55 protein-coding genes (1 of these 55 cut by a window edge) are annotated in these 56614 nt (G+C 73.3%); 34 read left to right on the top strand and 21 right to left on the bottom strand.

The annotated features are described in order from the left end of the window. Positions 1–555 precede the first annotated feature (555 nt). A complete protein-coding gene (locus ACFZBX_RS23970; RefSeq protein ID WP_391535840.1) occupies positions 556–849 on the bottom strand; it encodes a hypothetical protein in 294 nt (97 codons plus the stop codon). A 54-nt stretch (positions 850–903) separates the two neighbouring features. Here ACFZBX_RS23970 and holA point away from each other — a divergent pair, with 54 nt between their 5' ends. Further along, the gene (gene holA, locus ACFZBX_RS23975) at positions 904–1905 is read left to right on the top strand and encodes a DNA polymerase III subunit delta (protein ID WP_391535841.1); all 1002 of its coding nucleotides are present in this window, start codon (positions 904–906) and stop codon (positions 1903–1905) included. Between the two features lie 49 nt (positions 1906–1954). Here the strand turns inward: holA and ACFZBX_RS23980 are convergent, their stop codons facing one another. Beyond that, positions 1955–2635 (bottom strand): hypothetical protein, encoded by a 681-nt coding sequence (locus tag ACFZBX_RS23980; RefSeq protein ID WP_391535842.1) that lies wholly within the window; start codon positions 2633–2635, stop codon positions 1955–1957. A 296-nt stretch (positions 2636–2931) separates the two neighbouring features. Between ACFZBX_RS23980 and ACFZBX_RS23985 the strand changes: the two genes are divergently transcribed. Further along, a complete protein-coding gene (locus ACFZBX_RS23985) occupies positions 2932–3489 on the top strand; it encodes a hypothetical protein (protein WP_391535843.1) in 558 nt (185 codons plus the stop codon). Between the two features lie 240 nt (positions 3490–3729). Here ACFZBX_RS23985 and rpsT read toward each other — a convergent pair whose 3' ends face one another. Next, positions 3730–3999: a 30S ribosomal protein S20 gene (rpsT, locus tag ACFZBX_RS23990; RefSeq protein WP_350566336.1), complete on the bottom strand. Its 270-nt coding sequence runs from the start codon at positions 3997–3999 to the stop codon at positions 3730–3732. A 272-nt stretch (positions 4000–4271) separates the two neighbouring features. Here rpsT and lepA point away from each other — a divergent pair, with 272 nt between their 5' ends. Then, a complete protein-coding gene (gene lepA / locus ACFZBX_RS23995; protein WP_391535844.1) occupies positions 4272–6143 on the top strand; it encodes a translation elongation factor 4 in 1872 nt (623 codons plus the stop codon). Between the two features lie 82 nt (positions 6144–6225). Here the strand turns inward: lepA and ACFZBX_RS24000 are convergent, their stop codons facing one another. From ACFZBX_RS24000 to ACFZBX_RS24015, 4 genes are all read right to left on the bottom strand, one after another. After that, a complete protein-coding gene (locus ACFZBX_RS24000; RefSeq protein ID WP_391535845.1) occupies positions 6226–7293 on the bottom strand; it encodes an NAD(P)/FAD-dependent oxidoreductase in 1068 nt (355 codons plus the stop codon). Positions 7294–7422: 129 nt separating this feature from the next. After that, positions 7423–8427, bottom strand: coding sequence for an RNA polymerase sigma factor SigJ (gene sigJ / locus ACFZBX_RS24005; protein WP_391535846.1), 1005 nt, complete (start codon positions 8425–8427; stop codon positions 7423–7425). Positions 8428–8568: 141 nt separating this feature from the next. Then, a complete protein-coding gene (locus ACFZBX_RS24010; protein ID WP_391535973.1) occupies positions 8569–10467 on the bottom strand; it encodes an ABC transporter ATP-binding protein in 1899 nt (632 codons plus the stop codon). Between the two features lie 197 nt (positions 10468–10664). Then, positions 10665–12398 carry an ABC transporter ATP-binding protein gene (locus ACFZBX_RS24015; protein WP_391535847.1) on the bottom strand — a complete coding sequence of 578 codons (1734 nt, stop codon included), beginning with the start codon at positions 12396–12398 and terminating at the stop codon, positions 10665–10667. A gap of 321 nt (positions 12399–12719) precedes the next feature. Between ACFZBX_RS24015 and ACFZBX_RS24020 the strand changes: the two genes are divergently transcribed. From ACFZBX_RS24020 to ACFZBX_RS24030, 3 genes are read left to right on the top strand one after another with little or no spacing between them, the layout of a single operon-like run. After that, positions 12720–14642 carry an AMP-dependent synthetase/ligase gene (locus ACFZBX_RS24020; protein WP_391535848.1) on the top strand — a complete coding sequence of 641 codons (1923 nt, stop codon included), beginning with the start codon at positions 12720–12722 and terminating at the stop codon, positions 14640–14642. 60 nt (positions 14643–14702) lie between these two features. Further along, the gene (hemW, locus tag ACFZBX_RS24025) at positions 14703–15932 is read left to right on the top strand and encodes a radical SAM family heme chaperone HemW (protein WP_391535849.1); all 1230 of its coding nucleotides are present in this window, start codon (positions 14703–14705) and stop codon (positions 15930–15932) included. A gap of 41 nt (positions 15933–15973) precedes the next feature. Next, positions 15974–16531, top strand: coding sequence for a Uma2 family endonuclease (locus tag ACFZBX_RS24030; protein WP_391535850.1), 558 nt, complete (start codon positions 15974–15976; stop codon positions 16529–16531). Here ACFZBX_RS24030 and ACFZBX_RS24035 read toward each other — a convergent pair. The 4 genes from ACFZBX_RS24035 to htpX form a co-directional block, all read right to left on the bottom strand. Next, entirely contained in the window at positions 16522–17355 is an 834-nt protein-coding gene (locus ACFZBX_RS24035) for a DUF3097 domain-containing protein (RefSeq protein WP_391535851.1), read from the bottom strand. The two genes, ACFZBX_RS24030 and ACFZBX_RS24035, sit on opposite strands and share 10 nt — an antisense overlap. Before the next feature lie 20 nt (positions 17356–17375). Next, positions 17376–18077: a DUF2785 domain-containing protein gene (locus ACFZBX_RS24040; RefSeq protein WP_391535852.1), complete on the bottom strand. Its 702-nt coding sequence runs from the start codon at positions 18075–18077 to the stop codon at positions 17376–17378. Between the two features lie 114 nt (positions 18078–18191). After that, positions 18192–18779, bottom strand: a complete 588-nt coding sequence (locus ACFZBX_RS24045; RefSeq protein WP_391535853.1) for a hypothetical protein — start codon at positions 18777–18779, stop codon at positions 18192–18194. Positions 18780–18841: 62 nt separating this feature from the next. Next, positions 18842–19762, bottom strand: coding sequence for a zinc metalloprotease HtpX (htpX, locus tag ACFZBX_RS24050; RefSeq protein ID WP_391535854.1), 921 nt, complete (start codon positions 19760–19762; stop codon positions 18842–18844). Between the two features lie 275 nt (positions 19763–20037). Between htpX and hrcA the strand changes: the two genes are divergently transcribed. The 15 genes from hrcA to ACFZBX_RS24125 all read left to right on the top strand — a co-directional run bounded on the left by hrcA (position 20038) and on the right by ACFZBX_RS24125 (position 34257). Then, positions 20038–21072: a heat-inducible transcriptional repressor HrcA gene (gene hrcA, locus ACFZBX_RS24055; RefSeq protein WP_391535855.1), complete on the top strand. Its 1035-nt coding sequence runs from the start codon at positions 20038–20040 to the stop codon at positions 21070–21072. A 73-nt stretch (positions 21073–21145) separates the two neighbouring features. After that, positions 21146–22291 carry a molecular chaperone DnaJ gene (gene dnaJ, locus ACFZBX_RS24060; protein ID WP_380627762.1) on the top strand — a complete coding sequence of 382 codons (1146 nt, stop codon included), beginning with the start codon at positions 21146–21148 and terminating at the stop codon, positions 22289–22291. Between the two features lie 81 nt (positions 22292–22372). Beyond that, a complete protein-coding gene (locus ACFZBX_RS24065; protein WP_391535856.1) occupies positions 22373–23122 on the top strand; it encodes a 16S rRNA (uracil(1498)-N(3))-methyltransferase in 750 nt (249 codons plus the stop codon). An 88-nt stretch (positions 23123–23210) separates the two neighbouring features. After that, on the top strand, positions 23211–26453 hold the full coding sequence (locus ACFZBX_RS24070) for a S41 family peptidase (protein WP_391535857.1): 3243 nt from the start codon (positions 23211–23213) through the stop codon (positions 26451–26453). 107 nt (positions 26454–26560) lie between these two features. Then, complete coding sequence (locus ACFZBX_RS24075) at positions 26561–26914, top strand: histidine triad nucleotide-binding protein (protein ID WP_391535858.1); 354 nt, start codon at positions 26561–26563, stop codon at positions 26912–26914. 5 nt (positions 26915–26919) lie between these two features. Then, positions 26920–27840: a ribonuclease Z gene (locus ACFZBX_RS24080; RefSeq protein ID WP_391535859.1), complete on the top strand. Its 921-nt coding sequence runs from the start codon at positions 26920–26922 to the stop codon at positions 27838–27840. A 178-nt stretch (positions 27841–28018) separates the two neighbouring features. After that, complete coding sequence (locus ACFZBX_RS24085; protein ID WP_391535860.1) at positions 28019–29143, top strand: PhoH family protein; 1125 nt, start codon at positions 28019–28021, stop codon at positions 29141–29143. 14 nt (positions 29144–29157) lie between these two features. Beyond that, positions 29158–29652 carry an rRNA maturation RNase YbeY gene (ybeY, locus tag ACFZBX_RS24090; protein ID WP_391535861.1) on the top strand — a complete coding sequence of 165 codons (495 nt, stop codon included), beginning with the start codon at positions 29158–29160 and terminating at the stop codon, positions 29650–29652. Between the two features lie 19 nt (positions 29653–29671). Then, on the top strand, positions 29672–30997 hold the full coding sequence (locus ACFZBX_RS24095) for a hemolysin family protein (RefSeq protein ID WP_391535862.1): 1326 nt from the start codon (positions 29672–29674) through the stop codon (positions 30995–30997). 33 nt (positions 30998–31030) lie between these two features. Next, complete coding sequence (locus tag ACFZBX_RS24100; RefSeq protein WP_391535863.1) at positions 31031–31267, top strand: hypothetical protein; 237 nt, start codon at positions 31031–31033, stop codon at positions 31265–31267. Between the two features lie 30 nt (positions 31268–31297). Beyond that, positions 31298–31837: a DUF4383 domain-containing protein gene (locus ACFZBX_RS24105; RefSeq protein ID WP_391535864.1), complete on the top strand. Its 540-nt coding sequence runs from the start codon at positions 31298–31300 to the stop codon at positions 31835–31837. A gap of 31 nt (positions 31838–31868) precedes the next feature. Next, positions 31869–32234, top strand: coding sequence for a cytidine deaminase (locus ACFZBX_RS24110; protein ID WP_391535865.1), 366 nt, complete (start codon positions 31869–31871; stop codon positions 32232–32234). Positions 32235–32371: 137 nt separating this feature from the next. Further along, positions 32372–32530 carry a hypothetical protein gene (locus ACFZBX_RS24115; RefSeq protein ID WP_158960387.1) on the top strand — a complete coding sequence of 53 codons (159 nt, stop codon included), beginning with the start codon at positions 32372–32374 and terminating at the stop codon, positions 32528–32530. A 55-nt stretch (positions 32531–32585) separates the two neighbouring features. Continuing rightward, entirely contained in the window at positions 32586–33515 is a 930-nt protein-coding gene (gene era, locus ACFZBX_RS24120; protein ID WP_376091012.1) for a GTPase Era, read from the top strand. A gap of 28 nt (positions 33516–33543) precedes the next feature. After that, positions 33544–34257, top strand: a complete 714-nt coding sequence (locus ACFZBX_RS24125; RefSeq protein WP_391535866.1) for an alpha/beta fold hydrolase — start codon at positions 33544–33546, stop codon at positions 34255–34257. Positions 34258–34264: 7 nt separating this feature from the next. On the opposite strand, the gene ACFZBX_RS24130 is transcribed toward ACFZBX_RS24125, so the two are convergent. Beyond that, positions 34265–34531: a protealysin inhibitor emfourin gene (locus ACFZBX_RS24130; RefSeq protein ID WP_344337572.1), complete on the bottom strand. Its 267-nt coding sequence runs from the start codon at positions 34529–34531 to the stop codon at positions 34265–34267. 67 nt (positions 34532–34598) lie between these two features. Continuing rightward, positions 34599–35621 carry a M4 family metallopeptidase gene (locus ACFZBX_RS24135; protein WP_391535867.1) on the bottom strand — a complete coding sequence of 341 codons (1023 nt, stop codon included), beginning with the start codon at positions 35619–35621 and terminating at the stop codon, positions 34599–34601. Positions 35622–35979: 358 nt separating this feature from the next. On the opposite strand from ACFZBX_RS24135, the gene leuA reads away from it, so the two are divergent. The 4 genes from leuA (at position 35980) to ACFZBX_RS24155 (ending at position 40407) form a co-directional block, all read left to right on the top strand. Next, on the top strand, positions 35980–37776 hold the full coding sequence (gene leuA, locus ACFZBX_RS24140) for a 2-isopropylmalate synthase (RefSeq protein ID WP_391535868.1): 1797 nt from the start codon (positions 35980–35982) through the stop codon (positions 37774–37776). A 280-nt stretch (positions 37777–38056) separates the two neighbouring features. Next, positions 38057–38710, top strand: a complete 654-nt coding sequence (locus tag ACFZBX_RS24145) for a TerB family tellurite resistance protein (RefSeq protein ID WP_391535974.1) — start codon at positions 38057–38059, stop codon at positions 38708–38710. 100 nt (positions 38711–38810) lie between these two features. Continuing rightward, positions 38811–39557 carry a DNA repair protein RecO gene (recO, locus tag ACFZBX_RS24150; RefSeq protein WP_380755869.1) on the top strand — a complete coding sequence of 249 codons (747 nt, stop codon included), beginning with the start codon at positions 38811–38813 and terminating at the stop codon, positions 39555–39557. Between the two features lie 4 nt (positions 39558–39561). Continuing rightward, on the top strand, positions 39562–40407 hold the full coding sequence (locus ACFZBX_RS24155) for an isoprenyl transferase (RefSeq protein WP_391535869.1): 846 nt from the start codon (positions 39562–39564) through the stop codon (positions 40405–40407). Positions 40408–40479: 72 nt separating this feature from the next. Here ACFZBX_RS24155 and ACFZBX_RS24160 read toward each other — a convergent pair whose 3' ends face one another. Genes ACFZBX_RS24160 through ACFZBX_RS24175 form a run of 4 tightly spaced genes read right to left on the bottom strand, consistent with a single transcriptional unit; the run spans position 40480 to position 43721 of the window. Then, entirely contained in the window at positions 40480–40890 is a 411-nt protein-coding gene (locus ACFZBX_RS24160; protein ID WP_350546264.1) for a Fur family transcriptional regulator, read from the bottom strand. Positions 40891–40925: 35 nt separating this feature from the next. Beyond that, entirely contained in the window at positions 40926–41894 is a 969-nt protein-coding gene (locus ACFZBX_RS24165) for a metal ABC transporter permease (protein WP_391535870.1), read from the bottom strand. Beyond that, positions 41891–42670: a metal ABC transporter ATP-binding protein gene (locus ACFZBX_RS24170; RefSeq protein WP_391535871.1), complete on the bottom strand. Its 780-nt coding sequence runs from the start codon at positions 42668–42670 to the stop codon at positions 41891–41893. The genes ACFZBX_RS24165 and ACFZBX_RS24170 overlap by 4 nt, the downstream gene beginning before the upstream one ends. A gap of 13 nt (positions 42671–42683) precedes the next feature. Then, positions 42684–43721: a metal ABC transporter substrate-binding protein gene (locus ACFZBX_RS24175; RefSeq protein ID WP_391535872.1), complete on the bottom strand. Its 1038-nt coding sequence runs from the start codon at positions 43719–43721 to the stop codon at positions 42684–42686. 191 nt (positions 43722–43912) lie between these two features. On the opposite strand from ACFZBX_RS24175, the gene ACFZBX_RS24180 reads away from it, so the two are divergent. Continuing rightward, positions 43913–45295 carry a glycine--tRNA ligase gene (locus ACFZBX_RS24180; protein ID WP_391535873.1) on the top strand — a complete coding sequence of 461 codons (1383 nt, stop codon included), beginning with the start codon at positions 43913–43915 and terminating at the stop codon, positions 45293–45295. Between the two features lie 63 nt (positions 45296–45358). On the opposite strand, the gene ACFZBX_RS24185 is transcribed toward ACFZBX_RS24180, so the two are convergent. Further along, positions 45359–46588, bottom strand: a complete 1230-nt coding sequence (locus ACFZBX_RS24185; protein ID WP_391535874.1) for a hypothetical protein — start codon at positions 46586–46588, stop codon at positions 45359–45361. A 133-nt stretch (positions 46589–46721) separates the two neighbouring features. Next, positions 46722–47312, bottom strand: coding sequence for an NADAR family protein (locus tag ACFZBX_RS24190; RefSeq protein WP_391535875.1), 591 nt, complete (start codon positions 47310–47312; stop codon positions 46722–46724). Positions 47313–47515: 203 nt separating this feature from the next. Here ACFZBX_RS24190 and ACFZBX_RS24195 point away from each other — a divergent pair, with 203 nt between their 5' ends. The 4 genes from ACFZBX_RS24195 to ACFZBX_RS24210 all read left to right on the top strand — a co-directional run bounded on the left by ACFZBX_RS24195 (position 47516) and on the right by ACFZBX_RS24210 (position 50958). Beyond that, entirely contained in the window at positions 47516–49864 is a 2349-nt protein-coding gene (locus ACFZBX_RS24195) for a hypothetical protein (protein WP_391535876.1), read from the top strand. 164 nt (positions 49865–50028) lie between these two features. Beyond that, entirely contained in the window at positions 50029–50160 is a 132-nt protein-coding gene (locus ACFZBX_RS24200; RefSeq protein WP_391535877.1) for a hypothetical protein, read from the top strand. Between the two features lie 25 nt (positions 50161–50185). Continuing rightward, positions 50186–50692 (top strand): RNA polymerase sigma factor, encoded by a 507-nt coding sequence (locus tag ACFZBX_RS24205; RefSeq protein ID WP_391535975.1) that lies wholly within the window; start codon positions 50186–50188, stop codon positions 50690–50692. Beyond that, positions 50689–50958, top strand: a complete 270-nt coding sequence (locus ACFZBX_RS24210) for a hypothetical protein (RefSeq protein WP_391535878.1) — start codon at positions 50689–50691, stop codon at positions 50956–50958. The genes ACFZBX_RS24205 and ACFZBX_RS24210 overlap by 4 nt, the downstream gene beginning before the upstream one ends. Before the next feature lie 72 nt (positions 50959–51030). Here ACFZBX_RS24210 and ACFZBX_RS24215 read toward each other — a convergent pair whose 3' ends face one another. Next, on the bottom strand, positions 51031–52497 hold the full coding sequence (locus tag ACFZBX_RS24215; protein WP_391535879.1) for an MFS transporter: 1467 nt from the start codon (positions 52495–52497) through the stop codon (positions 51031–51033). 100 nt (positions 52498–52597) lie between these two features. Here ACFZBX_RS24215 and ACFZBX_RS24220 point away from each other — a divergent pair, with 100 nt between their 5' ends. Then, entirely contained in the window at positions 52598–53527 is a 930-nt protein-coding gene (locus ACFZBX_RS24220; protein ID WP_391535880.1) for a helix-turn-helix transcriptional regulator, read from the top strand. Positions 53528–53949: 422 nt separating this feature from the next. On the opposite strand, the gene ACFZBX_RS24225 is transcribed toward ACFZBX_RS24220, so the two are convergent. Continuing rightward, a complete protein-coding gene (locus ACFZBX_RS24225) occupies positions 53950–54579 on the bottom strand; it encodes a hypothetical protein (protein WP_391535881.1) in 630 nt (209 codons plus the stop codon). A 134-nt stretch (positions 54580–54713) separates the two neighbouring features. Here ACFZBX_RS24225 and ACFZBX_RS24230 point away from each other — a divergent pair, with 134 nt between their 5' ends. The 3 genes in view from ACFZBX_RS24230 to ACFZBX_RS24240 are tightly spaced (at most 2 nt apart) and all read left to right on the top strand, a layout consistent with a single transcriptional unit that may run on beyond the window. Continuing rightward, positions 54714–55943 (top strand): histidine kinase, encoded by a 1230-nt coding sequence (locus tag ACFZBX_RS24230; RefSeq protein ID WP_391535882.1) that lies wholly within the window; start codon positions 54714–54716, stop codon positions 55941–55943. Beyond that, positions 55931–56575, top strand: a complete 645-nt coding sequence (locus ACFZBX_RS24235; RefSeq protein WP_391535883.1) for a response regulator — start codon at positions 55931–55933, stop codon at positions 56573–56575. The genes ACFZBX_RS24230 and ACFZBX_RS24235 overlap by 13 nt, the downstream gene beginning before the upstream one ends. 2 nt (positions 56576–56577) lie before the next feature. Beyond that, positions 56578–56614, top strand: partial view of a DUF4097 family beta strand repeat-containing protein gene (locus tag ACFZBX_RS24240; protein WP_391535884.1) — the 5' portion only. It continues 842 nt past the right edge of the window; the window shows 37 of its 879 coding nt (coding positions 1–37); its start codon is at positions 56578–56580; the stop codon falls past the right edge of the window.

Consider the following 56614-nt stretch of genomic DNA (forward strand, 5'->3'; position numbering starts at 1 on the left):
CCCCCCCCCCCCCCCCCCCCCCCCCCCCCCCCCCCCCCCCCCCCCCCCCCCCCGGCGCCCCCCCCGGGGGCCCCCCCCCCCGGCCGGGGGGGGGGGGGGCGCGGGCCCCCCCCCCCCCCCCCCCCGCCCTGGTAACCCCCACCACCCTCCGCCCCGGCCACATGGGGGATGGGGATTGGGTTGGGGGCACGGGGTTGGGGCGGAGGGGTGGGGCGGGGCCCGGGAGAAACGTTTCTGCCGCCCGGCCCCGAGCGGCACGCTCGGGGCCGGGCGACTACAGGGGCGGTACGGGGCGCGGCGCGGCGCAGCAGGGCCGGGGCCGGAGCTGCGGAGCGGCGCCCGGGGGAGAGCGGCCTGCCCGGCCCGAGCCGTGCGCTCGGGCCGGGCAGGCATCCCGGCTCTGCGGCCTGTGGAGCGCGCAGAACCGTGGCCGCTCCGGTGGGCGAGGGGAGAGAACGGCGCCGCGCTCCGGGCGGGCCCGGAGCGCGGCGTGATGGTGGGGAATCCCGTCGGCTGGAGTGGAAAGTCGGCCCGGCCGACTTTCCACTCCAGGGGTCAGCTCTCCTCGCGCCAGCCCTCGTGGGAGGTGGCGATGGTGTCGAGGGTGTGGAGGAGTGCGGGGGTCCAGCCGGTCTCGGGGGGTTCCGCGACGACCAGCCACTGGGCGTCCTCGGCGTCGTCCTCGCCGGCGAGCGCGTCGCGGACGATCTCGAGTTCGCCGAGGTCGGGGTGGTCCGCGCTCAGCTCCTCCGCTGCCTCCTCGGCGGCGTCGCGGTCGGGCAGGACGAGCAGTTGCCGGGCGTGCGGGTCGAAGTCGTCCGGCAGGTCGGTGGTGGGCTCTTCGGTCACCCGTCCATTCTCCAGGGGCGGAGCTGTCCGTCCCCCGTGGGATGCTGGTAGGCGATGGCCAGGAAGAGTGCACCCGACGACCTGCTCGCCCCGCTGACCCTCGCGGTCGGCCAGGAGGAGCTGCTGCTGGACCGTGCCGTCGCCCAGGTGGTGGCCGCGGCGAGGGCGGCCGACCCGGACACCGATGTGCGGGACCTCCCGCCGGGCGGCCTGCAGCCCGGCAGCCTGGCCGAGCTGACCACCCCGTCGCTCTTCGCCGAGCGCAAGGTCATCGTGGTCAGGGCCGCCCAGGACCTCTCCGCCGACTCCGTCAAGGAGGTCAAGGCGTACATCGAGGCCCCCGCCGATGAAGTGATCATGGTCCTGGTGCACGCGGGCGGCGCCAAGGGCAAGGGCCTGCTGGACGCGGGCCGGAAGGCCGGCGGCCGCGAGGTGGCCTGCGCCAAGCTCGCCAAGGCGAGCGAGCGGCTGGCCTTCGTGCGCGGCGAGTTCCGCACGCTCGGCCGCTCGGCGACGCCCGAGGCCTGCCAGGCGCTGCTGGACGCGCTCGGCAGCGACCTGCGCGAGCTGGCGGCCGCGTGCAGCCAGCTCACCTCCGACGTCGAGGGCGCCATCGACGAGACGGTGGTGGCCCGCTACTACAGCGGCCGGGCCGAGGCGACCGGTTTCGAGGTGGCGGACCTGGCGGTCACCGGCCGGGCCGCCGAGGCGCTGGAGCGGCTGCGCTGGGCGCTGGCGGTCGGCCAGCCGCCGACCGGCATCACCTACGCCCTGGCCTCCGGCGTGCGCAGCATCGGCCGGCTGGCGACCACCGGGCGGAACATGCGCCCGGCGGACCTGGCGCGCGAGCTGGGCATGCCGCCGTGGAAGGTCGAGCGGGTCCGCCAGCAGATGCGCGGCTGGACGGGCGACGCCGTGGCCACCGCCCTGACCGCGATCGCGCAGGCGGACGCCGCCGTCAAGGGCGGCTCCGACGACCCGGCCTTCGCGCTGGAGCGGGCCGTGGTCGCCGTGGCGAGGGCCGCCCGGGCCGGTTCCCGGACGCCGTCGTACTGACCGCGCCCGCACCCGCCCCGCCGCTACCGGCCGCTGCTACGGGCTTCCGTTACGGGCCGCCGATCGCCTTGAGCATGTCCCGGGTGTCGTCGAGCATGGCCTTGCGCACGGTTTCCCGGTCCAGCGTGTGGTTCTTGCCGGTCTGGTAGTTGTCCGTCCAGTACAGCGAGTACGTCATGCCGCCGTCGCGGACCTGTAGGTAGTGGTTGATGTCGTGGAAGGTCTTGTCCGAGCTGGTCGGCTCGTCGCCGTAGGCGAAGTAGGCCTCCTCGCCGAGGCCCGGAGCGTCGGTGATCTCGTACTTCTGCTGCTCGAAGTACTGCCGCATGGCGGCGAACTCGGGGACGGAGTCGACGGCCTTGTGCAGCTCGACCCGGATGTCGAGGGTCGCGTAGTCGGTGGTCTCGCTGCCGTCGGGCGTGCGCTTCATCAGCGCGTAGCAGCGCATGACGTCCATGGAGTCGCTGCGGCCGGCGTGCTCCAGCGGGTAGTTGTCCACCATCCTGTACTTGCCGCGGAACGCGGTGAGCTTGCCCGCGTCGCAGATCCGGTCGACGGCGTGGTAGCCGCGGATGCCCTTCACGGCCGAACGGCCGTCCACGATGCCGGGCACCACGGCGACGGTACCGGTCCAGACCACCGAGGCGAGGATCGCGCCGACGAACGCCCACACCGCGTTGCGCCGCAGACCGCCACCACGCCCGCCGTTCGGCGCGGCTCCACCGGGCACACCCGATCCACCGGGCACCCCGGGCGAGCTGGGCAGCCCGGGCGGCGGTCCGAAGCCGGGCTGAGCGCTCGGCGTCGGCGGCGGCTGCGGCTGCTGCTGTGGGAAGCCGGCGAAGCCGGGCCCGCCCTGCGGTGGTGGCGGCGGTGTCCCCAATGTGTGCCCCCCTCGGGCCCTCGACGCGGGTGCCGGTCACCCGGGACCCTACCGGTCGTACCGAAGGCCGGGACAGGCAACGTGGCGGTCCGCCCGGCCGGTAGGGTCGGGCCCCTCATCGGCCACACGTCCCAGGGGGGACCTTGCGCACGCGCACCATCACGATCGTCACGGCGGCCGGACTGCTGGCCGGGCTGACGGCCTGCTCCAGCGGTTCGAGGACGGTGGCGGCGGCGGGAGCGGACCCGGTTCCGCAGCCCGCCGTCACACAGACCGTCACCGCGACGGTCACCGCTCCGGCACCGCCCGCGCCACCGGCTCCGACGGTCACCGTGACCGTCACGGCGACCGCGACCCCGCCGCCGCCCGCCGCCACCGCGCCGCCCACCGAGGCCGGGGCCGGCACCGGAACGGTCACCAAGCCCGAGGCCGGGAACGCACCCGCCGAGCCGGCCGACACGATCGACGGCAGCGGCACCTTCCTGGTCGGCACCGACATCCGGCCCGGCACCTACCGCACGGCCGGCCCGGGCGGCGGCTCGATGGGCATGTGCTACTGGGAGCGCGCCCGCGCCGCCGACGGCGACCTCGGCTCGATCATCGCCAATGAGAACCTGATGGGCCAGGGCGTCGTCACGATCAAGAAGTCCGACGTCGTCTTCAAGACGCAGGGCTGCCAGCCCTGGACGAAGATCAGCTGAGCACACCGGCCACCAGCCGCCCGACCGGCCCCGGAAACGCGTACTGCCCGACCGGTGGGGACCGGTCGGGCAGTCGGTGGAAGGCCTGTGAGCAGGCACTTCCGGTCAATCTCTGTGCACCGCACCCGCGTGGCGAACGCAGGCCGCGTGCGGTGCGAAGTGTGTTGTGCGCCTCGGGCTTCCGAGTAGAGGGCCGGGTCGTCCCGAGGGGGCGGGGCCGTCGAGGCGGCCCCGGAGGCGTCAGGCCTGGGCGGCCGCGTTGACGCGCTTGGTGATGGCCGACTTCTTGTTGGCGGCCTGGTTGGCGTGGATGACGCCCTTGCTCACGGCCTTGTCCAGCGCCTTGGAGGCGGCGCGGGCCAGCTCGGTGGCCTTCTCGGTCTCGCCGGCGGCAGCGGCCTCACGGGCCTTGCGCAGGGCGGTCTTCAGCGAGGACTTGACGGCCTTGTTGCGCAGGCGCGCCTTCTCGTTGGTCTTGTTGCGCTTGATCTGGGACTTGATGTTCGCCACGAAAGAGCCTCAGTCTGTGTCATTGGTTGGAACGGGCTGCACTGCGCGGCCGTCGGACCAGCTGAGAGGGCATGCCGAGGCCAGGTGCAGCGCCCAACGCTACCAGGGGCGCCGGGCCCGGCCCAAACCGGGCGCTGGCGCGCGGCCCGCTCGCGGGAAGTGGGAAGATGGGAGGAACTATCTCGATCGGACGACCGTCCGGTCGCCCGGGAAGCCGGTCAGCGATGATCCGGACACCCCCGGCCCCCGGACCAACGGAGAATCGGACCAAGGTGCCCGCGACCCCCAGCAATGTGCCAGAGCCCAGCCGTACCGACCCGGCGCTGATCCGCAACTTCTGCATCATCGCCCACATCGACCACGGCAAGTCGACGCTCGCCGACCGGATGCTGCAGATCACCGGCGTGGTGGACCCGCGGCAGATGCGCGCCCAGTACCTCGACCGGATGGACATCGAGCGCGAGCGCGGCATCACCATCAAGTCGCAGGCCGTCCGTCTCCCCTGGGCGCCGAAGACCGGCCCGAACGCCGGCAGCACGCACATCCTCAACATGATCGACACCCCGGGCCACGTGGACTTCACGTACGAGGTGTCCCGCTCCCTCGCGGCCTGCGAGGGCACCGTCCTGGTCGTCGACGCGGCCCAGGGCATCGAGGCGCAGACCCTCGCCAACCTGTACCTGGCGCTGGAGAACGACCTCACCATCGTCCCGGTGCTGAACAAGATCGACCTGCCCGCCGCCCAGCCGGAGAAGTACGCCGAGGAGATCGCGCACATCATCGGCTGCGACCCGGGCGACGTCCTGAAGGTCAGCGCCAAGACCGGTCTGGGCGTCGAGGACCTGCTCGACCACATCGTCGACACCGTCCCGGCCCCGGTCGGCGTCGCGGACGCCCCGGCCCGCGCGATGATCTTCGACTCGGTGTACGACGCCTACCGCGGCGTGGTCACCTACGTCCGGGTGGTCGACGGCCGGCTGACCAAGCGCGAGCGCATCGCGATGATGTCCACCGGCGCGACCCACGAGTTGCTGGAGATCGGCGTCATCTCGCCGGAGCCCAAGGTCGCCGACGGCCTGGGCGTCGGCGAGGTGGGCTACATCATCACCGGTGTGAAGGACGTCCGGCAGTCCAAGGTCGGTGACACCATCACCTCGCAGCACAAGGGTGCCACCGAGGCGCTGGGCGGCTACAAGGACCCGCGCCCGATGGTGTTCTCCGGCCTGTACCCGCTGGACGGCTCGGACTACCCGCTGCTGCGCGACGCGCTGGACAAGCTGCGGCTGAACGACGCGGCGCTGGTGTACGAGCCGGAGACGTCGGTGGCGCTCGGCTTCGGCTACCGCTGCGGCTTCCTCGGCCTGCTGCACCTGGAGATCATCCGGGAGCGCCTGGAGCGCGAGTTCAACCTCGACCTCATCTCCACCGCCCCGAACGTGGTCTACCGGGTGATCATGGAGGACGGCACCGAGCACACCGTCACCAACCCGAGCGAGTTCCCCACCGGCAAGATCGCCGAGGTGTACGAGCCGGTCGTGCGCGGCACCATCCTGGCGCCGAACGAGTTCGTCGGCGCGATCATGGAGCTGTGCCAGTCCCGCCGCGGCAACCTCCAGGGCATGGACTACCTGTCCGAGGACCGCGTCGAGCTGCGCTACACCCTGCCGCTCGCCGAGATCGTCTTCGACTTCTTCGACCAGCTGAAGTCCAAGACCCGCGGCTACGCCTCGCTCGACTACGAGCCCATCGGCGAGCAGACCGCGAACCTGGTGAAGGTCGACATCCTGCTGCACGGCGACGCGGTGGACGCCTTCTCCGCGATCGTGCACAAGGACAAGGCCTACAGCTACGGCGTGATGATGGCCGGCAAGCTGCAGAAGCTGATCCCGCGCCAGCAGTTCGAGGTCCCGATCCAGGCCGCGATCGGCTCGCGGGTGATCGCCCGCGAGACGGTCCGCGCGATCCGCAAGGACGTCCTCGCCAAGTGCTACGGCGGTGACATCTCCCGCAAGCGGAAGCTGCTCGAGAAGCAGAAGGAGGGCAAGAAGCGGATGAAGATGGTCGGCCGGGTGGAGGTCCCCCAGGAGGCCTTCATCGCCGCGCTGTCCACCGACGCCGAGGCGCCCAAGGGCGAGAAGAAGTAGCGGGAAGAAGTAACGACGGCGCCACCACGAGGGGCCCGGGACGCACCGCGCGTCCCGGGCCCCTCCGGCGTTCCCGCGCTGCTCAGCGCAGCGACAGCACGACGGTCTTGAGGATCACGGCCTTGGCCAGCCGCCCGGCCCGCCCGGTGAGCACGGCCGGCCGCATCGAGTCGTCGGGGTGGATGAACTGCAGCAGCCCGTCGCGCCGCCCGAGGCTCAGGCACTGCACCACGTACCGGAAGGCGAACGGCTTGTCGGTGCGCCCGGTGAGCAGCTTGCCGAGGTACTGGCCCTGCGGCAGGGCGGTGGCGCAGCCCATCCGCAGGGCGCCGGTGCCGGGGACGGTGACCTCGGCGGCGTCGCCGATCACGTGGACCTCGGGGTGCGAGACCGACCGCAGGTGGTCGTCGACGACCGCCCGTCCGGCGGGGGTGACGGCGAGGCCGGCCTCGGCGGCCAGCGGGTGCGGCTCCATCGAGGCGGCCCAGACGACCAGGTCGGCGGGGATCCGGCCGGCGGCGGTGGTCAGGCCCCCGGCGTCGACGGCGGTGACGGGGCTCTGCTCGTGGATCCCGATGCCGAGGCCGCGCAGCACGCGGTGGACGTGGTCGTGGCCCTTGGCCGAGAACCAGCCGCCGACCTGGCCGGCGGCGACGATCCGCACGGTCCAGCGGGGGTGGGCCTCGGCGAGTTCGGCGGCCAGCTCGATTCCGGTGGCGCCGCCGCCGACGACCGCGACGGTGCCGGGGCGCTCGGCGGTGCGCAGCCGCTCGGCGACCTCGGCGGCCCGTTCGACGGGGTGGGCGTGCTCGGCGGCGCCGGGGACGTCGTGCCAGGCGGTACGGCTGCCGAGGGCGTAGACGAGGGTGTCGTAGCCGAGGGTGTCGCCGTTGTCGAGGAGGACCTTGCGGCCGGCCAGGTCGAGTTCGGTGGCGCGGGCCTGGACGTGCCGCACACCGCGCCCGCGCAGCACCTCGGTGATGGCGGGCCGCCGCACCGGGAGGCCGGCGCTGATCTCGTGCTGGCGGATGCGGTGGAGGATGCGGCTCTCGGGGGCGATCAGGGTCACCCGGCCGCCCTTGCCGGCCCGGGTCGCGGCGGCGAGGCCCGCGTAGCCGGCACCCAGTACGACGATCTGCTTCTCGGTCATGTCGTCCCGCTCCTTCGTGGCGCCGTCGGTGGCGTCCTCTCGCGGTGTCCCCGGGGTGGCCGGGGAGCGCTTCTCCGCGTGTTCGGAAGGGGGACGACGGCGCCCGGGGGAATGTGACGGTGACCTGCGTCACACCTCCGGCGGGGCGACGGGGGTGTTGAGGTGGGTGAGCTTCTCCGGGTTGACCACGGCGTAGGCCTCGGTGATCCGGCCGTCAGCGACGGCGAAGGCCATCACGCCGCCGATCACGCCCGGCTGCGCGTACCAGATCAGGCCGGGCTCGCCGTTGACCAGCGCGAACTCCACGGACGCGTCGGCCGTGACCCACTTGGACACCAGGCCGAGGACCAGCCGGGAGACCTTGACGGAGCCCAGCACCGGGCGGGCGCCGGCGCTGACGACGCCGCCGCCGTCGGAGTGCCAGACGATGTCGGGGTCGAGGACGGCGAGCAGGCCCTCGATGTCGCCGCGGGCGCTGGCGGCGGCGAACGCCTCGACGGCCTGCCGGTGCTCGGCGGGGTCGGCGGTGGCGCGGCGTCCGCCGTCCTTGACCCGGCGGCGGGCGCGGGAGGCGAGCTGGCGGGTGGCGTCGGGGCTGCGGTCGAGGGAGGCGGCGATCTCGTCGAAGCCGACGGCGAAGACGTCGTGCAGGACGAAGGCGGCGCGTTCGGCGGGGGTGAGCTGTTCGAGGACGGCGAGCAGCGCGAGCGAGACGGATTCGCCCCGCTCGGCGAGGTCGGCGGGGGAGGCGGGGGTGTCCTGGTAGGAGAGGGACGGCTCGGGCAGCCATTCGCCGAAGTAGGACTCGCGGCGGGCCCGGGCGGAGCCGAGCTGGTCGTAGCAGAGGCGGGTGACGACGGTGGTGAGGTAGGCGCGGGGGTCGGCGACGGTGGCGCGGTCGGCGGAGCGCCAGCGCAGCCAGGCCTCCTGGAGGACGTCCTCGGCGTCGGTGAAGGAGCCGAGCATCCGGTAGGCGACGGAGCCGAGGTAGCGCCGGTTGGCCTCGAAGGCGTCCTGCCCGGAGGATGCGGCACCGGGACCGGCGGCACCGAGGCCGGCGGCACCGGGGGCATCGGCGCCGCGGGCAGCGGCGGCGGGCTCGGTGGCGGCGGTGGCCGACGGTTCGTCACTCACGGCCCTACCGTAGCGCCCGCCCCCGGGCCGGCGGCAGGGGCGGGCCCGGACGCGCGGGAGCCCGGCCCCCGACGCGCGGGAGCCCGGGGCGCGGACGGCCGGGACCGTCCGCGCCCCGGGCTCCCGGGTGGCCGCGCGGCGTTACTCGACCTCGGCGACCGCCTCGGCGAACTGCGCCTTGTAGAGCCGGGCGTAGGCCCCGTCGGCGGCGATCAGCTCGTCGTGGCCGCCCTGTTCGACGATGGAGCCGTTCTCCATGACGAGGATCACGTCGGCGTCCCGGATGGTGGAGAGCCGGTGGGCGATGACGAAGCTGGTGCGCCCGGTGCGCAGCCGGGCCATGGCCCGCTGGATGAGCACCTCGGTGCGGGTGTCGACGGAGCTGGTGGCCTCGTCGAGGACGAGGATCGAGGGCTGGGCGAGGAAGGCACGGGCGATGGTGATGAGCTGCTTCTCGCCGGCGCTGACGCCGGTGCCCTCGTCGTCGATGACGGTGTCGTAGCCCTCGGGCAGGGTGCGCACGAAGCGGTCGACGTGGGCGGCCCTGGCGGCCTCGACGACCTGGTCGCGGGTGGCGCCTTCGGCGCCGTAGGCGATGTTGTCGGCGATGGTGCCGCCGAACAGCCAGGTGTCCTGGAGGACCATGCCGATGCCGGAGCGCAGGTCCTCGCGGGACATGGCGGCGATGTCGACGCCGTCGAGGGTGATCCGGCCGGAGCTGACCTCGTAGAACCGCATCAGCAGGTTGACCATGGTGGTCTTGCCGGCGCCGGTGGGGCCGACGATGGCGACGGTCTGGCCGGGTTCGACCTTGAGCGAGAGGTCCTCGATGAGCGGCTTGCCGGGGTCGTAGCGGAAGGCGACGTCCTGGAAGACGACCCGGCCGCGCAGTACGTCGGGGCGTTCCGGCATGGCGGGTTCGGGGGTCTGCTCGGGGGAGTCGAGGAGTTCGAAGACGCGTTCGGCGGAGGCGACGCCGGACTGCACCAGGTTGGCCATGCTGGCGACCTGGGTGAGCGGCTGGCTGAACTGGCGGGAGTACTGGATGAACGCCTGGACGTCGCCGATGGACAGCGCGCCGGAGGCCACCCGCAGGCCGCCGACGACGGCGATCAGCACGTACTGGAGGTTGCCGATCAGCATCATCGCGGGCTGGATGATGCCGGAGATGAACTGGGCCTTGAAGCTGGAGGCGTAGAGGGCGTCGTTGTGCTCGCGGAAGGTCTCGGCGGACTCCTTCTGCCGGCCGAAGACCTTGACCAGGGTGTGGCCGGTGTACATCTCCTCGATGTGCGCGTTGAGCTGCCCGGTGGACTTCCACTGCTGGACGAACTGCGGCTGGGCGCGCTTGCCGACGCGGGTGGCGACGACGACGGACAGCGGGACGGCGATCAGCGCGATGAGGGCGAGCAGCCAGGAGATCCAGAACATCATGGCGAGCACGCCGACGACGGTGAGCAGCGAGTTGACCACCTGGCCCATGGTCTGCTGCATGGTCTGGCTGATGTTGTCGATGTCGTTGGTGACCCGGCTGAGGACCTCGCCGCGGGGCTGCTTGTCGAAGTAGCTGAGCGGCAGCCGGGCGAGTTTGGCCTCGGCGTCCTGGCGCAGCCGGTAGCCGGCGCGCTGGATGGCGCGGGCGGCGAGGCGGCCCTGGACGACGCCGAAGACGGCGGAGGCGACGTAGATGGCGAGGACCCAGAGCAGGACGTCGCCGATGGCGCCGAAGTCCATGCCCTGGCCGGGGGTGAAGTCGACGGAGGAGACCAGGTTGGCGAGGTCGGTGTCGCCGCGGGCGCGCATGGAGTCGATGATCTGCTGCTTGGAGGCGTCGGCGGGGAAGCGGCCGCTGATGACGCCGGCGAAGATCAGGTCGGTGGCGTGGCCGAGGATCTTGGGGCCGATGATGGCGGCGCCGATGCTGAGGGTGCCGAGGGCGAGCACGCCGGCGATGAGGGCGCGTTCGGGGCGGAGGAGTTTCAGCAGCCGCTTGCCGGAGCCCTTGAAGTCCATGGACTTCTCGGCGCCCTGGCCGCCCATGAAGCGGCCGGGTCCGGCGGGGCCGCGGCGGGCGGCGGCGGCCTGGGAGTCGCCGCCCGCGCCGGGTCCGCCGGGTGCGCCCGGGCGTCCGCCGGGTGCCTCGCCGAGGTCGGGCGCGGCCTTGTCGAGGTCGGGGCCGGGCTTGCCGAGGTCGACTCCGGGCTTGCCGGGGCCGGGCGCGGACTTGTCGGGGCTGGTCACGCCGCCTCCTGCTCGGTGAGCTGGGAGAGCACGATCTCCCGGTACGTCGGATTGCCGGCCATGAGCTCGCCGTGGGTGCCGCTGCCGACGACGGCGCCCTCGTCCAGGACGATGATCCGGTCGGCGTCGCGGATGGTGGAGACGCGCTGGGCGACGATCACCACGGTGGCGTCGGAGGTCTCGCGGGCGAGCGCCTTGCGCAGCCTGGCGTCGGTGGCGTAGTCGAGCGCGGAGAAGGAGTCGTCGAAGAGGTAGACGTCGGGCCGGCGCACCAGGGTGCGGGCGATGGCCAGGCGCTGGCGCTGGCCGCCGGAGACGTTGCCGCCGCCCTGGGAGATGGGCGCGTCCAGGCCTTCGGGGAGCTGTTCGACGAACTCCCTGGCCTGGGCGATCTCCAGGGCGTGCCAGAGTTCCTCGTCGGTGGCGTCGGGCCGGCCGTAGCGCAGGTTGCTGGCGACGGTGCCGGAGAACAGGTAGGGCTTCTGCGGGACGAGTCCGACGCTGTCGGACAGCGTGGTGGGTTCGAGTTCGCGGACGTCGACGCCGCCGAGCAGGACCTGGCCGGAGGTGGCGTCGAAGAGCCGGGGGACGAGGCCGAGCAGGGTGGACTTGCCGCTGCCGGTGGAGCCGATGACGGCGGTGGTCTCGCCGGGCCGGGCGGTGATGCCGATGCCGCGCAGCACGCTCGCCTCGGCGCCGGGGTAGCGGAAGTCGACGTCGCGCAGTTCGAGGTGGCCGCGGCGCAGCACCTTGCCGACGGGGGCGGCGGGCGGCACGACGCTGGAGCGGGTGTCGAGCACTTCCTGGATGCGTTCGGCGCAGACCTCGGCGCGCGGCACCATCATGAACATGAAGGTGGCCATCATGACGCTCATCAGGATCTGCAGCAGGTAGGAGAGGAAGGCGGTGAGGGCACCGATCTCCATGTCGCCGCTGTTGATCCGGTAGGCGCCGAACCACAGGACGGCGACGCTGGAGACGTTGACGACGAGCATGACGCCGGGGAACAGGTAGGCCATCAGTTTGCCGACCTGGAGCGAGACGCCGGTGAGGTCCTCGTTGGCGTCGGCGAACCGGTTCTGCTCGTGGTCGTCCTTGACGAAGGCGCGGATGACCCGGATGCCGGTGATCTGCTCGCGCAGCACCCGGTTCACGGTGTCGATCCGCTCCTGCATGCTGCGAAAGCGCGGGCGCAACTGGCGGACCAGGACGGTGACGACGACGCCGAGGGTGGGGACGACGGCGAGCAGCAGCCCGGAGAGCGGCACGTCCTGGTTGAGGGCCATGATGATGCCGCCGACGCACATGATGGGCGCGGCGACCATCAGCGTGAAGGACATCAGGACCAGCATCTGGACCTGCTGGACGTCGTTGGTGGTGCGGGTGATCAGGGAGGGGGCGCCGAACTGGCCGATTTCGCGGGCGGAGAAGCCCTGGACGCGGTCGAAGACGGCGGCCCGGACGTCGCGGCCGACGGCCATGGCGGTGCGCGCGCCGTAGTAGACGGCGCTGATCGAGCAGAGGGTCTGCAGGAGGGTGACGCCGATCATCACCGCGCCCACGCGCAGGATGTAGCCGGTGTCCCCCTTGATGACTCCGCTGTCGATGATGTCGGCGTTGAGCGTGGGCAGGTAGAGCAGCCCGAGGGTGGACACCAGCTGGAGGAGCACCAGCAGGGTGATCGGTCGGGTGTAGGGGCGCAGGTACGCCCTGAGCAGTCTGATCAGCACTGGCTCACTCTTGTCGTCGGCGGCGGCTTTGGCATCCCAATTCTCATGGTTCGGGAGGCCGGTACAGGAGATTCCGGGCAAGCGAGCCGGATCTTTGTCCAGCCCTTTGCCGAACGTTCCGGGGGCCGCGGTTGTGCCGTGCACCGGCGGCGCGGGAGGGTGCCGGCTCGGCCCGCCCTCTTACGGAATGACCGGTTTCCCCCTAGGCTGCTGGCAGCCCTCTTGTTACTCACCGGTACCGAGTCCGGTTGCCAGGGGGCCGGCGGCCGCCCCCACGGACGTCACATCATTCAGACGGCCACCCGCCCCCGGAGGTCCTCGTTGAGTTCCGCGCAGTCCCTGATCGACTCCGGCCGTACCGACATCGTGGCCGGGCGCCCCGCCTCCGTCGCCCACCTGTTCCAGGAGCGGGTCGCGCTGACCCCCGGCGGTGAGGCCTACCGCCACCCCGTCCCGGTGGACGAGCACGCGGCGGACAGCACGCCCGGCGCCGAGCAGTGGCGTTCGCTGACCTGGGCGCAGACCGCGGCCCGGGTGTACGCGGTGGCGGCCGGTCTGCTGTCGCTGGGCATCGAGGCCGAGGACCGGGTGGCGCTGGCCTCCTCCACCCGGCTGGAGTGGATCCTCGCCGACCTCGGCAACATGTGCGCGGGCGCGGCCACCACGGCCGTCTACCCGAGCACCAACGCCGACGAGACGGCGTTCATCCTCTCCGACTCCGGCTCCCGGGCGCTGTTCGCCGAGAACGCCGCCCAGCTGGAGAAGGTGGTCGCCGAGCTGGACCGGCTGCCCGGCCTCGGGACCGTGATCCTCTTCGACGCGCCGGACGGGCCCCCGCCGGCTGGCCGGCTGAAGGTGATCACCCTCGCCGAGCTGGAGCGGCTGGGCGCCGAGCACCTGGCCGCGCACCCGGACGCCGTGGAGAAGGCGATCGCCGCGCTCGGCAAGGAGCAGCTGGCCACCCTCATCTACACCTCCGGCACCACCGGCCGCCCCAAGGGCGTGCGCCTGGTGCACGACTGCTGGGCCTACGAGGGGCGGGCGCAGGAGGCCAGCGGGCTGCTGGCCGCCGACGACGTGCAGTTCATGTGGCTGCCGCTGTCGCACGTGTTCGGCAAGACGCTGATCTCGGGGCAGATCGCGACCGGGCACGTGATGGCGCTGGACGGCCGGGTGGAGCGGATCATCCACAACCTGCCGGTGATCCGGCCCACCATCATGGCCTCGGCGCCGCGGATCTTCGAGAAGGTCTACAACGGCATCGCCGGCAAGGCCAGGGCGGAGGGCGGCGCCAAGTACAAGATCTTCCTGTGGGCGGCGCGCACCGCCCGCGACTACGCCCGCACGGTCCAGGACAACCGGGTGGCGACCGGGGTGGACAGCGCCCCGGCGGTGCTGCGGATGAAGCACGCGCTCGCCGACAAGCTGGTGTACGCCAAGATCCGGGCGGCCTTCGGCGGGCGGCTGCGCGGGGCGGTGTCCGGCAGTGCCGCGCTGGCCCCGGAGATCGGCTACTTCTTCGTCGGCGCCGGGGTGCCGATCCTGGAGGGCTACGGGCTGTCCGAGACCAGCGCCGGCTCCAGCGTCAACCGGGCCGAGGACATCCGGGTGGGCACGGTGGGACGTCCGCTGCCGGGCACCGAGGTGCGGATCGCCGAGGACGGCGAGATCCTGCTGCGCGGCCCGGGCGTGATGCGCGGCTACCACAACCTGCCGGAGAAGACCGCCGAGGTGCTGGAGGCGGACGGCTGGTTCCACACCGAGGACATCGGCGAGCTGACCCCGGACGGCTTCCTGCGGATCACCGACCGCAAGAAGGACCTGTTCAAGACCTCCGGCGGCAAGTACGTCGCGCCGAGCGAGGTGGAGGGCAGGTTCAAGGCGGCCTGCCCGTTCGTCAGCAACATCCTGGTGATCGGCAACGGCCGCAACTACTGCACCGCGCTGATCGGCCTGGACGAGGCGGTGATCATGCCCTGGGCCGCCGAGAACGGCCTGGCCGGCAAGTCCTACGCCGAGGTGGTCGCCGACCCGCGCACCCGTGAGCTGATCGACGGCTTCGTGCGGCGGCTCAACGGCCGGCTCCAGCGCTGGCAGACGATCAAGAAGTTCCACCTGCTGCCGCGCGACCTGGACGTCGAGCACGGCGAGCTCACCCCGAGCCTGAAGATCAAGCGCCCGGTGGTGGAGCGGACCTACGCGGAGGCGGTCACCGCGATGTACGCGGGCGCCAACGAGGCCTGACCGGCCCGCCCGTCCCGTACGGCCGGGGGGACCACCCCGGCCGTACGGGACAATGGGGTCATGCCCTCCGCACTTCCCGACGGCGAACCGGTGCCGTCCGACGGTTCCCTGCCCGCGCACGCCCTCGACGGCCTGGGCTCGCGGCCGTTCGGCTTCTACCTGCACGTGCCCTACTGCGCGAGCCGCTGCGGCTACTGCGACTTCAACACCTACACCGCCACCGAGCTGCGCTCCTCGGGCACCGTGGCGTCCCAGGAGACGTACGCGGACAACGTGGTCGCCGAGGTCCGGCTCGCCCGCCGGGTCCTCGGCGCGGACGCGCCGCCGGTGCGCACCGTCTTCCTGGGCGGCGGCACCCCGACCCTGCTGCCGGCCCGCGACCTGGTGCGGATGCTCGCCGCGATCCGCGACGAGTTCGGGCTCGCCGACGGCGCCGAGGTGACCACCGAGGCCAACCCGGAGTCCGTCGGCCCCGCGTACCTGGCGGAACTGCGCGAGGGAGGCTACAACCGGATCTCCTTCGGCATGCAGTCCGCCCGCCCGCACGTGCTGAAGCTGCTCGACCGCCACCACACCCCCGGCCGCCCCGAGGCCTGCGTCGCCGAGGCCCGCGCGGCCGGTTTCGAGCACGTCAACCTCGACCTCATCTACGGCACCCCCGGTGAGTCCGACGACGACTGGCGGGCCTCCCTGGACGCGGCGATCGGCGCCGGCCCCGACCACGTCTCCGCCTACTCGCTGATCGTCGAGGAGGGCACCCGGCTGGCCGCCCGGGTCGGGCGCGGCGAACTGCCGATGATCGACGACGACGTGCACGCCGACCGCTACCTGATCGCCGAGGAGGCGCTGAGCGCCGCCGGCTACTCCTGGTACGAGGTCTCCAACTGGTCCACCACCCCCGAGGGCCGCTGCCGCCACAACGAGCTGTACTGGACCGGCGGCGACTGGTGGGGTGCCGGCCCCGGCGCGCACAGCCACGTCGGCGGCGTGCGCTGGTGGAACGCCAAGCACCCGGCCGCCTACGCCCGCGCCCTCGCCGAGCACCGCACCCCCGCCCAGGGCCGCGAACGCCTCACCGCCGAGGACCGCCGGGTCGAGCGCGTCCTGCTGGAACTGCGCCTCGCCGAGGGCATCCCGCTCGGCCTCCTCACCGCCGCCGGCCGCGAGGCCGCCGCCCGCGCCCTCGCCGACGGCCTCCTCGCCCCCGCCCCCTACGAGCACGGCCGCGCCGCCCTCACCCTCCAGGGCCGCCTGCTGGCCGACGCGGTGGTGCGTGACCTGGTGGACTGAGTGTCGTTAACGTGGTGTCAGCCGTCGGAGGGAGCGCGAAAATGACCGCCATCGATGACCGGATGACTGGGATCTTCGAAAACCTGGAGGTCCCGGAAGGCTTCAAGGCCGAGCTCATCAGGGGGGAAATCGTGATGATGGCGGGGCCGGACCTGGCTCACAACCTCATCGTCGAGTCGATCGTCGACCAGATTCCGCGGGCGCGCTGGCACCGGCTCCAGACGCAGGACGTGGCGTTCCCCGCCGATGCCAGCGAGCCGCAGCCGGACCTGGTGGTGCTTGAGCGGGGGGCTGCCGAGGGGCCCGGGCGGCTGGTTCCCGCGCCGGCCGTGGCGCTGGTCGTCGAGGTCGTGTCGAAGACCAGCGTGCTGCGCGACTACCGGACCAAACGGGAGCTCTACGCGGAGGGCGCCGTTCCGGCCTATCTGATCGTCGATCCGATCAAGGGCCTCTGCGTCCTGCTGACCGAGCCCACCCCGGTCGGCGCCTCGGGAGCGCCGGACTATGTGGCCGAGCGGACCACCAAGTTCGGCGAACCGGTCCCGTTGGACCTGCTGGGCGTTGTTCTCGACACCTCGGAGTTCCGGACCTATTCCTGACCCGTGAGGGTGACGAAGTCGATCAGCTCCTCGACGCGGCCCAGCAGGTCGGGTTCCAGGTCCTTGTAGGAGTCGACCTTGGACAGGATGCGCTTCCAGGCGGCGGGGGTGTCCTCGGGCCAGCCGAGGCGGCGGCAGGTGCCGAGCTTGAAGTCCTCGCCGCGGGGGACGGCGGGCCAGGCGGGGATGCCCACCGAGGAGGGCTTCACGGCCTGCCAGACGTCGATGTAGGGGTGGCCGACGACCAGCACGTGCGGGCCGGTGACCCGGGCGGCGATGCGGTGCTCCTTGGTGCCCGGGAGCAGGTGGTCGACCAGGACGCCGAGGCGGCGGCCCTGGCCGGGGGCGAAGTCGGCGACGATCGCGGGCAGGTCGTCGACGCCCTCCAGGTACTCCACGACCACGCCCTCGATCCGCAGGTCGTCGCCCCAGACCCGCTCCACCAGCTCGGCGTCGTGCCGGCCCTCGACGTAGATCCGCGACTCACGGGCCACCCGGGCGCGGGCGCCGGGGACGGCGACCGAGCCGGAGGCGGTGCGTCCCGGGGTGCGGGCGGGCGCGGGGCCGGCGGGCCGGACCAGGGTGACCGTCCGGCCCTCCAGCAGGAAGCCGCGCGGCACCATCGGGAAGACCCGGTGCCTGCCGAACCGGTCCTCCAGGGTGACGGTGAGGCCCTCGGCGGTCTTCTCGCAGCGCACCACCGCCCCGCAGAAGCCGGTCGCCGCCTCCTCGACCACCAGGTCCCGCTCGGCGGGCACCTCCGGCGCGGGGGCCTGCTTCTTCCACGGCGGGGTCAGGTCGGGTCCGTACTGGCGGCTGCGCATTCCACGCAGTCTACGAGGCGTCAGCCGAGGTAGTACGAGGTGTTGATCGCCAGGACCTCGGCGAGTCGCCCGCGCAGGGCGTCGGTGTGGCGCAGCGCCACCGGCTCGGCGCCCGGGACCGGGCGCACCCCGCGGTCGGCGAGCAGGTACACCACCCGCAGGGTGCGCAGGGTGTTGGAGACGGTCGCGGGGACGACGCCGGGCTTGCGGCGGCCGGTGGCGGCGATCGGGTCGAGCCAGGCCAGCGCCTGCCGCTCGGTCAGCTCCGGGCGGGTGAGGACCTGGCCGATGGCGCGGCCGAGGCGGTCGTCCTCCATGGCGTCCAGGACGTGGTCGGTGGGGGCGAGCAGCCGGGCCGGGGCCAGGTCCAGCAGGGGCGCCGGGTCGGCGACCAGCGGGCTGCGGCCGAGGGCGCCCAGCAGGTCGGCGCCGTGCGCGACGGCGTGCAGCCAGCCGAGCCCGGGGTCCCAGCCGCGCAGGTCGGTCTCGGCGGGGTACCAGTGGGCGAAGGCGTCCAGCCAGGCGGGGCGGTACGCGCCGGCGTCGACGAGTTCGGCCAGGACCAGCGGGGCGAAGGTGCGGGCCTGGATCTCGGGGTCGGACAGCCGCTCGGCCATCTCGTCGCCGAGGGCCAGGCGCTGTTCGGGGGTGAGCCGGGGCACCCAGCGGCACAGCTGCTCGTAGGCGTGGGTGTCGCGGGTCTCGGGGTCGGGGGAGCGCATCGCGGCGCTGACGGCGGCGAGCAGTTCGGGGGGGGGGGTTCGGCGGTCTCGATCCCGGTCCAGTTGATCATGGCCGGACCCTAGGCGGCCCGGGCGGCCGGGGCCACCGGATTTTCACAGCCCCGGCGCGCCCCAGACCGGGAACCAGCGGGTGAGGTCCTTCTCCAGCCGCAGGTCGTTGCCGAGCATCGCGTTGACCTGGAGCTCCAGCGGGCTGTCGCGCTTCTCCCCGCCGCCCGGCAGCGGCGCGAACGGGTAGAAGGTGCCGCGCTTGTACAGGTAGACCAGGGCCAGCGGGCGGCGCCCCTCGGCGTCCCGGAAGCCGACCAGCGAGCAGAGCAGCTGCGGCCCGAAGCCGTTCGCCTCCAGCTCGCTGTTGACCGCGTGCAGGTCGTTGACGAGGTCCGGCAGCTCCCCGGGGGCGTGCCGGGCGAGCAGCCAGGAGTAGCCGTAGGAGTCCGTGGACGCCTCGACGGGGACGCCGCCGCGCCCGGTGTCGGCGTCCAGCAGCGCCCGGACCTGCCGCTCGACCTCGTCGAAGGCCCCGCCCTCGACCGGGGCGAAGCAGACCGAGCCGAGCCCGGTGGGCCGCAGGCCCGCGCCGGCCTCCAGGGTCAGCGCGGCGGACGGCACCCCGAACAACTGGTCGAGGTCGGGTCTGACGGGCTTGCTGCGGCCGAACAGCGCGTCCAGGATTCCCACGGCGGTCCTTCCGGTGGCGACGGGTGACGGTGCGGGTGGCAGGTGGCAGGTGGCAGGGGGCGTCAGCGGCCGAGCCGGGCGGAGATCTTCGCGAGCTGCGCCAGCCGCTGCTCCAGGCTCGGGTGGGTGGAGAACAGCTGGGCCGCGGCCTCGCGGGCGCTCAGCGCGGGGGCGAAGTAGAAGGCGTTGTAGGCCTGCGCCCGGCGCAGGTCCTTGGTCGGGATGGCGGCGATCTGGCCGGTCACCTTGGTGAGGGCGGAGGCGAGCGCGCTGGGCCGGCCGGTGAGCTGGGCGGCGGCCCGGTCGGCGGCCAGCTCCCGGTAGCGGGAGAGCAGCCGGGTCAGCAGGAAGCTGATCGCGTAGACGGCGATCGACACCAGCGGGATCACCAGCGCGGCGATCGCGGCGTTGGAGTCGTTGCTGTTGCGCCCGCCGCCCATGAAGCCGCCGTACATGGCGATCCGGGTCATCGCGCCGGCCAGCACGCCGAGGAAGCCGGCCACCGTCATCACGGCGACGTCCCGGTGGGCGACGTGCGACAGCTCGTGCGCGAGCACGCCCTCCAGCTCCTCCGGCTCCAGCCGGCGCAGCAGCCCGGTGGTGACGCAGACCACCGCGTTCCGGGGGTTGCGGCCGGTGGCGAAGGCGTTCGGCATGTCGTTGTCGGCGACGGCGACCCGGGGTTTGGGCATGTCGGCGAGCGCGCAGAGCCGGTCGACGGCGCCGTGCAGCTGCGGGTACTGCTCCGGGGTGACCCGGTGGGCGCCCATGGCCCGCTCGGTGATCCTGTCGCTGAACCAGAACTGGGCGACGAACAGGCCGCCGGAGATCAGGACGATGATCGGCCAGGCGCCGCGCAGCAGGGCGATCAGCAGCCCGGTGAAGCCGACGTACAGCAGTCCGATCAGGAACATCGTCCCCACCATCCGGCCGGTCAGGCCGCGGTCGGGGGCGAAGCGGGTGTGCTGGCCCGGGGTCGACATCGCTGTTCCTCCGTTCGCCGTCCGCTTCCGATGCTGCCACCCGGGCGGGCCCGCGGCATCACCCGCGTGCCGCGAACTGCGGGCAGGATCACCCCGGCCGGGCCGTTCCTGCCGTCGGACCCGGGCCTTACACTGGCAGGTACGGTTCTGGCACTCGGGTGTTCAGAGTGCCAAGACCGGGGCCCTGCGGGGCCGGCCCGGACAGCTCGAATGCGGACACATGCCACAACGGCGTGTCACAACGGACAACGCGTGAAGACGGAGGTGCGTGCCCCATGGCCGGTGAGGTCCGTCAGCTCGACGACCGCAAGCTCGCGGTGCTTCGCGCGATCGTCCAGGACTACGTGGGGACGGAGGAGCCGGTCGGCTCCAAGGCCCTGGTCGACCGCCACAACCTCGGGGTCTCCCCGGCCACCGTCCGCAACGACATGGCGGCGCTGGAGGAGGACGGCTACATCCACCAGCCGCACACCAGCGCCGGGCGCATCCCCACCGACAAGGGCTACCGGCTGTTCGTCGACAAGCTGGCCGAGGTCAAGCCGATGAGCGCGCCCGAGCGGCGGGCGATCCGGCACTTCCTGGACGGCGCGGTGGACCTCGACGACGTGGTCGCCCGTACGGTGCGGCTGCTGGCCCAGCTGACCCGCCAGGTCGCGGTGGTGCAGTACCCCTCGCTGAGCCGCTCCACGGTGCGGCACATCGAGCTGGTCGCGCTGGCCCCGGCGAAGGTGATGCTGGTCCTGATCACCAACACCGGCCGGGTCGAGCAGCGGCTGGTGGACTGCCCGGGCACCGTCGGCGAAACCCTGCTGGCGGACCTGCGGGCCCGGGTCAACGTGCGGGCCGCGGGCCAGCGGCTCCCGGACGTCCCGGGGCTGCTGGAGGAACTGCCCGCGCTGTTCGAGGCAGCCGACCGGCCGACCGTCTCGACGGTGCTGGCGACGCTCTTCGAGACGCTCGCCGAGCAGAGCGAGGAGCGGATCATGCTGGCCGGCACGGCCAACCTGACCCGCTTCGGCCACGACTTCCCGCTGACCATCCAGCCGGTGCTGGAGGCACTGGAGGAGCAGGTCGTCCTGCTCCGCCTCCTGGGTGAGACCGCGGACGCCGGGATGACGGTCCGGATCGGGCGGGAGAACGCCTACGAGGGCCTGAATTCCACGTCGGTCGTCTCGGTCGGTTACGGTTCGGGCGACGAAAGCGTGGCCAAACTGGGTGTGATCGGTCCGACCCGGATGGACTATCCGGGCACAATGGGGGCGGTGCGAGCGGTGGCACGGTACGTGGGCCAGATCCTGGCCGAGTCGTAGGAACGAGCACCGTCGGACCTGACGGTGCCCGAAGTCGCAAGCACACTTACAGGCGGAACAAGCGGAGCATTTGGTGGCCACGGACTACTACGCGGTACTCGGCGTCCGACGGGATGCGGGGCAGGACGAGATCAAGAAGGCGTTCCGGCGCCTGGCACGCGAACTGCACCCGGACGTCAACCCGGACCCGAAGACGCAGGAGCGGTTCAAGGAGATCAACGCCGCCTACGAGGTGCTCTCCGACCCGCAGAAGCGCCAGGTCTACGACCTCGGCGGCGACCCGCTCTCGCCGAACGGCGGGGGCGGCGGGGCGGGCGGCTTCGGCGCGGGCGCGGCCGGCTTCGGCTTCTCCGACATCATGGACGCCTTCTTCGGCGCCGCCTCCGGCCAGCGCGGCCCGCGCTCGCGGACCCGGCGCGGCCAGGACGCCATGATCCGCCTGGAGATCACCCTGGAGGAGGCCGCGTTCGGCACCACCAAGGAGCTCCAGGTCGACACGGCCGTCACCTGTACCACCTGCAGCGGAGAGGGCGCCGCGCCCGGCACCTCCGCGCAGACCTGTGACATGTGCCGCGGCAAGGGCGAGGTCTCCCAGGTCACCCGGTCCTTCCTGGGCCAGGTCATGACCTCCCGCCCCTGCCCGCAGTGCCAGGGCTTCGGCACCGTCGTGCCGACCCCGTGCCCGGAGTGCGCTGGCGACGGCCGGGTCCGCGCCCGCCGCACCCTGACCGTCAAGATCCCCGCCGGCGTCGACAACGGCACCCGGATCCAGCTGGCCGGCGAGGGCGAGGTCGGCCCCGGCGGCGGCCCGGCCGGCGACCTGTACGTCGAGATCGCCGAGACCACCCACGCGGTGTTCCAGCGGCGCGGCGACGACCTGCACTGCACCGTCACCATCCCGATGACGGCGGCCTCGCTGGGCACCCAGGTGCCGCTGCAGACCCTGGACGGGGTGGAGGAGGTCGACATCCGGCCCGGCACCCAGTCCGGCCAGTCCATCCCGCTGCACGGCCGGGGCATCACCCACCTGCGCGGCGGCGGCCGGGGCGACCTGATAGTGCATGTCGAGGTGCAGACGCCCACCAAGCTCGACGCCGAGCAGGAGGACCTGCTGCGCCGCCTGGCGGTGCTGCGCGGCGAGGAGCGGCCCTCCGGCCAGTTCGCGCCCGGGCAGCAGGGGCTGTTCTCCCGGCTGAAGGACGCCTTCAACGGCCGGTAGCCGTCCCGCGCGGGGGTGCCGAGGCTTCCTCGGCACCCCTTTCGCGTTCCCGTTCCCCTTCCCACCCCGGAGGTTCCCCGCATGACCGCGCCCGTGTTCGTCGCCGACACCGAGCGGATCGCCGCCGCCGCGCCCGGCGCCCTGGTGCTGCTGGACGGGCCGGAGGGCCGGCACGCGGCCGCCGTGAAGCGGCTGGAGCCGGGCGAGGCGGTCACCCTGACGGACGGCCTCGGCCTCGGCGTGGACGGCACCGTCGCGCGGGTCCTCGGCAAGGACGCGATCGAGGTGACGGTGGCGGCCGTGCGCGAGGAGCCGCAGCCGCGGCCGCGGATCGTCGTCGTCCAGGCGCTGCCCAAGGGCGACCGGGGCGAGCTGGCCGTGGAGACCATGACCGAGGTCGGCGTGGACGTGGTGATCCCCTGGGCGGCCTCGCGCTGCATCACCCAGTGGAAGGGCGAGCGCGGCGGCAAGGCGCTCGCCAAGTGGCGGGCCACCGCGCGGGAGGCCGGCAAGCAGTCCCGCCGGCTGCGCTTCCCCGTGGTCCGCGACGTGATGACCACCCGGCAGCTGGCCCCGGTGCTGATCGGCGCCGCGTTCGCGGCCGTGCTGCACGAGGAGGGCGCCGAGCCGCTGGCCGGCGCCGCGCTGCCGGACACCGGGGACCTGGTGCTGGTGGTCGGCCCGGAGGGCGGGGTCTCCCCGGAGGAGCTGGCCGCCTTCGCCGCGGACGGGGCCAAGCCGTACCGGCTCGGCCCCTCGGTTCTGCGCACCTCCACCGCCGGGGTGGCGGCCGGCGCGCTGCTGCTGGGCCGCACCGGCCGCTGGTCGTAGCACCGGTTCCCCGGCGGCGTCCCCCGCAGGGGGGCCGTGGTCGGGAAAGTCCCGGCGCGCGGGGCGGCCCGTGCCTAGGGTGACGGGTGTGAGCGAACCCGAGAGCACTCCCGTGGGCGCCTATCTGCGCCACCCGCACCTGCACGGTGACCTGATCACCTTCGTGGCCGAGAACGACGTGTGGCTCGCCCCGCTGGACGGCGGCCGGGCCTGGCGGCTGACGGCCGATCACGTCCCGGTCCGCCGCCCCCGGTTCTCCCCGGACGGCCGGTACGTCGCGTTCACCTCGACCCGGGACGGCGCCCCCGAGGTGCACCTCGCGCCGGTGGACGGCGGCCCGTCCCGACGGCTCACCTACTGGGGCGACGCCCAGACCCAGCTGCGCGGCTGGACGGCGGACGGCCGCCCGATCGCCACCACCGCCGCCGGGCAGGCCTCGCTGCGCCGCACCTGGGCGCACGCCGTGCCGCTGGACGGCGGCGAGCCGGTGCGGCTGCCGTACGGGCCGGTCGGCGGGCTGGCCTTCGAGCCGGGCGGCGACCGGGCGCTGCTGGTCTCCGCGTTCGGCGTGGAACCGGCCTGGTGGAAGCGGTACCGGGGCGGGCGGGCCGGAAGGCTGTGGATCGGCGCCGAGCGCTTCGAGCGCGTCCACGAGGAGCTGGTCGGCAACATCGAGTCGCCGCTGTGGGTGGGGGAGCGCATCGCCTTCCTCTCCGACCACGAGGGCGTCGGCGCGCTGTACTCCAGCCTCCCGGACGGCTCCGACCTGCGCCGCCACGGCACCTCCCCGGAGGGCTTCTACGCCCGCGACGCCGCCACCGACGGCACCCGGGTGGTCTGGCACGGCGCCGGGGAGGTGTGGCTGCTGGAGGACCTGGCCGGCGCCGAGCCGCGCCGCCTGGAGGTCGGTCCGGCCGGCCCGCGGGCCGGCCGCCGCCCCCGCCCGGTCTCCGCCGCCTACTGGCTGGAGGGCGTCGCCCCGGACCGCACCGGCCGCGCCGGCGCGGTGGTGGTGCGCGGCACCGTGCACTGGCTGACCCACCGCGAGGGACCGGCCAGGGTGCTGGACGAGACGCCGGGCGTACGCGGTCGGCTGGCCCGGGTGGTGCCGGGCGCGGCGGGCGAGGACGCCGCCCAGGGCGTGGTCTGGGTGACCGACGCCGAGGGCGAGGACGCGATCGAGTACGCGCCCGCCGTGCTCGGAGCCGAGCGCCGCCGGCTGGCCGCGGGCCTCCTCGGGCGGGTCCGCACCCTGCTGGTGTCGCCGGACGGCAAGCAGTTGGCGGCCGGCTCGCACGACGGCCGGGTGCTGCTGGTCTCGCTGGCCGACGGGGCCGTGCACGAGCTGGCGCGCAGCGCCGACGGCGAGGTCAGCGGGTTGGCGTTCAGCCCCGACTCGGCGTGGCTGGCCTGGTCGCAGCCGGCCCTCGGGCCGTGGTCGCTGCGCCAGATCGTGCTGGCCAACCTGGCCACCAGGACGGTCTCCGAGGCGACCCCGCAGCGCTTCATCGACACCTCGCCGGCGTTCACCGCGGACGGCCGGCACCTGGCGTTCCTCTCGGTGCGCAACTTCGACCCGGTGTACGACTCGCACGTCTTCGACCTGTCGTTCCCCAACGGCTGCCGCCCGTACCTGATCACGCTGGCCGCCGACACGCCGTCCCCGTTCGGGCCGAGCCGGGCCGGGCGGCCGGTCGGCGGCGAGGACGACGAGCCCCGCGGCAAGCGGACGGACGGCGAGGAGGGCGGGGCCGACGCGCCGCCGGTGACCCGGGTCGACCTGGACGGCATCGCCGACCGGATCGTGCCGTTCCCGGTGGAGGGCGGCCGGTTCGGCACCCTGCGGGCCGCCAAGGACGGGGTGCTGTGGACGCGCGTCCCGCTGGTCGGCGAGCTGGGCGACGAGGCGGCCTCGCTGGAGGACGAGCGCCCGCGGCCCACCCTGGAGCGCTTCGACTTCCGCAAGCGCCGGGCCGAGCAGCTGGTCGACGGCCTGGACGCGTTCGCGGTGAGCGGCGACGGCACCCGGCTGGCCGTGCTGGACGAGGGCGAGCTGCGGATCCTGCCCGCCGGCCACAAGGCCTCCGGCGAGGACGAGGAGGCCGACGTCGACCTGGACCGGCTGCGGGTGACCGTCGACCCGGCGGCCGAGTGGCGGCAGATGTACGACGAGAACGGCCGCCTGATGCGGGACAACTTCTGGCACCCGGACCTCGCCGGGGTGGACTGGGCCGGGGTGCTGGCCCGCTACCGCCCGCTGGTGGAACGGCTCGGTTCGCACGACGACCTGGTGGACCTGCTCTGGGAGGTGCACGGCGAGCTGGGCACCTCGCACGCGTACGTGGTGCCGCCCGGGGCGCACACCGAGGCGGCCCGCCGGCAGGGCCTGCTCGGCGCCGACCTGGTCAGGGACGGCGAGGTGTGGCGGATCGCCCGCATCCTGCCCGGCGAGTCCTCGGACCCGCGGGCGCACTCGCCGCTGGCCGCGCCCGGCGCGGCGATCCGCCCGGGGGACGCCGTCCTCGCGGTCAACGGCCGCCCGGTGGACCCGGTCACCGGCCCGGCGCCGCTGCTGGCGGGCACCGCCGGGCAGCCGGTGGAGCTGACCGTGGCCGGCAAGGACGGCACCGACCGGCGGCACCCGGTGATCGTGCCGCTCGCCGACGACGAGGCGCTGCGCTACCACGACTGGGTGGCCGGCCGGCGGGCCGCGGTGCGCGAGCTGTCCGGGGGCCGGCTCGGCTACCTGCACATCCCCGACATGCAGACCACCGGCTGGGCGCAGATCCACCGGGACCTGCGCTCGGAGATGGCCAGGGAGGGCGTGATCGTCGACATCCGGGGCAACCGGGGCGGGCACACCTCGCAGCTGGTGATCGAGAAGCTGTCCCGGCGAATCGTCGGCTGGGGCGTGGCCCGCGACATCGCCAACCCGTCGCCGTACCCCGAGGACGCCCCGCGCGGGCCGGTCGTCGCCCTGGCCGACGAGTACTCCGGCTCGGACGGCGACATCGTCAACGCGGCCATCCAGGCGCTGGGCATCGGCCCGGTGGTCGGCACCCGTACCTGGGGCGGGGTGATCGGCATCGACAGCCGGTACTCGCTGGTGGACGGGACCCTGGTGACCCAGCCGAAGTACGCGTTCTGGTCGGAGCGGGTCGGCTGGGGCCTGGAGAACCACGGCGTGGACCCGGACGTCGAGGTGCCGTTCCCGCCGCACGCCTGGGCGGCGGGGGAGGACCCGCAGCTCGCCGAGGGGGTCCGGCTGGCCCTGGAGGCGCTCGCCGAGCGTCCGGCGAAGACCCCGCCGGCGGTACCGGGGCACCGGTAGCGGGCACGGAGCGGGAGGCCGGTCCGGCCTCCCGCTCCGGCGCTCCTCGGCTAGCATGCCGCCGTACGCACCGACCGACCAGTACCAGTACCCGCGAGGAGACCCCGATGGCCGGCGAGCCGCAGTCCGACTGCCTGTTCTGCAAGATCGTGGCGGGCGAGATCCCGGCCACCGTGGTGCGCAAGACCGAGCGGGTGCTCGCCTTCCGCGACATCGCGCCGAAGGCCCCGCTGCACGTCCTGGTCATCCCGCACGCCCACTACCCGGACGCCGCCGCGCTGGCCGCCGACGAGCCGGAGATCGCCGGCGAGCTGCTCGCCGAGGCCGGCCGGGTCGCCGCCGACGAGGGCGTCGAGAACTACCGGCTGATCTTCAACACCGGCGCCGGCGCCGGCCAGACGGTCTTCCACGCCCACGTCCACGTGCTCGGCGGCAAGCCGATGACCGAGAGCATGGTCTGACGGGGGTGTCGCAGCGCGAACTCGTCGTCCTCGGCACCGCCAGCCAGGTGCCGACCCGGCACCGCAACCACAACGGCTACCTGCTGCGCTGGGACGGCGAGGGCCTGCTGTTCGACCCCGGCGAGGGCACCCAGCGCCAGATGCTGCGCGCCGGGGTCTCCGCCACCCAGCTCACCCGGATCGCCGTCACGCACTTCCACGGCGACCACAGCCTGGGCCTCGCCGGGGTGATCCAGCGGATCAACCTCGACCGCGTCCCGCACCCGGTGGACGTCTACTTCCCGGCCTCCGGCGAGGTGTACTTCGAGCGGCTGCGCCACGCCACCGCCTTCCACGAGACGGCCGTGCTGCGGCCCCGCCCGATCGAGGAGCCCGGCCCGCTGCCGGCCCCCGGCGCCCGCTTCGCGCTGGACGCCGTCCGACTCTCGCACCCCGTCGAGTCCTTCGGCTACCGGCTGCGCGAGCCGGACGGGCGCCGGCTGGTGCCCGAACGGCTGGCCTCCCTGGGCATCGGCGGACCGGACGTCGGCCGGCTCCAGCGGACCGGAGCGATCGAGGCGGACGGGCGGCGGGTCACCCTGGAGGAGGTCAGCGAGCCCCGGCCCGGCCAGCGGTTCGCCTTCGTCATGGACACCCGGCTCTGCGAGGGCGTGCACGAGCTCGCCGAGGGCGCCGACCTGCTGGTCGTCGAGGCCACCTTCACCGACGCCGACGCCCGGCTCGCCGAGGAGCACGGCCACCTCACCGCCGGCCAGGCCGGCAAGGTCGCCGCGGAGGCGGGCGCCCGCACCCTGGTGCTGACCCACTTCTCCCAGCGCTACCCGGACCTGGGCCAGCACCTCGCCGACGCCCGCAAGCATTTCGACGGCCCGATCGTGCTTGCCGAGGACCTCGCCCGGGTACCAGTACCGCCCCGGCAGCGGTGACCAGCGGCGGACGGTCCGGAAAACCGCTCGCGCCACCCGGGCGGTCTGCCGCAGCATCATCGGGTGCGGCCCCGCCGCCCGCCGCGTCGATCACGTGCGCGGCGTACCCTGGTGCCCCGGAGAGACCCAGCGGCACCACGAGACACGGATGGGATGAGGCAGGCCCCAGCGCCGACCTATGAGTGACACATCGCAGACCCGTACCAACGGACAGCCGCGCCCCGAGCCGGCCGACGACGGCCGCGTCAGCGCCCGGATCGTCATCCCCGAGAAGCATCCGATGGTCACCCTGCTCGGTGCCGCCGACTCGCTGCTGCGGGTGATCGAGCAGGGCTTCCCCGCCGCCGACATCCACGTCCGCGGCAACGAGGTGACCGCGACCGGCGCCCGCGCCGAGGTCGCCCTGGTCAAGCAGCTGTTCAGCGAGATGATGCTGGTGCTGCGCACCGGCCAACCCCTGACGGAGGACGCCGTGGAGCGCTCCATCGCCATGCTCCGCAGTGCCGCGGAGGACCCCGACAGCCCGGCGCCGTCGCAGGTGTTCACCGCGAACATCCTGTCCAACCGGGGCCGGACCATCCGTCCCAAGACCCTCAACCAGCAGCGCTACGTCGACGCGATCGACAAGCACACGATCGTCTTCGGCCTCGGCCCGGCCGGCACCGGCAAGACCTACCTGGCGATGGCCAAGGCCGTCCAGGCCCTCCAGGCCAAGGAGGTCAACCGGATCATCCTGACCCGCCCGGCCGTCGAGGCGGGGGAGCGGCTGGGCTTCCTGCCCGGCACCCTCTACGAGAAGATCGACCCGTACCTGCGCCCGCTGTACGACGCGCTGCACGACATGATGGACCCGGACTCCATCCCGCGCCTGATGGCCGCCGGGACCATCGAGGTCGCGCCGCTCGCCTACATGCGCGGCCGCACCCTCAACGACGCCTTCATCATCCTCGACGAGGCCCAGAACACCTCGCCCGAGCAGATGAAGATGTTCCTCACCCGCCTCGGGTTCAACTCCCGGGTGGTCGTCACCGGCGACACCAGCCAGATCGACCTCCCGGGCGGCACCCGCAGCGGCCTCAAGGTCGTCCAGGACATCCTGGCCGACGTGCCCGACATCCACTTCTCCGTCCTCACCAGCACCGACGTGGTCCGCCACAAGCTGGTCGGCCGGATCGTGGACGCGTACGAGCGCTGGGACGCCCGCCAGGAGGCCCAGGAGACCGACGAGCGACGCCTCCCGGTCAAGCCCGCCCAGCGGCGCGGCTCGCGCGCACCCCGACAGTCCCATCGCACCGAAAGCTGAGTAACCAGCCCGTCATGTCGATCGACATCGCCAACGAGTCCGGTTGGGACGTCGACGAGGAGGCCATCCTCGCCGTCGCCCGCTACGCACTGGAGAAGATGCGGATCCACCCGCAGTCCGAACTGTCCGTGATCCTGGTGGACGGGGCGGCGATGGAGGAGCTGCACATCCAGTGGATGGACCTCCCGGGCCCGACGGACGTGATGTCCTTCCCGATGGACGAGCTGCGCCCCGGCAAGGAGGGCGAGGAACTGCCGCAGGGCCTGCTCGGCGACATCGTGCTCTGCCCCGAGGTCGCCGAGCAGCAGGGCAAGGCGGCCCCGTCGAAGCACTCCATGGACGAGGAGCTCCAGTTGCTCACCGTGCACGGCGTGCTGCACGTGCTCGGCTACGACCACGAGGAGCCGGACGAGGAGGCCGAGATGTTCGGCCTCCAGAAGGCGATCCTCGACGGCTGGCGGGCCGAGCGGGGCCTCGGCGGCATCTCGCCGGCCCCCACCACCCACTGAGCACGGAGCCCGAACCCCTGTGAGTGGTGAGAGTACGAGTTTCATCCTCGGTGCCGTGCTGCTCGTCGTGCTCGGCTGGCTGGCCGCGTGCGCCGAGGCGGGCATCTCCCGGGTCTCCCGGTTCCGGGCGGAGGAGGCCGTGCGCTCCGGGCGCAAGGGCTCGGCCCGGCTGCTGGCGCTGGCCACCGACCCGATCCGCTACCTCAACCTGGCCACCCTGATCCGGGTCGCCAGCGAGATGGCGGCGGCGGTCCTGGTCACCGTGGTGTGCGTGCGCACCATCGACACGACCTGGCAGGCCGTGCTGCTGGCGTTCGGTGTGATGGTGCTGGTGTCCTTCGTGGCGGTGGGCGTCTCCCCGCGCACGATCGGCCGCCAGCACCCGCTCACCACCGCCACCGCGGCCTCCTTCGTGCTGCTGCCGCTGGCCCGGATCCTCGGCCCGATCCCGCGGCTGCTGATCCTGCTCGGCAACGCCCTGACCCCGGGCAAGGGCTACAAGGAGGGCCCGTTCGCCTCCGAGGCCGAGCTGCGGGCGCTGGTCGACCTGGCGGAGAAGAACGACGTCATCGAGGACGAGGAGCGCCGGATGGTGCACTCGGTCTTCGAGCTGGGCGACACCATCGTCCGCGAGGTGATGGTGCCGCGCACCGACCTGGTGATGATCGAGCGCCACAAGACCGTGCGGCAGGCGCTGACCCTGGCGCTGCGCTCGGGCTTCTCGCGGATCCCGGTGGTCGGCGACAACGAGGACGACGTGGTCGGCATCGTCTACCTCAAGGACCTGGTGCGTCGCACCCACATCAACCGGGACTCGGAGTCCGACGAGGTCGGCGCCGTGCTGCGCCCGGCGGTGTTCGTGCCGGACTCCAAGCCGGCCGCCGACCTGCTGCGCGAGATGCAGCAGATGCGCTCGCACGTGGCGATCGTGATCGACGAGTACGGCGGCACGGCCGGCCTCGTCACCATCGAGGACATCCTGGAGGAGATCGTCGGCGAGATCACCGACGAGTACGACCGGGAGATCCCGCCGGTGGAGGACCTCGGGGACGGCTCCTACCGGATCACCGCGCGGCTGCTGGTGGAGGACCTCGGCGAGCTGTTCGGGATCGAGCTGGAGGACGAGGACGTCGAGACGGTCGGCGGCCTGCTGGCCAAGCACCTGGGCCGGGTCCCGATCCCCGGCTCGTCCTGCGAGATCCCGCTGCCCGAGGAGGTCCCGGGCGGCCTGACCGCGATCCGGCTGACCGCCGAGAGCTCCGCCGGCCGCCGCAACCGGATCGGCTCCGTCGTCGCCGCCCCCGTGCCTGCCGGGGCCGGGGCGGGCCGGGAGGGCGGCGAGTAGCGTTCGGGTGGCTCCGGGGCGACGATGGGAGGCATGACGCACCAACTTCGCGCGGAGTACGGCCCGCAGGGGACGGCGGGCGGGGTGAAGGTCTGGCACGTCGTGCGGGAGAAGGACCCGGCGCTCGCGCTGTGCGGCCGGACCATTCCCGCCGAGGCCGAGACCAGGCCGGAGCAGGAGTGGGGGACCGGCCTTCGGGGTTGCCAGCAGTGCGGCTCGCTGTACATGCACGAGGTGCCGCACATGCAGGGGAGCCACCCCTACAGCTAGCCAGGCGTTTCGACCACCTCGGAGGTCGCCATGAAGCTGCAAGACGAACTGCCCGTCGACCACAAACTGGTGCTGGTCTGGCGGATCGGGGCCGGGCTCGGCGGAATCTTCCTGATCGTGTTCGGCTGCCTGGGGCTGGCCGACCACCCGGGCTTCCTGTCCACCGAGGGCGACGAGATCGCCGGGATGTCCACCAACGGCGCGCTGAGCATCCTGTCCATCGTGGTGGGCGGGATCCTGGTGCTCGGCGCGGTCGTGGGCGGGAACTTCGCCGCCAATCTGAACATGGCGGCCGGTGCGCTGTTCATCCTGTCCGGTTTCTACGGGCTGACGGTGCTCGAACGGCCGGACGCCAACATCCTGAACTTCGGCATCCGCAACGTGATCTTCGCCTTCGCCTTCGGCGTGGTGATCACCGCGTTCGGGATGTACGGGCGGGTCAGCAGCCACCTGCCGCACGACAACCCGTACTGGCGCAAGCGGGTGGGGGAGGAGGAGGCGCTGCCGACCGGTCCCAAGACCTTCGTGAAGGTGATGCGGCCCGGACCGTCCAACCCGATCGGGCACTGAGGACCCCGCCGGGCCTCGGCCGCCGGGGCCTATGCTCCTGGGCATGAGTGACATCGTCGAGCTGAACCCCGAAGACAAGAAGATCATCACCCTGGCCCGCTCCGCCCGCGCCCGCAACGGCGTCGCGGAGGGGGCCGCGGTGCGTGACGAGACCGGCCGCACCTATGTGGCCGGGACGGTCGCGCTGGAGTCGCTGCGGCTGAGCGCGGTGCAGACGGCGGTGGCGATGGCGGTGGCCAGCGGCGCGAAGTCGCTGGAGGCGGCGGCCGTGGTGACCGAGGCGGAGCAGCCCTCGCAGGCCGACCTGGCGGCGGTGCGGGACCTCGGCGGGGCGGGCACCCCGCTGCTGCTGGCCGGCCCGGACGGGACGCTGCGGGTCTCGGCCGAGGCCCGCTGAGCGCACGCGGCCGGTACGGCGCCCGGGGTTCGCGCCCCGGGCGCCGGCGCGTTCCGGGCTCCTCGATGTGCCGGATAATCTCACCGGGGACGGGCGGGGAGACGCGCGGGGAGACGGCGCGGTGAGGGGGCTGGGCGATGGGGCCGTTCGCGTTCTTCGCGGGGCTGCTGCTGGGCGTGATGGGCATGGGCAAGTGGCAGGAGACCGGGTCGCCGTTCTGGCTCTGGGGCTCGGTCGCCTTCCTGCTGCTCGTCCTCGGCTGGGGCCTGGGCGCGGTGTTCGGCGGGAAGAAGTGAGGGCCCGGACGGGCGGTGTCCGCCCGGGCGGGGGTGATCAGGGAGAATGGAGCCCATGAATGCCCCTTCCTCCTCGTACCGCTCCGGCTTCGCGTGCTTCGTCGGCCGGCCCAACGCGGGCAAGTCGACCCTGACCAACGCTCTGGTGGGGACGAAGGTCGCGATCACCTCCGACCGCCCGCAGACCACCCGGCACACCGTCCGCGGCATCGTGCACCGCCCGGACGCCCAGCTGGTGCTGGTGGACACCCCCGGCCTGCACAAGCCGCGCACCCTGCTCGGCGAGCGCCTCAACGACCTGGTCCGCAGCACCTGGGCCGAGGTCGACGTGATCGGCTTCTGCCTGCCCGCCGACCAGAAGCTCGGCCCCGGCGACAAGTTCATCGCCAAGGAACTCGCCGAGATCAAGAAGACCCCCAAGGTGGCCATCGTCACCAAGACCGACCTGGTCGACTCCAAGCGGCTGGCCGAGCAGCTGATCGCCGTCCACCAGCTCGGCGCCGAGCTGGGCATCGAGTGGGCCGAGATCATCCCGGTCTCCGCCGTCGGCGACAAGCAGGTGGAGCTGGTCGGCGAGCTGATCAGCAAGCTGCTGCCGGAGGGCGTGCCGCTCTACCCGGACGGCGACCTCACCGACGAGCCCGAGCAGATCATGGTGGCCGAGCTGATCCGCGAGGCCGCGCTGGAGGGCGTGCGCGACGAGCTGCCGCACTCGCTGGCCGTCGTGGTCGAGGAGATGCTGCCGCGCGAGGGCCGCCCGGCAGACCGGCCGCTGCTGGACATCCACGCCAACGTCTACATCGAGCGGCAGAGCCAGAAGGCGATCGTGATCGGGGCCAAGGGCGCCCGGCTCAAGCACGTCGGCACCACCGCCCGCAAGCACATCGAGGCGCTGCTCGGCACCCCGGTCTTCCTGGACCTGCACGTCAAGGTCGCCAAGGACTGGCAGCGCGACCCGAAGCAGCTGCGCAAGCTCGGGTTCTGACCGGCGGACCGGTGGGGAGGGGCGCGGCGTGAAGCTGCACACGCGGGAGTGGGGCACCGGCGACCGGGTCGCGCTGCTGGTCCACGGGATCATGTCCGACCACCGCAGCTGGCGGTCGGTCGGCCCGGCGCTCGCCGGGCGCGGCTACCGGGTGATCGCCGTCGACCTGCGCGGCCACGGCGCCAGCCCGCGCGGCGACGGCGGCACCGCGGTGGACCGCTACCGCCCCGAGCGGTTCGCCGACGACCTGGTGGACACCCTGCCGCGGGGCGCCGAGCTGGCCATCGGCCACTCGCTGGGCGCGCTGACCCTGCTGCACGCCGTCGAGCGGCTGCGCCCGGCCCGGGCGGTCTACTCGGACCCGGCCTGGAAGTTCGTCCAGCCGGGGCTCTTCGACCCGGCGGTCTTCGTCCAGTTCAAGCAGGCCACCCGGGCGCAGATCGCCGCGGTCAACCCGCGCTGGGAGGCCGGGGACGTGGAGGTCGAGCTGGCCACCCTGGAGCTCTGGGACCCGGACACCGCGCTGGCGCTCTCCGCGCTGCACGGCCGGGCCGCGCTGCCCGGCGCCCCGGCCGTGCCCTCACTGGTGCAGCTCGCCGACAACAGCCGGCTGATCGGGCCCGAGGACGCCGCGACCCTGCGCGGCCTCGGCTACGAGGTCCGCACGGTGCCCGGGGCCGGCCACACCATCCACCGGGAGGACCTCCCGGGCTTCCTGGCCTCCCTCGACGGCTGGCTGTGACCGCGCCCTACGCGCCTTCGCGCAGGACCAGGGAGACCAGTTCGCGCTGGGACTCGGTGAGCTTGGGGTCCGCGCAGTGCACCGTCCGCCCGTCCACGGTGATCTCGTAGTGGAAGCCGTCCGGCACCCCGTAGGAGGGCGTGCGCAGCCCGCCCGCGACGGCCTCGCGGGCGAGCGCGTGCACATGCGGGGCGTCCACCCGCTCGGTGGTGTCGAGCTCAGCGCGGCGGACGTGTCCCGCGAGGCCGCCGGTCCGGGTCACCTGGATACGCATGGTGTCCATGGTGCTACCCAGCGATGGCGTTTGCCGGGGTTTTCCCGGACCTTGACTTAAGGGCGGCTCAAGTCGGACTGATGCCGACCTTCGCCCAGGAGGCGGTCACCGTGTCGGCGACCTCCGGCTCCGGGTAGCGGGCCTTCGCGGCGGCCACGGTGGCCCGGGCGAAGGCGGTGAAGTCGGCGTCGGCGGGCAGCCGCCGGCCGGTCAGCGCGTCGTACCAGATCCGGCCGGCCCGCTCCCAGGCCGGCCCGCCGAGCGCGGTGGCGAGCAGGTAGAAGGCGTGGTTGGGGATGCCCGAGTTGATGTGCACCCCGCCGTTGTCCTGGGCGGTGCGCACGTAGTCGCGCATGTGGGCGGGCTGCGGGTCCTTGCCCAGCCGGGGGTCGTCGTACGCGGTGCCGGGCGCCTTCATCGAGCGCAGCGCGACCCCCTGCACGCCGGGGGCGAGCAGTCCGGCGCCGACCAGCCAGTCCGCCGCGGCGGCGTCCTGCTGCAGCGCGTACTGCTTGACCAGCGAGCCGAAGACGTCGGAGACCGACTCGTTGAGCGCGCCGGGCTGGTTGCGGTACTCCAGGCCGGCGGTGAACTGGGTGACGCCGTGGGCGAGTTCGTGGCCGATGACGTCGACGCAGGCGGTGAAGTCGCCGAACACCTCGCCGTCGCCGTCGCCGAACACCATGCGTTGGCCGTCCCAGAAGGCGTTGTCGTAGTCCCGGCCGTAGTGGACGGTGGCGTCCAGCCGCAGGCCCTGGTCGTCGATGGAGTGCCGCCCGTAGACGGCGGAGAACAGTGTCCAGGTGGCGCCGAGCCCGTCGTAGGCGCGGTTGACGGACTGGTCGGGCAGCGGGCTCCCGCCCTCCCGGCGGACGGTGCGGCCGGGCAGGCGTTCGCGGTGCCCGGCGTCGGAGATCACCCGCTCCAGGCGGTCGGCGGGGGCCCGGGCGGGCAGGACGGCGGTGAGCCGGGCGGTCCGGTGCGCGGCGTCGAGGGCGAGCGAGCGGGCGGCGGGTTCATGACCGTCCTCGGCGAGGCGGTCCAGGACGTACGGCGGAACGATCGCGCAGAGCGTCGGTTCGGCTGTCATGTGGCCCAGAGTGAGGCATTGATGACGTGTTGTCACCGGCGCGGACCGGATTGCGCGCCGCCCGCCCGGTTCCGTGCGCCGTCTCAAGGAGTGGGAAGACCGGCGGGCCCGCTTCGGGGTCGCGCGGCGCTGGGTTAGGCTGGGCCGCATCATGCGCAACGGGCTGCTTCTTCTTAGCTGCCGCGTCGAGGGCCTGTAGTCCACCAGGGCCGGCTCCCTCGCCGCGGGGACTGTGCTGCGCGCTGAATTCGGGTGACCCCCTGGCGGGTCACGAGCGGCAGCAGGCCGGCCGAGTCGGGTGAGGACACCGCCCCGACCAGCCCGCACCACGCATCACAGGAAGCCGAGACTCACCTCCATGACCGAGCAGAGCTCCGCCGCGCCCGTTCCCGCCGCCCGGGCCTTCGTCGACCGCCCCACCCCGATCACCGCCGACTCGGTGCGCCAGCGGCCGTCCGGCATGCGGCACGGCCGCTACCTGCCCTTCGGCACCGTCGACCTGCCGGACCGCACCTGGCCGTCGAAGGTCATCACCAAGGCGCCGCGCTGGCTCTCCACCGACCTGCGGGACGGCAACCAGGCGCTGATCGACCCGATGTCCCCGGCCCGCAAGCGCAAGATGTTCGACCTACTGGTCGCGATGGGCTACAAGGAGATCGAGGTCGGCTTCCCCTCCTCCGGGGCCACCGACCACGCCTTCGTGCGCTCGCTGATCGAGGAGGGGGCGATCCCCGAGGACGTCACCATCTCGGTGCTGACCCAGGCGCGCGAGGAGCTGATCGAGAAGACGATCGAGTCGCTGGTCGGCGCGCCGCGCGCGACCGTGCACCTGTACAACGCGACCGCGCCGCTGTTCCGCCGGGTGGTGTTCCGCAACGACAAGGCGGCCACGAAGGCGATCGCCACCGAGGGCACCCGGCTGGTGATGGAGTACGCCGAGAAGCTGCTGGGCGACGACACCGTCTTCGGCTACCAGTACTCGCCGGAGATCTTCGTCGACACCGAGCTGGACTTCGCGCTGGAGGTCTGCGAGGCGGTCATGGACGTCTGGCAGCCGGGTGAGGGCCGGGAGATCATCCTGAACCTGCCGGCCACCATCGAGCGGGCCACCCCGAACGTCCAGGCCGACCAGTTCGAGTGGATGTCGCGCAACCTGTCGCGCCGCGAGTTCGTCTGCCTGTCGGTGCACCCGCACAACGACCGGGGCACCGCCGTCGCCTCCGCCGAGCTGGCCTACATGGCCGGCGCGGACCGGATCGAGGGCTGCCTGTTCGGGCAGGGCGAGCGGACCGGCAACGTCGACCTGGTGACCCTGGGCATGAACCTGTTCTCCCAGGGCGTCGACCCGCAGATCGACTTCTCCGACATCGACGAGGTGCGCCGCACCGCCGAGTACTGCAACCAGATGGAGGTGCACCCGCGCCACCCGTACGCCGGCGACCTGGTGTACACCTCCTTCTCCGGCTCGCACCAGGACGCCATCAAGAAGGGCTTCGACGTCCTGGAGGCGGACGCGGCCGCGGCGGGCGTGCCGGTCGAGGAGCACACCTGGGGCGTGCCGTACCTGCCGATCGACCCGAAGGACGTCGGCCGCACCTACGAGGCGGTCATCCGGGTCAACAGCCAGTCCGGCAAGGGCGGCGTGGCGTACGTGCTGAAGAACGACCACAAGCTGGACCTGCCGCGCCGGATGCAGATCGAGTTCTCCCGGATCATCCAGGCCAAGACCGACGCCGAGGGCGGCGAGGTCACCCCGGCCGAGATCTGGCGGGTCTTCGAGGACGAGTACCTGCCGACCACGGCGAACCCGTGGGGCCGGATCTCGCTGACCGGCTCGCGCACCCTGACCACCGAGGACGGCCGGGACGCGCTGACCGCCGAGGCCGTGGTGGACGGCGTGCCGGTGCCCCTGACCGGTACCGGCAACGGCCCGGTCTCGGCGTTCGCCGACGCGCTGGTGCGGATCGGCGTGGACGTACGGGTGCTGGACTACGCCGAGCACGCGCTGAGCGAGGGCGGCGACGCCCAGGCCGCCGCGTACGTCGAGTGCGCGGTGGACGGCCGGGTGCTGTGGGGCGTCGGGATCGACGGCAACACCGTGCTGGCCTCGCTGAAGGCGATGATCAGCGCCGTCAACCGGGCTCGGCGGGGGTAGTTCGTACGAGTGGTCATCGCCGGGCCGTCCCGTTCGGGGCGGCCCGGCGGCGTTCCCGGGCCGGGCCGTGCGGTCCCCGGGCCCGGGGCGTGCGCGCTGTGTCCTGCGCCACATCTTTTCGCGGTTCGGGCCGTTCGAAGTACTGACACGTGTCGGCAACCGTGGCAACATCGTCCCACCGGAAAGCCGGGTCGGTGGGACGGCCCGGTGGCCGGTCGCGTGACCTGCCCATTGTTGTGCAGGCCGCCTGCCATGTCTGGGGAGTGGCGCCGTGACAGGGATGTGGGGTGTTCGCCCGCGGTGGCGGACTGACGTTCTCGGTGACTTCTTCTGTCCAGGCTGCGGCGGGGACCGCAACTACCGCCGGCAGTACGGCCGGCGGTGGCTGCGGCTGCTGGGGACCCCGGTGCTTCCGCTCGGACCGGTGATCGGCAGCGTGCAGTGCACCAGCTGCCACGGCCGGTTCGGGGTGGAGAGCCTGGAGCAGCCCACCTGCGTACGCCTGGGCGGGATGCTGCGCGACGCGCAGTACACCGTCGCGCTGGCCCTGCTGGCCGCCGGCGGCACCGCGCACCGCGCGGCCCGCGAGGCCGCCTGCGCGGCGGTCCGGGACGCCGGGTTCGAGGACTGCGGCGAGGCCCAGGTGCTGGCCGCGCTGGCGGCGCTGTCCGGCCTCGGCGGCGAACTGTACGACGCGCACGGCATGGCCGGCGGGCTGGCCGTGGAACTGCACGCGGTGCTCGAACCGCTCGCCCCGCACCTGGCCCAGCCGGGCCGGGAGCGGCTGCTGCTGCAGGGTGCGGCGATCGCCCTGGCCGACGGCCGGTACCGCCCGCAGGAGCGGGACGCGCTGGACGCCGTCGGGCGCTGCCTGGACCTGCCGCAGTCACGGGTGGGGGAGTTGCTGGAGGCGGCGACCCGGGCGCCGTACTAGGGACCTTCCGGGGTCCACGGCCGTCCTCCGGAGAGGGGCGGCTGGGGGACAATGGTGGGATGTCCACACTGTTCGAGGCCCGCCGCGGCGAGGCGGGCGCATGAGCCTCTTCCGGGACGACGGCGTGGTGCTCCGGGCGCAGAAGCTCGGCGAGGCCGACCGGATCATCACCCTGCTCACCCGCAACCACGGCAAGGTGCGCGCGGTGGCGCGCGGGGTGCGCAAGACCAAGTCGAAGTTCGGCGCGCGCCTGGAGCCGTTCTCGCACGTGGACGTGCAGTTCTTCAGCCGGGGGAGTGAGTTGGTCGGGCGCGGGTTGCCACTGTGCACCCAGGTGGAGACGATCGCCCCGTACGGCGGTCCGATCGTCGCCGACTACGGCCGCTACACCGCCGGCACGGCCATGCTGGAGACGGCGGAACGGTTCGCCGAGAACGAGGGCCAGCCGGCCGTCCAGCAGTACCTGCTGCTGGTCGGCGGCCTGCGCACGCTGGCGGCCGGACTGCACGAGTCGCACCTGGTGCTGGACGCCTTCCTGCTGCGGTCGCTCGCGGTCAACGGGTACGGCGCGAGCTTCGACGACTGCGCCAAGTGCGGCATGGAGGGCCCCAACCGGTTCTTCTCGCTCCAGGCGGGCGGCGTGCTCTGCCCGGACTGCCGGGTGCCCGGATGTGCCGTACCCTCCCCTGAGACACTGGTACTGCTCGGGGCGCTGCTGTCAGGGGACTGGCGGACTGCCGACGCCTGCGAGCCGAGGTACTGGCGGGAGGGCAGCGGCCTGGTCGCGGCCTATCTGCAGTGGCACCTGGAGCGGGGCATCCGCTCGATGAGATACGTGGAGAAGTGAGCACATGGCAGCGCGACGGCTCTTCGGCGGCGGCAAGCAGAGGGAGTACCTCCCCCCGACCCCGCATCCCAGCGGCGCCCGGCCCCCGAAGATCCCCGGCGAGCTGGTCCCCGGCCACGTCGCGATCGTCATGGACGGCAACGGCCGCTGGGCGAAGGAGCGCGGGCTGCCGCGCACCGAGGGCCACAAGGTCGGCGAGGGCGTCGTGCTGGACGTGCTGAAGGGCGCGATCGAGCTGGGCGTGAAGAACGTCTCGCTGTACGCGTTCTCCACCGAGAACTGGAAGCGCTCACCCGACGAGGTGAAGTTCCTGATGAACTTCAACCGCGACGTCATCCACCGCCGCCGCGACGAGATGGACGCGATGGGCGTGCGGGTGCGCTGGGCGGGCCGGATGCCCAAGCTGTGGAAGAGCGTCGTCCAGGAGCTCCAGGTCGCCGAGGAGCAGACCAAGGACAACGACGCGGTCACCCTGTACATGTGCGTCAACTACGGTGGCCGGGCCGAGATCGCGGACGCCGCGGCGGCCATCGCGGCCGATGTGGCGGCGGGCCGGCTGGACCCGAAGAAGGTCAACGAGAAGACCCTCGCCAAGTACCTGTACCACCCGGACATGCCGGACGTGGACCTCTTCCTGCGCCCCAGCGGCGAGCAGCGGACGTCCAACTTCCTGCTCTGGCAGTCGGCGTACGCGGAGTTCGTGTTCCAGGACGTGCTCTGGCCGGACTTCGACCGGCGCGACCTGTGGCGGGCCTGCGAGCAGTACGCGATGCGCGACCGCCGGTTCGGCGGGGCGATCCCCAACGAGATGCCGGCCGATCTGGCCGCCGAGGTGCCGGCGCAGCGCTGAGCGCGCCCGGGAACGGCAGGAGGGCCCGCGGGAGGTTTCTCCCGCGGGCCCTCCTGCCGTTCCCGGCGTGGATCAGGCCTTCTTGGCGCACTCCGCGCAGGTGCCGAAGATCTCCAGGGTGTGCGCGATGTCGCTGAACCCGTGCTCGGCGGCGACCGAGTTGGCCCAGCGCTCGACGGCCGGGCCCTCGACCTCGACGGTGGCACCGCACTGGCGGCAGACCAGGTGGTGGTGGTGTCCGCTGCTGCACCGGCGGTAGACGGCCTCGCCGTCGGCGGTGCGCAGGACGTCGACCTCGCCGGCGTCGGCGAGCGACTGGAGCGTCCGGTAGACGGTGGTGAGGCCGACCGAGTCTCCCCGGTGCTTCAGCATGTCGTGGAGCTCCTGCGCGCTGCGGAAGTCCTCGATCTCGTCCAGGACCGCCGAGACGGCGGCGCGCTGCCGGGTCGATCGGGCTCGCGGCGACGGGCCTGCGGTGGTCACCGTGGGTCCTCCTGGTGGTGTGGGCGACTGGCACCTCATTGTGCCAGCCCCGCACCGGGCGCCGGAGTGCCCGCGTCCGCCCGGCCCCCGGGGGCCGCCGCGGCCTGCTGCGGGGCGTCGGCGCCGGTCTGCCGGGTGTCCGGCAGCAGGACGTCGCACACCTGCGGTCCGGCGTCGGGGGTGGCGCGGTGGCGGCGCCGGGCGAGCGGTGCGGCGAGAGCGCTGAACACCGCGAACACCGCGATGGCGAGCAGCACGATGGCCGGGCCGGAGGGCACGTCGAGCTGGTAGGAGCCGGTGACGCCGGCCAGGGCGACGATCACGCCGACCGCGATCGCGCCGGCCTGGGTCGCGGCGAAGGAGCGGGTGAGCTGCTGGGCGGCGGCCACCGGGACCACCATCAGCGCGCTGACCAGCAGCAGGCCGACCACCCGCATGGCGACGGTGACGGTGACCGCGGCCATCACCGCGAGCAGCAGGTTGAGCACCCGCACCGGGACGCCGGTGACCTTGGCGAAGTCCTCGTCCTGGCAGATCGCGAAGAGCTGGCGGCGCAGGCCCAGGGTGACGGCGATGACGACGGCGCCGAGCGCGGCGATCGCGGCCAGGTCGGCGGGGGAGACGGTCAGGATGGAGCCCCAGAGGTAGCTCTCCAGTGAACCGGCGCCCGCCTGGGCGGACTTGGAGACCAGCAGCTTGCCGCAGGCCATGCCGCCGTAGAAGAGCATCGCGAGGGCGATGTCGCCGCGCTGGTTGCCGCGCGAGCGGACCAGTTCCATGGTGACGGCGCCGAGCACGCAGACCAGGACGGCCATCCAGACCGGGTTGGTCTGGAAGATGAAGCCGAGGCCGACGCCGGTCATCGCCACGTGGCCCATGCCGTCGCCCATCAGGGCCTGGCGGCGCTGCACCAGGTAGATGCCGACGGCGGGGGCGGTGACGCCGACCAGGACGGCGGCGATCAGCGCCCGCTGCATGAAGTCGTAGCCAAGCATCTCGGTCATGACAGCAGTCCCCGGATCCGTTCGTGGTCGTGGCCGTGGTCGGCGTGCGGGTGGACGTGGTCGTGGCCGGGCAGGGCGTGCAGGCCGGTGTTGGGCACGGGCGGGCCGTCGTGCGCGACGCAGCCGTCGCGGAGCACCACGGCGCGGTCGATCAGCGGTTCCAGGGGCCCGAGTTCGTGCAGCACCAGCAGCACGGCGGCGCCGCGGGCGACCTCGGCGCGCAGGGTGTCGGCGAGCACCTGCTGGCTGGCGGCGTCCACGCCGGCCATCGGCTCGTCCATGATCAGCAGATCGGGGGAGCCGGCCAGCGCGCGGGCGATCAGCACCCGCTGCTGCTGGCCGCCGGAGAGGTCGCCGACGCCGTCGCGGGCCCGGTCGAGCATGCCGACGGCGGCCAGCGCGCGGTCGACGGCGGTGCGGTCGGCGCGGCGGAAGGGCAGCAGCCGGTGCAGCGGCAGCCGGCCGGTGGAGACGACCTCGCGCACGGTGGCGGGGACGCCGGAGGCGGCGGTGGTGCGCTGCGGGACGTAGCCGATCCGGTGCCAGGCGCGGAACCGGGCGAGCGGGGTGCCGAACAGTTCCAGGCCGCCGCGCTCCAGCGGGACGGCGCCGGTGACGGCCTTGACGGTGGTGGACTTGCCGGAGCCGTTGGCGCCGAGCAGGGCGACCACTTCGCCGGGGCGGACGGTGAGGTCGACGCCGCGCAGCACCGGCCGTCCGCCGCGCGAGGCGACGGCGTCGTGCAGGCGGACGGCCGGGGGTGTCGGGGGGGTCATACCGGTGATCCCGTCAGCTGGTGGGGGTGGTGGCGGCCGGGCCGGTGCCCGTGCTCGCGCCTGCGTTCGCGGATGCGTTCGTGTTCGCGCCGAGGGCGGTCTGCAGCGCGGTCAGGTTCTGCCGCATGACCGTGAGGTAGTCGTCCTCGGCCTGGTCCTTGACGCCCTCCAGCGGGTCGAGGACGGCGGTCCTGAGGCCGAGGTCCTTGGCCACGGTCTCGGCGAGCCGGGGGCTGGCCAGGGTCTCGAAGAAGATCGTGGTGACGCCGTTCTCCTTGGCGGCCTTCTGGACGTCGGCCATCCGGGCCGGGGTGGGCTCGGACTCGGGGTCGACGCCGTTGATGGAGACCTGGGTGAGGCCGTAGGCCTCGGCGAGGTAGCCGAAGGCGGCGTGGCTGGTGACGAAGGTGCGGTTCGGCGCGTCCTTCAGCCCGTCCTTGAACTCCTGGTCCAGGGCGGTGAGCCGGCCGACCAGGTCGTCGGTGTTCCGCCGGTAGTCCTCGGCGTGCTCCGGGTCGGCCGCGGCGAACTCGGCGCCGACGCTCCTGGCCACGGCGGCGTAGCGGGTCGGGTCGAGCCAGATGTGCGGGTCGCCGGCCGCCTCGTCGTGGTGGTGGCCGTCGTCGTGGCCCTCGTGGTCGTGGCCGTCGCCCTCGGCGTGGCCCTCCGGGAGGTTGTGGTCCTCCAGCGGGACGGCGGCGGTGGCGTCGACCTTGTGCTTGGCCTCGGAGCCGGCGACGGCCTTGTCGACGGTGGGCTGCAGGCCCTTGAGGTAGACGATCGCGTCGGCCTTCTGGACCCGGCCGACCTGCTTGGCGGTGAGTTCGAGGTCGTGCGGCTCGACGCCGGCGGCGGTCAGACCGGTGACCTTCACGTGCTCGCCGCCGATCTTCGTGGCGAGGAACTCCATCGGATAGAAGGACGCGACGACGTTCAGCCGGCCGTCCGGACCCTGGTCGCCGCCGTCGCCGCAGGCCGTCAGGGTGAGGGCGGCGGCGAGGGCGGTGGCGGTCAGGGCCAGGGTGCTGCGGGCACCTCGTCGGATCATCATGACAACCATTCTCAGATTAGATGGAAATGATTGTCAAATCACTCGGATGGGTGAACGGGCGGTGACGGTGAGTGGGCCGGTGCCGGCGATACCGATTTGAACCCCGTACCCATATGGCCGGTAACCTGAGGTATTCGGGTACGCGCAACCAGCCGTGCCCTGACCGGGCCGTACGTACTGAAGAGAGCACTGTGGCAGCCGACAAGATCGAGACGATCGTCAGCCTGAGCAAGCGCCGTGGCTTCGTCTACCCCTGCAGCGAGATCTACGGCGGCACGCGTGCCGCCTGGGACTACGGACCGCTGGGCGTCGAGCTCAAGGAGAACATCAAGCGCCAGTGGTGGCGCGCGATGGTCCAGGCCCGCGAGGACGTCGTCGGACTCGACTCGTCGGTGATCCTGGCCCGCGAGGTCTGGGAGGCGTCCGGCCACGTCCAGACCTTCAACGACCCGCTGACCGAGTGCCTCTCCTGCCACAAGCGCCACCGGGCCGACCACCTGGAGGAGAAGTACGAGGCCAAGCACGGCTTCCCGCCGCCGAACGGCCTCCAGGACATCAACTGCCCGGACTGCGGCACCAAGGGCCAGTTCACCGAGCCCAAGGACTTCTCGGGCATGCTGAAGACCCACCTCGGCGTCACCGAGGAGGCGAGCGGCCTGGCGTACCTGCGCCCGGAGACCGCCCAGGGCATCTTCACCAACTTCAAGGCCGTCCAGACGACTTCGCGCAAGAAGCCGCCGTTCGGCATCGCCCAGGTCGGCAAGAGCTTCCGCAACGAGATCACCCCCGGCAACTTCATCTTCCGGACCCGCGAGTTCGAGCAGATGGAGATGGAGTTCTTCGTCAAGCCGGGCGACGACGAGCAGTGGCACGAGTACTGGCTGCAGCAGCGCTGGGACTGGTACGTCGGCCTCGGCCTGCGCACCGAGAACATGCGCCTGTTCGAGCACCCGAAGGAGAAGCTCTCCCACTACGCCAAGCGCACGGTGGACATCGAGTACCGCTTCAACTTCGGCGGCACCGAGTTCTCCGAGCTGGAGGGCATCGCCAACCGCACCGACTACGACCTGGCGGTGCACAGCGAGGCCTCCGGCCAGGACCTCAAGTACTTCGACCAGGAGTCCGGCGAGCGGTACTTCCCGTACGTCATCGAGCCGGCGGCCGGCCTCAACCGCGCCCTGCTGGCCTTCCTGCTCGACGCCTACTTCGAGGACGAGGCGCCGAACGCCAAGGGCGTCATGGAGAAGCGCGTCGGCATGCGCCTCGACCCGCGCCTGGCGCCGGTCAAGGTCGCGGTGCTGCCGCTGTCGCGCAACGCCGACCTCTCGCCGAAGGCCCGCGGCCTGGCCGCCGACCTGCGCACCGCGTGGAACGTCGAGTTCGACGACGCCGGCGCCATCGGCAAGCGCTACCGCCGCCAGGACGAGATCGGCACGCCGTTCTGCGTGACGGTCGACTTCGACACCCTGGAGGACAACGCGGTGACCGTGCGCGAGCGCGACACCATGACGCAGGAGCGGGTCTCGCTGGACCAGGTGAAGTCCTACCTGGCCGCGCGCCTCATCGGCTGCTGACGTCCTTCCGCAGCGCGGGGAGCCCCCGTCCGCCCTTCCGGGGCGGGCGGGGGCTCCGTGCTGTCACGGGCCTGTCTGCGCCGGACCCTGGCGGCGGCCCCAGCGGGAGCGCTGGCGGGCGGCCGGGGCCGTCGGCAGGCCGGCCGTGCGGAGGGCGGCGAGGGTGGTGCGGTGGCGTACCGGGTCGTCCAGCAGCGGCGTGAGCAGCGCCTCGTAGAGGTCCGGGCGCCCGGCCAACGCGGTGGCCAGCCGGACCAGTTCGGCCGGCGGGCGGAGCGCCGGCAGCTCGCCCAGAAGCAGGGCGGGCAGTGGCGGGGCCATGGTGACGGCGAGCGCGGCGAGGTCCCCGGCGGGCCGGCCGGCCGCCTGGCGCAGCAGGGTCCGGGCGTCGACGGCGCGGTCCGCCCGGTAGAGCCCGGTGGCCAGGGCGGCCAGTTCGGCGGTCGGCGCGGAGCCCCACTCCCAGAGCAGGGTGGTGCCGTCGGCGTGCTGCCCGGCCCGTTCCAGGGCCTCCAGCAGGGCGGGCAGGACGCCGGCCGGGCAGGAGCGCAGCGCGTGGAACAGGCTGCCCGCCTCCTCGGCGAGTCCGTCCTGGCGCAGCTCGGCGAGGGTGGTGGCGGCGTGCTGGGGACCGGCCTGGACGGCGCTGCGGACCAGGCGGACGGAGGCGCCGGCCGGGCCGCGCCGGGCGAGCAGGGCGGCCAGTCGGGCGGTGTCGTGCGGGGTGAGGTGCTCGGCGCCCTGGTCCAGGATGGCGGCGGCCTCGTCGGGGGAGGCCTGGCGGTACAGGGCGGTGATCCGCTCGGCGAGGGCGGCCAGCTCGCCGGGGGAGCGGCGCCGGGGCGGGGCGGGGGGCGCCTGCTTCCCGGCGGCCGGGTCGGTGGGCGGATCCGTGGGCGGGTCGGCGGGTGGGGTACTGGGTGGGGTGCCGGCCGGTGCGGGCGGCGGCGGGGTGGGCGTGCCGGTGGGCTGGCGCGGGATCCAGCGGCGCGGCGCCGGCTGCCGCAGCCGCTCCTCCAGCGCCTTCAGCTGGTCGCTCAGCTCCAGGCAGCGGGTGCCCAGCCCCTCGCGCAGCGTCCGCGCCTGGGTGAGCTGGCGCAGCAGCTCGCCGTCCGACCGCTGCCGTTCGGGCAGGGATCCCAGCGCCTCGGCGAGCCGCCGCTCACGCTGCCCCGCGTACTGCCGGGCGCGGAGTAACTCGTCGAGCTGGGCCCTGAGTTCGAGAGCCGTCTGCTCGCTCTCGCTGCCGCCCGCATCCGGGGTGAGGGGCTGTTCCACGTGCCGTGTACGCATGATCACCGCAACCTGTCCAACTTGGCCCTGACGGCCAGACATTCTCTCGTCGGAATGCGGCGGTGGCGTTACGGCAGTGCGTCCACCGTCTTGCGAGTGGTCTCCAGGAGCGAATGGGGCGCAGGAGCGGTGCTCATCCGGCGCCCGCGGCCAGCCGGGCGCGGGTCTCCATGAGGGCGAAGCCGAGCAGGTTCTCACCGCGCCACTCGGCGGGGCGCCGGGCGCGCTCGTTGTCGGCGCCGAGGCCGATGCCCCAGATCCGGTCGAGCGGGCTGGCCTCCACCAGGACCCGCTGACGGGTCGACAGCAGGTACCCGCGCAGTTCCTCGTGGTCGCCGAACTTGGCCACGTTGCCCCGGACGACCAGCTCGAACCGCCCGGCCGTCCACGTCGCGTCGTCGAAGTTCCGGACCTGGCGGCCGAGCTTCTTCGCCTCGGCGGGGCTCGCCGCGGCGAGGATGCGGGCGAGCGTCTTCTCTTCCGCGAACATCCGGGCCTTGCCGGCCATCATCCAGTGCTCGGCGGTGGCGTACTCGACGCCGTCGACGGTGAACGGGTGCCCGGGCCACCACTGGCTGAGCACCCCGGGCCCGAGCGATCCGTCCCGCTGCTCCTGGTGTCCCCAGAACATCAGCCACTTGGGCTCCGCCCCGGCCGCCACGGCGGCGGTCAGCGCGGCGCGGTCGCGGGTGTCGACGGGGTCGATCGTGCGTTCGTCGCTCATATCGTCATACTGACGCAAAGGGGTTCGTGGCAGCCAGCGGGTTTTCGGGCCTCGGGCGAGGTGGTTGCAAATGGAACTGTTGATCGATGAACTAAAGAATGTGACATATCATTGGGCCCGGTCGAATCCGGACGTATCGTCACGATTCCTCCGGGGAGGACGCCCTCATCCTCCCTCACCCTCGAACATCTCTGGAGTCCCCCATGAGAGACCGCACGCCACCCGCCGCCTGCGGGCAACACCTGGCGCCCGAACGCCGGTCCCGTCGCCTGCCCGGCCGGGCGGTCCTCGGGGCTCTGGCCGCCTCGGCGCTCGTGCTCGCGCTCGCGCCGACGGTGCCGGCCTCGTCGGCCGCCGCGGCCCCGGGCAAGGCCGCGCGGGGGACCGGTGCCCAGCGTCCGATCGGACCGGCCCCCGTGGTGGACCTGCTGGCGCACGGCAACCTCACCATGGCGTCCAACTCGGTGCTGACCTGCGACGACAGCGACGGCTCGGTCTGCAACGACACCGAGGGCACCAACAACAACCGCACCAAGTACGTGAAGGTCGACCCGAACGCGCCCGGCAACAACGCGTCCTCGGCGCAACTGGTGATCCCGGCCGGGGCCAAGGTGCTCTCGGCCCGTCTGTACTGGCAGTTCAACCCGACCAACACCAGCACCGCCGGCGGCACCTCCGGGGACATCAACACCGGCAACCAGGTGTCCTGGAAGGTCCCGGGCGGCAGCTCCTACGAGAAGCTCACCGCCGACACCTACGACTGGTTCGACCAGCAGGTCGGCGGCACCCCGCCGGAGCCGCTGCTCGCCGGGGCGGGCGTGAAGGACGTCACCGCCCAGGTGAAGGCCGCCGGCCCCGGCAGCTACACCGTCGCGGACATCCAGGCCTGCGCCGGACGCTCCTCCGCCCAGAACTTCGGCGGCAACAACGTCGGCTGCTGGGGCGGCTGGTCCCTGGTGGTCGCCTACGAGAACCAGGCGGAGCCGCTGCGCTACCTCCAGGTCTGGGACGGCTTCCAACTGCTGCGCAGCCCCGACAACCTGGCCACGCTCACCCTCTCCGGCATCCACACCCCGGCCACGGCCCCGCCTGCCACCATGGGTGTCACCGTCGGCGACGGCGACGTGCCGATCGCGGGCGACCAGCTGCTGGTCGGCTCCTCGACCGACAACCTGACGCTGCTGCCGATGCCCGTCCCCACCGGCACCGACACCGAGAACGCCTTCACCGGCCGGATCGACCACGTCGCGGCGGACGGGACCGGCACCAACCTCACCACCCGTGACCCCGCGCCGACCAACAACTACGGCTACGACGCCCGGATGATCGACGTCACCGGCAAGATACCGGGCGGCAGCACCCAGGCTGTGCTCCGCATCAACGGCGCCGGCGACGCGCTGCACCCGCAGGCCGCCTGGCTCGCCGTCGACGCCCTGGAACCGGACCTCCAGATCACCAAGGCCAACCAGCCGGCCGGCTCCACCACGAACACCCCGCCCGGCACCGTCGACCCCGGCGCCGAGATCACCTACACCTTCACCGTCGCCAACCGGCACAAGGACGGCACCAGCGCCGACCTCGACACCGCCACCGGCGTCACCCTGACCGACGTGCTGCCCGCCGGCACCGGCTACGTCGACGGCTCCGGCCCCGGCTGCACCGCCGTCGGACGGAACGTCACCTGCACCACCGCCGACCTCAAGCCGGGCGCCGAGACCACCGTCTCCTTCCGCGCGAAGGTCGACGCCGGCCTCGCGCCGGGCACCAGGCTCGACAACACCTCGTCGCTCTCCTACCGGGGGGCCCAGACCGGCCGCGACCAGCAGCGCACCAGCAACACCGTGCGCAACACCGTCGCCGAGCACGCCGGCTACCGGCTCGCCAAGACCGCCGACAAGGCCCAGGCCCTGCCCGGCGACACCGTGACCTACCAGGTGGACATCACCAACACCGGCAACGCGCCGCTCACCGGGCTGACCGTCACCGACGACCTCTCGGCCGTCCTCGACGACGCCGTGTACAACGGTGACGCCGCCGCGACGGCCGGCAAGGCCTCCTACGCCCAGCCGGTGCTGAGCTGGACCGGCGACCTGCCGGTCGGCGGCAGCGCCCGGGTGACGTACACGGTGAAGGTGAAGGACCCGGCCGCCGGGGACCACACGCTGCGCAACACCGTCGTGGCCGACCGGCCCGGCGGCAACTGCCCGGCCGGTGCGACGGCGGGCGAGTGCACGGCCACGGTGACGGTGACCACGTCCACGCCGTCCCCCACGGCCTCGCCGACGTCGTCCCCGACCGCGTCCCCGACCTCCTCCCCCTCCGGCTCGCCCTCCGTTGAGCCGACGGGCTCGCCGACGACCTCGGCCTCGCCGGGCGCGACCGGCAGCAGCAGCGCCCACCCGGCGCCCACCGGTACGCCGCAGCAGCCGGGCGGCGGCAACCTCGCCGCGACGGGCGGCCAGGTCGCGCTGATCGGCGGCATCGGCGCCGCCGTGATCCTGGCCGGCGCGGCCCTCGTGCTCGTCTCCCGTCGTCGGCGCCACCGGCACTGACGCGTCCTGAGCCCGAAGTGAAGGCGGCCCCACTGCTGTTCGCGGTGGGGCCGCTTTCCGCTTTCCGCTTTCCTTGCCGCTTGCCGCTTGCCGCTTGCCGCTTGCCGTTTCCGTTGAGGCGCGAGCCGGGGTGAATCCTTCCCGGGGGTCGCCGTCTCTTATAGGTGGCTTCGGCGAGGGCCGGGGCGGACGAGGAGACGGTGATGATGGTGTGGGTGGCTGTGCTGGTCGGCGCGGCGCTGATCGTGACGTGCAGTGTGACCGTGCTGCGGAAGTGGGGGCGGCGGCGTGGCTGAGGTGCGTGGGTGGCCGGGGAGTTCGGTGGTGGCCGCGGCGCAGGACGGGGACGTGGAGGCGATCGCGGCGCTGGTGTCGGGGGCGCACCCGCACGTCCAGCGGTTCGCGCGGTCGCTCTGCGCCACGCCGGAGGACGCCGAGGACGCGGCTCAGGAGGCGCTGATCATCCTGTACCGCAAGATCGGGATGCTGCGGGCGACCGGGGCGCTGGGCTCCTGGATGTTCCGGATCGTGCGCAACGAGTGCCTGCGGCGGGCCCGCACGGTGCTGCGGGAGCGTCCGGGGTCCTATGACGGGCCGTCCCGGTCGGTGGAGGACGAGGTGCTGGGGCGGCTGGAGGCCGGGCGGGTGGCGGAGGCGATCGCCGCGCTGCCGGAGGACCAGCGCCGGGTGCTGATCATGCGGGATGTGCAGGGGCTCGGCGGGCGGATGGTCGCCGACCTGCTGGGGCTCAGCACGGCCGCCATGAAGTCGCGGCTGCACCGGGCCCGGGCCTCGGTCCGGGCGGCCACGGTCGGAGGGGAGCGGTGACGGCGGAGGGATCGGGGTTCGCGAGCCGGACGCTGGCCGGGCATCTGGCCCGGGGCGGAGTGGGGTTCGGGGCGCTGGTGGGGGCGTTCGCGCTGCTGCCGTTCGTCGGGCCGGTGGCACTGCTGTTGCTGCTGGTCGGAGTGCTGGCCTTCCGCGGGTGTCCGACGTGCTGGGTGATCGGGCTGATGGAGACGGTGTCGCGGGGGCGGCTGGAGCGCGAGTGCGTCGACGGACGGTGCGAGTTGAGGAAGGCCGGAGGGGCGTAGCCGCCCGCGTCGCGGCCACCCATCGCAGGGGAGTGGGTGGCCGCGACGGAGCCCGGGACCCGGGCCCGGCCGTCAGCCGATGGAACGGGGGAGGCGGGTCGTCAGGTAGAAGATGGTGAACGAGCCCAGGAGTTGGATGCCCAGGCAGAGGGCGAGCGTGTCGGCCATGCCCAGGGTGGGCGAGAGGGACAGGTAGAGGGAGCCCAGGGTGGCGACGCCCAGGGCGAGGCTGGCCTGCTGGCCGGTGGCGAGCACGCCGCTGCCGACGCCCGCGCGGGCGGCGGGGACCTTGGAGAGCACCACCCGGAACAGCGGGGTGCCGATCAGGCCCTGGCCGATGCCGGCCAGGGCGACGCCGGGGGCCATCCGCAGCGCGGAGAAGCCGTCCGGGTCGGCGAGCACGGTGGCGGCCAGGGTCGCCAGGCCGGCGGCCTGGATCGCGGCGCCGGCGGTGAGCACCCGGCTGCCGAAGCGGCCGATGAGGCGCGGGCCGGAGAGCGAGGCGGTGAAGTAGCCGACGGCCATCGGGACCAGTGCCCAGCCGGCCGCGACCGGGCCGAGGCGCAGGCCCTGCTGGAGGGCGACCGCGATGACGAACATAAAGCCGCCGAAGCCGCCGAAGTAGGGCAGGGCGATGCCGAGGCCGCGCCGCATCTCGGGGATGCGCAGCAGGGTGGGCGGCACCAGCGGGGTCCCGCCGCGGCGCTCGGTGCGGCGCTCGACCAGGGCGAAGGCGGTGGCGAGCAGGGGGAACAGCGCCAGCAGCACCCAGGACCAGAGCGGCCAGCCGGCGGCGCGGCCCTCCATCAGCGGGACGAGGAGGGCGAGCAGGGCGGCGGTGAGCAGGACGGTGCCGGCGACGTCGACCTCGGCGGCCTGCTCGGCGCGGCTCTCCGGGACGAAGCGCAGCGCGAGCACGAGGGCCAGCAGGGCGAACGGGACGTTCAGCAGGAAGACCGAGCGCCAGCCGCTGCCGAACAGGTCGGCGGCGACCAGCATGCCGCCGAGCACCTGTCCGATGACCACCGAGATGCCACCGACCGCGCCGTAGACGGAGAGTGCGCGACCGCGCCGGGCGCCGTGGGTGGCGGCGGTGATGGTACCGAGGACCTGCGGGATCAGCAGCGCGGCCGACGCGCCCTGGGCGGCCCGGGCGGCGACCAGGGACCAGGCGTCGGGGGCGAGCCCGCAGGCGAGCGAGGTCACGGCGAAGGCGGCGGCCCCGGCGACGAAGAGGCGGCGCCGACCGAAGATGTCGCCGAGCCGCCCGCCGAGGACCAGCAGGACGGCGAAGGCGATGCCGTAGCCGGCGGCGACCAGTTCCAGCACGGCGGGGCCGGCGGCGAGGTCCTGGTCGATGGTCGGCAGCGCGACGTTGACGATGAAGAAGTCGAGCATCGGGAGGAACGCCCCGAGCAGGACGGTGACCAGTCCGGCGGTGCCGAGGGAAGGACCGAGGGAAGGACCGGAGGGAGGGGAGGAGAGGGAGGCCGGCGAAGCGGGGGCGAGGGGCTCGGCGGCGGTCAGTTGCTGGGTCACGGTCCTACGATCCGCCGCGCCGCACCCTGGTACCAGAGTGTGCTTATCCGGGTATAAGAAGTACCTGGAAACAGGATGGTGAGTGGCGCATCCTGGTGGAATGAGTCTGACCGCCGTTACGGCAAGCACCGGGAAAGCGCCCGCCGATCCGCGGCGGCAGCAGCTGGCGGCGTTCCTCCGCAGCCGCCGGGAGCGGATCACCCCCGAGCAGGTGGGGCTGCCGATGACCGGCCGGCGGCGCACGCCCGGGCTGCGCCGCGAGGAGGTGGCGCAGCTCGCCGCCGTCGGGGTCACCTGGTACACGTGGCTGGAGCAGGGGCGCGAGATCCAGGTGTCCGTCCAGGTACTGGACGCGGTGGCGCGCGCCCTGCTGCTCGATCCGAGCGAGCGGGCCCACCTGTTCACGCTGGCCGGGGCGGAGGACCCGACGCCGGTACGGGAGTGCCCGACCGTCACGCCGGGCGTCCGGCTGGCGCTGGACCGGATGGCGCCCTTCCCGGCCGCGGTGATCAACTCCCGCTACGACGTGCTGGCGTACAACGCGCAGTACACCGGGATCGTCGGCGATCTGGAGGCACTGCCGCCCGAGGACCGCAATCTGATGTGGCTGGCGTTCACCCCCTCGCGCTTCCGCGATGTGCTGGTGGACCACGAGGACGAGCGCGAGGTCATAGTGGCCCGGTTCCGCTCCGGGATGGGCGAGCACGGGGGCGAGCCCGCCTGGCGGGCGCTGCTCTCCCGGCTGCGCAAGGCCTCCCCGGTGTTCGACGCGGCCTGGCAGCGGCACGACGTCCTGCGGCCGGGCAACGGGTTGAAGCGCTTCCTCCTGCCGGAGGTCGGCTTGCTGCGCTTCGAGTACACGAGCTTCTGGCTGGGCCCCTCCCAGGGCCCGCGGATGGTCGTCTACACCCCGAAGGACGAGGAGAGCGCCGCGCTGCTGACGCGGCTGCCCGCCCGGCTGCCGTCGGCGGCCGGTGTCCCGGCGCCGGTCGGTACCACGGGACCGGCCGTGGCGGTGCCGGCCCGCTGACGGCAGCCCGGCGCGGGCCGACCCGAGCACCAGGCAGAGCGCGGCGAGCGGGAGTTCCAGGCAGCCCGCCATCACCAGCGCGGTGAGCGTCTCGGCGCCCGGGCCGGCGGTGGCGATGTCGATCAGGGCGTCGGCCGCGAGCAGCAGGGCGACCACGGTGGCGGGCGCGACGGCGGCCGGGCGGCGGTGGCGCAGCACGGCGTCCAGCCGGAGCAGGGCGGCGAACTCGCACAGGTCGAGCGCCGCCCACGCCGTCTCGCCGGTGGCCGCGAGCACCGCCACCCAGGGCAGCAGGGCGAAGGCGGCGCACCCGGGCACCCGCGAGGCGAGCGGGAGGAGCGGGACGAGCGGCGGGCGGCCGTCGCGGACCCGGCGAGCACGGTGGACCCGACGAGCGTGCCGAACGGGCAGCACGGCGGCGCTCATCGGACACCCCCGGACCCCTCGGCACCGGCGGGGGCACCGGCGGCGGCGCGGACCCGGGTCAGCGGGGACCGCTCGGGCCCGGCCCCGCCGGCCGCCTCGACGAGTACGCCGTCGAAGACGCCCTCGGCCCAGGCGAGCCAGAACTCCCCGGCGACGGTGACCACTTCGCCCGCCGCGACCACCGGCGCGGGCCGCCCCGGCAGCCGGAGCGCCCGCCCGCCGGTGAACCCGACGGCCGGGACGGCGCCGCCCTGCGGCAGCCGCCCCCAGGCGAGCCCCTGCCGGGGACGGCGGCGCCCGCCCGCGCCCGTACCGGACCAGGCCCGGGCACCGCGCAGCAGGCCGCGGCCGAGCCGGGCGGCGACCAGCACGTCCACCAACTCGCCGTGCTCGTACACCTCCAGGGCCGCCCGCCGCCCGCGACCGGTCGGCACGCCGCGCACCGACCACGGCCCGCCCGGACCGCAGGGCGCGCCGGGCCCGACCGGCAGCCGGCCCTCGTCCACGGCGCGCGCGGCGGCAACGGCGGCGGCAGCGTCGGCCGGAGCGGCGGCAGCGTCCCGGGCGGTGCGGCGGGCCGGACGCCCGTGCGGCGGGACGGCGGAGTGCGATGCGGTACTCGTCATGCCGTCAAGGCTCGCCGTCACGGGCCGCGTTGTCGGTAGTGCACCGATCCGAATCGGGGGTGTACCTAGCTTCACCATTTCTCGGCAGCCCCCTTCATGGTGACGCTTGATCACCTCGTTCTAGGCTGTCCGCCGTGCTCTCCACGACGCCGCCCAGCGCGCCCGCCAGGAGCGCCGTCCGGCTCACCTGGGCGGCGGCGGCCTGGCGGGACACCCGTTTCCTCGCCGCAGGTATCCCGCTCGCCCTGCCCGTCTGGCTGATCGCCCTCGTCCCGAAGATGACGCTGCTCCTCCTGGGCGCGATCCTGCTGTCCATCCGTCCGCTCACCGCCGCCCAGCGCGGCCGGCTGCGCGCGCTGCGCGGGGTGGAGGTCCCGCCGCTGCTGCGCTCCGCCCGCACGCCCGCCGGCCTGCTCACCTCGCTGCGCACCACGGTCAGCTGGCGCCAGGTCGGGTACCACCTGGTGGCCGGCCCGCTGGTTGCGGCCGGCGCGCTGGCCCTCGTGTACGGCTGGGGCGCGGGCCTGGTGGCCTCGACGGTCTTCGGCTGGACCTGGCTGATGCCGCCCACCTCGCCGGTCCGCGACCAGTGGCTCAGGACGGACATCCCGCTCACCGCCGGCGGCCTGCTGCTGCTCGCGGTGCTGCCCACGGCGGTCCGCCTGCTGGCCCGGCTGGACCAGGCGGTCGCGGTGCGGATGCTCGGTCCGGGCCGCACCGCCGAACTGGAGCACCGGATCGAGGAGGTGGTCGAGAGCCGGGCCGGCCTGGTGGACGCGGTCGACGCCGAGCGCCGCCGGATCGAGCGCGACCTGCACGACGGCGCCCAGCAGCGGCTCACCTCGCTCGCCATGAACCTCGGCCTGGCCCGCCGCACCCTCAAGGATGTCCCGCCCGAGGCGATGCAGGTGATCGTCGAGGCGCACGAGGAGGCCCAGGCGGCCATCGACGAGCTGCGCGACCTGGTCCGCGGCCTGCACCCGGCCGTGCTGGAGGACCGCGGCCTCGACGCGGCGCTCTCCGGCATCGCGGCCCGCGCCCCGCTGCCGGTCCGGCTTGACGTCGAACTGGCCGAGCGGATAGCGCCGACCGTCGAGGCGGTCGCCTACTTCACCGTCTCCGAGGCGCTGACCAACGTCGCCAAGCACGCCCGGGCCTCCCGGGCGGACGTCTCGGTGCGCACGGTCGGCGGCCGGCTGCGCCTGGTCGTCAGCGACGACGGCGTGGGCGGGGCGGACGCCTCGCGCGGTTCCGGCCTGACCGGTCTGCGCCGGCGCGCCGCCTCGGTCGACGGGTCCCTGTCCGTGCTCAGCCCCGTCGGGGGCCCGACCACCATCACCGTGGAGTTGCCGTGCGTGCTGTGATCGCCGAGGACTCGGTCCTGCTCAGGGTCGGCCTGGTCAAGGTCCTGGAGGCGGTGGGTTACGAGGTGGCCGCCGCCGTCGGGGACGCCGAGGAACTGCTCGCCGCGGTGGAGGAGCACCGCCCGCAGGTGGTGGTGGCGGACGTCCGGATGCCGCCGGGCTTCACCGACGAGGGGGTGCGGGCGGCGCTGGTGATCCGCCGGCAGTGGCCGGAGGTGGCGGTGCTGCTGCTCTCCCAGTACGTGGAGGAGCGCTACGCCGCGGACCTGCTGACCAGCAACACCAGCGGGGTCGGCTACCTGCTCAAGCAGCGGGTGGCCAATGTCGACGACTTCGTGGACGCCCTGCAGCGGGTCGCCGAGGGCGGCACCGCGCTGGACCCGGAGGTGGTCGCCCAGCTGCTGGTGCGCCGCCACCGCGATCCGCTGGAGCGGCTGACCCCGCGCGAGCGGGACGTGCTCGCCCTGATGGCCGAGGGCCGGTCCAACGCCGCGATCGCCGCCGCGCTGGTGGTGAGCGACAGCGCGGTGGCCAAGCACATCAACTCGATCTTCGCCAAGCTCGACCTGCCGCCCGCCGACGAGAGCCACCGGCGGGTGCTGGCGGTGCTGCGCTTCCTGGGAGTGGGGTGACGATGACGACGGGGAAGGGGACGACCGCGAGCGGGACGG

Source organism: Kitasatospora sp. NPDC008115, from assembly GCF_042957205.1.
Lineage (GTDB): Bacteria > Actinomycetota > Actinomycetes > Streptomycetales > Streptomycetaceae > Kitasatospora.

Coding starts and splice junctions, on each gene's coding strand:
- ACFZBX_RS24185 (WP_391535874.1), bottom strand. CDS start 46,588: ATGCGTACACGGCACGTGGAACAGCCCCTCACCCCGGATGCGGGCGGC.
- ACFZBX_RS24075 (WP_391535858.1), top strand. CDS start 26,561: ATGGCCGGCGAGCCGCAGTCCGACTGCCTGTTCTGCAAGATCGTGGCG.
- era (WP_376091012.1), top strand. CDS start 32,586: ATGAATGCCCCTTCCTCCTCGTACCGCTCCGGCTTCGCGTGCTTCGTC.
- hemW (WP_391535849.1), top strand. CDS start 14,703: ATGCCCTCCGCACTTCCCGACGGCGAACCGGTGCCGTCCGACGGTTCC.
- ACFZBX_RS24165 (WP_391535870.1), bottom strand. CDS start 41,894: ATGACCGAGATGCTTGGCTACGACTTCATGCAGCGGGCGCTGATCGCC.
- ACFZBX_RS24085 (WP_391535860.1), top strand. CDS start 28,019: ATGAGTGACACATCGCAGACCCGTACCAACGGACAGCCGCGCCCCGAG.
- ACFZBX_RS24035 (WP_391535851.1), bottom strand. CDS start 17,355: ATGCGCAGCCGCCAGTACGGACCCGACCTGACCCCGCCGTGGAAGAAG.
- hrcA (WP_391535855.1), top strand. CDS start 20,038: ATGGCCGGTGAGGTCCGTCAGCTCGACGACCGCAAGCTCGCGGTGCTT.
- ACFZBX_RS24190 (WP_391535875.1), bottom strand. CDS start 47,312: ATGAGCGACGAACGCACGATCGACCCCGTCGACACCCGCGACCGCGCC.
- ACFZBX_RS24065 (WP_391535856.1), top strand. CDS start 22,373: ATGACCGCGCCCGTGTTCGTCGCCGACACCGAGCGGATCGCCGCCGCC.
- ACFZBX_RS24130 (WP_344337572.1), bottom strand. CDS start 34,531: ATGCGTATCCAGGTGACCCGGACCGGCGGCCTCGCGGGACACGTCCGC.
- ACFZBX_RS24135 (WP_391535867.1), bottom strand. CDS start 35,621: ATGACAGCCGAACCGACGCTCTGCGCGATCGTTCCGCCGTACGTCCTG.
- ACFZBX_RS24145 (WP_391535974.1), top strand. CDS start 38,057: ATGTGGGGTGTTCGCCCGCGGTGGCGGACTGACGTTCTCGGTGACTTC.
- ACFZBX_RS24220 (WP_391535880.1), top strand. CDS start 52,598: ATGAGTCTGACCGCCGTTACGGCAAGCACCGGGAAAGCGCCCGCCGAT.
- ACFZBX_RS24000 (WP_391535845.1), bottom strand. CDS start 7,293: ATGACCGAGAAGCAGATCGTCGTACTGGGTGCCGGCTACGCGGGCCTC.
- ACFZBX_RS24040 (WP_391535852.1), bottom strand. CDS start 18,077: ATGCGCTCCCCCGACCCCGAGACCCGCGACACCCACGCCTACGAGCAG.
- ACFZBX_RS24100 (WP_391535863.1), top strand. CDS start 31,031: ATGACGCACCAACTTCGCGCGGAGTACGGCCCGCAGGGGACGGCGGGC.
- ybeY (WP_391535861.1), top strand. CDS start 29,158: ATGTCGATCGACATCGCCAACGAGTCCGGTTGGGACGTCGACGAGGAG.
- ACFZBX_RS24225 (WP_391535881.1), bottom strand. CDS start 54,579: ATGACGAGTACCGCATCGCACTCCGCCGTCCCGCCGCACGGGCGTCCG.
- leuA (WP_391535868.1), top strand. CDS start 35,980: ATGACCGAGCAGAGCTCCGCCGCGCCCGTTCCCGCCGCCCGGGCCTTC.
- htpX (WP_391535854.1), bottom strand. CDS start 19,762: ATGTCGACCCCGGGCCAGCACACCCGCTTCGCCCCCGACCGCGGCCTG.
- ACFZBX_RS24155 (WP_391535869.1), top strand. CDS start 39,562: ATGGCAGCGCGACGGCTCTTCGGCGGCGGCAAGCAGAGGGAGTACCTC.
- ACFZBX_RS24175 (WP_391535872.1), bottom strand. CDS start 43,721: ATGATGATCCGACGAGGTGCCCGCAGCACCCTGGCCCTGACCGCCACC.
- ACFZBX_RS24105 (WP_391535864.1), top strand. CDS start 31,298: ATGAAGCTGCAAGACGAACTGCCCGTCGACCACAAACTGGTGCTGGTC.
- ACFZBX_RS24195 (WP_391535876.1), top strand. CDS start 47,516: ATGAGAGACCGCACGCCACCCGCCGCCTGCGGGCAACACCTGGCGCCC.
- ACFZBX_RS24030 (WP_391535850.1), top strand. CDS start 15,974: ATGACCGCCATCGATGACCGGATGACTGGGATCTTCGAAAACCTGGAG.
- recO (WP_380755869.1), top strand. CDS start 38,811: ATGAGCCTCTTCCGGGACGACGGCGTGGTGCTCCGGGCGCAGAAGCTC.
- ACFZBX_RS24010 (WP_391535973.1), bottom strand. CDS start 10,467: ATGGGCGGCCAGGGCGCCGAGAAGTCCATGGACTTCAAGGGCTCCGGC.
- ACFZBX_RS24115 (WP_158960387.1), top strand. CDS start 32,372: ATGGGGCCGTTCGCGTTCTTCGCGGGGCTGCTGCTGGGCGTGATGGGC.
- ACFZBX_RS24110 (WP_391535865.1), top strand. CDS start 31,869: ATGCTCCTGGGCATGAGTGACATCGTCGAGCTGAACCCCGAAGACAAG.
- holA (WP_391535841.1), top strand. CDS start 904: ATGGCCAGGAAGAGTGCACCCGACGACCTGCTCGCCCCGCTGACCCTC.
- ACFZBX_RS24170 (WP_391535871.1), bottom strand. CDS start 42,670: ATGACCCCCCCGACACCCCCGGCCGTCCGCCTGCACGACGCCGTCGCC.